Below are 57,000 nucleotides of genomic sequence, written 5' to 3'. Positions count from 1 at the left end.
TCCACTTCGAAGGCGGTCGCGTAGAGCTCTTTGAGCTCTTGCGGGATGCGCTCGATTTGCTGCACGGAACCGTCGTAGTACTTCAGATCGTTGATCATGACCGAATCCCACAGACCGCGAGCTTTCAGATCGCGAACCAGGTACGGGTTGATCACGGTGAATTCGCCCGACAGGTTCGATTTCACATAGAGGTTCTGGTAGGTCGGCTCGATCGACTGCGAAACGCCAGTGATGTTGGCGATGGTCGCGGTCGGTGCGATGGCCATGATGTTGGAGTTACGAATGCCTTTCTGTACACGGGCGCGCACAGGTGCCCAGTCCAGGGTTTCGTTCAGGTCAACGTCGATGTACTTCTGGCCACGTTGTTCGATCAGGATCTGTTGCGAATCCAGCGGCAGGATGCCCTTGGACCACAGAGAGCCCTGGAACGTCTCGTAGGCACCGCGCTCGTCAGCCAGGTCGCAGGAAGCCTGGATCGCGTAGTAGCTGACCGCTTCCATCGACTTGTCGGCGAACTCGACAGCCGCGTCGGAACCGTAAGGGATGTGTTGCAGGTACAGCGCGTCCTGGAAGCCCATGATGCCCAGGCCGACCGGACGGTGCTTGAAGTTGGAGTTCTTCGCTTGCGGCACCGAGTAGTAGTTGATGTCGATCACGTTATCGAGCATGCGCACGGCAGTGTTCACGGTGCGTTGCAGCTTGGTGGTGTCCAGCTTGCCGTTGACGATGTGGTTTGGCAGGTTGATCGAGCCCAGGTTGCAAACGGCGATTTCGTCCTTGTTGGTGTTCAAGGTGATCTCGGTGCACAGGTTCGAGCTGTGGACCACGCCGACGTGCTGCTGCGGGCTGCGCAGGTTGCACGGGTCTTTGAAGGTCAGCCATGGGTGGCCGGTTTCAAACAGCATGGACAGCATTTTGCGCCACAGGTCTTTGGCCTGGATGGTCTTGAACAGCTTGACCTTGCCTGGGTACTCGGTCAGGGCTTCGTAGTACTCGTAGCGCTCTTCGAAGGCCTTGCCAGTCAGGTCGTGCAGGTCTGGAACTTCGGACGGCGAGAACAGGGTCCACTTGCCATCATCGAAGACACGCTTCATGAACAGGTCAGGAATCCAGTTGGCGGTGTTCATGTCGTGGGTACGACGACGGTCATCACCGGTGTTCTTGCGCAGTTCGATGAACTCCTCGATGTCCATGTGCCAGGTTTCCAGGTAGGCACAGACAGCGCCCTTGCGCTTGCCACCCTGGTTAACGGCGACGGCAGTGTCGTTCACGACTTTCAGGAACGGTACAACGCCCTGGGATTTGCCGTTGGTGCCCTTGATGTACGAACCCAGTGCACGAACAGGCGTCCAGTCGTTGCCCAGGCCGCCGGCGAATTTCGACAGCATGGCGTTGTCGTGGATCGCGTGGTAGATGCCCGACAGGTCATCCGGCACGGTGGTCAGGTAGCAGCTCGACAGCTGCGGACGCAGGGTGCCGGCGTTGAACAGCGTCGGGGTCGAGGACATGTAGTCGAAGGACGACAACAGGTTGTAGAACTCGATCGCACGGTCTTCCTTTTGCTTCTCTTCGATCGCCAGGCCCATGGCCACGCGCATGAAGAAAATCTGCGGCAGCTCGAACCGCACGCCATCCTTGTGGATGAAGTAACGGTCGTACAGGGTTTGCAGGCCCAGGTAGGTGAACTGTTGGTCGCGCTCGTGGTTGATCGCCTTGCCCAGTTTTTCCAGGTCGAAGTCGGCCAGAACCGGGTTCAGCAATTCGAATTCGATACCCTTGGCGATGTAGGCAGGCAGGGCCTTGGCGTACAGGTCGACCATTTCGTGGTGGGTGGCGCTTTCGGCGACGCCGAGGAAGCCCAGGCCTTCGGCACGGAGGGTGTCCATCAGCAGGCGCGCGGTGACGAACGAGTAGTTTGGCTCACGCTCGACCAGCGTACGGGCAGTCATCACCAGAGCGGTGTTGACGTCGGTCAGGGCCACGCCGTCGTACAGGTTTTTCAGGGTTTCGCGCTGGATCAGGTCGCCGTCGACTTCTTCCAGGCCTTCGCAGGCTTCGGTGACGATGGTGTTCAGGCGGCCCATGTCCAGCGGCGCCAGGCTGCCGTCGGCACGGGTAATGCGGATCGAAGGATGAGCGTTGACCGCATCTTCGGCCGGGGCGCGTACGGCGCGTTCCTTGGAACGGGCATCACGATAGATCACGTAGTCGCGAGCAACTTTCTGCTCGCCGGCGCGCATCAGGGCCAGTTCGACCTGGTCCTGGATTTCTTCGATGTGGATGGTGCCGCCCGATGGCATGCGACGCTTGAAGGTCGCGGTGACCTGTTCGGTCAGGCGTGCAACGGTGTCGTGGATTCGCGACGAAGCGGCAGCGGTGCCGCCCTCAACTGCGAGAAACGCTTTGGTGATGGCGACGGTGATTTTGTCATCGGTGTAAGGAACGACAGTGCCGTTACGCTTGATCACGCGAAGCTGGCCCGGCGCGGTGGCGGACAGATCCGAATTCGAATCAGCGGCCTGAGGCAAGGTGCCCTGCGGGTTCTCGCGAGTTGTGTCGGTTTGCATGGGTGTCTCCACGTTCTCTATGTTTGTTTGGGCACCATCACGGTGCCCACCGTTCTGTCCTGAAGCACTACAACCGGCGAATGCCGGGCATAACAACTTCGGGACAGTAGGAAGGGGGCTATTTGGGCGCCGCTTCCATGCCGAAGTCTTTGGTCTCACGCCTTGGGCGGGAGGCCGGGGTCCTTTGAGGTGACAGTTGGGGACTGCAACACCCGTACCGTTTTCACCCTTATGGGCCGAAATACAGTAACCATCCGCACGCGCGGTTTTGGCTGTCGAAAATACGTTTGGTTCAACCGGAGGGTGGCAAGAAAAGCGCTTGAAATTGGTGTCCGGTTTGTGTTTGGTCTTTTGCGCAAAACCCTACATCTAGGGTTTTTTTGGCGCCGAGGTACAAGATAATGCGTTTTGGGGGGGGATTGCAACGTACTACCTGTGGATAAGCCTGTGCGTAAATTGTGAGTGAAAGAGCGAATCGGCGTGTAGGCCGCAATGCTGCTGGACCGGACCTTTTTTCATCAATTTTCAATGATCGAAAACGGCCGGGTGGATTTTTAAGGGCGCGAACCCTATCACAAAAAACCGTCATGTCCGAACGCATTTAGCGGCTTGTGTTCTGCGCGAGCGACGTTTATACAATCGGCCAGCATGCAGGCAATTTATCCTCCCCAATCGTTACAAAAAGACGGGCGGATCCTTCCTTATTAGAGTTACTGGCAAGAAGAGGTCACCCGTGGAGCAAGAAGCCTGGCAGGTATTGATTGTCGAGGACGACCAGCGTCTGGCCGAGCTGACCCGCGATTACCTGGAAGCCAACGGCCTGCGAGTGTCGATCGAAGGCAATGGTGCCCTCGCCGCTGCCCGCATCATCAAGGAAAAACCGGACCTGGTAATCCTCGACCTGATGCTGCCCGGCGAGGACGGCTTGAGCATTTGCCGCAAAGTCCGCGACCGCTATGACGGGCCGATCCTGATGCTCACCGCGCGGACCGACGATACCGACCAGATCCTCGGCCTCGACCTGGGCGCCGACGACTACGTATGCAAACCCGTGCGTCCGCGTTTGTTGCTGGCGCGCATCCAGGCGCTGTTGCGGCGCAGTGAAGCACCAGAAGCCGCGCCGGAGAAACAACGGCGGCTGCAGTTCGGTCCGTTGGTCGTGGACAACGCTTTGCGCGAAGCCTGGCTTAACGACAATGGCATCGAACTGACCAGCGCCGAATTCGATCTGCTCTGGCTGTTGGTAGCCAATGCCGGACGCATTCTGTCCCGGGAAGAAATCTTCACGGCGCTGCGTGGCATCGGCTATGACGGCCAGGATCGCTCCATTGACGTGCGCATTTCACGCATCCGTCCGAAAATCGGCGATGACCCGGATCACCCTCGTCTGATCAAGACCGTGCGCAGCAAAGGCTACCTGTTCGTTCCTGAGGCCTGCGTAGACTCGCCGCTGTGAACTCGATCTTCCTGCGTATCTACGGCGGCATGTGCGCCGCGCTGGTGCTGGTGGCGGTGCTCGGTGTGCTGGCGTTACACATGCTCAACCAGGTACGCAGCGAGCAGTACCGCGAGCGCCTGGCCCATGGCACGTTCTCGTTGATGGCCGACAACCTGCAACCGATGAACGAGACCGAGCGCCATCGTGCCTTGTTAGTGTGGGAACGCCTGCTGGGGATTCCGCTGGCGCTGAAAACCTTCAACCAGACGGACCTTGACCTGACCCAGCGCACCCGCGTGCTGCACGGGCAAGCGCTGGTGGAGCAGACCGGTCCGCATGCGGCGAAGGTTTACCGGCTGGTCAGCGAAAAGGAACAACTGGTACTCACGGGGGAAGTCCAGCAGATCAGTGAGCAACTGGCGCGGGCGACGATTTACCTGTTGACCGATGAACTGGTGCGCGTGCCGGTGGCTGAGCAACCCCAGCGCCTGGCACAACTGAAGCAGGACAAGGGTTTTGGCTTCGACTTGCGTCTGGTCACGGTCGATGAGGCGGACATGGACGAGGACCAGAGTCGTCGAGTGTCAGAAGGTGACACGGTGATGGCGCTGGGCAAGGAGGGCGATTCGATCCGCGTGTTCGCTGGCATGGTCGGGACGCCATGGGTCCTGGAAATCGGCCCTTTGTATCAGATGAATCCTTATCCGCCGGAATGGCTCGTGCTGATTGCCGCACTGGGCCTCACGCTGATCGGTTTGATCGTTTACTTGCTGGTTCGCCAACTGGAGCGCCGCTTGCGCGGTCTTGAGGCAGCGGCCACGCGCATCGCCAGGGGTAGCCTGGAAACCCGTGTGCCGGCGCGCGGTGCGGACTCGGTGGGGCGTCTGGCGTCGGCGTTCAACGGCATGGCCGAACACTTGCAACAATTGCTGGCGATCCAGCGCGAACTGGTGCGCGCCGTTTCCCACGAGCTGCGTACGCCGGTGGCGCGCCTGCGTTTCGGTCTGGAGATGATTGGCTCGGCCACCACGCCGCAAGCCCTGGAAAAGTACTGTGAAGGCATGGACCACGACATTGAGGATCTCGACCGACTGGTCGACGAAATGCTCACTTACGCAAGGCTCGAGCAGGGCTCGCCGGCGCTGAACTTCCAGCGCATCGACCTGGATGCGCTGGTCAATCAGGTGATCGAGGAGCTGGCGCCTTTGCGTGCCGACGTCACGGTGCAGCGCGGATTGTGCCTGTCGGCGGCCGATTGCGACGACGCCTGGGTCGAGGCTGAGCCGCGCTACCTGCATCGGGCGCTGCAGAACCTGGTGAGTAATGCCATGCGTCACGCGCAATCACGGGTGACCATCAGCTATCAGGTTGGGCAGCAACGCTGTCGGGTCGATGTCGAGGATGACGGGCCGGGCGTGCCGGAAATCGCCTGGGAGAGAATCTTTACTCCGTTCCTGCGCCTCGACGACAGTCGAACCCGTGCTTCGGGCGGGCATGGATTGGGGTTGTCCATCGTGCGACGCATCATTCATTGGCACGACGGGCGGGCGTTGATCGGCAAGAGCAAGAGCCTTGGGGGGGCCTGTTTCAGTTTGAGCTGGCCGCGCAACCAGGAGAAGCGCTGAGTGCTTGGTTGTCTGGGCAATCGCCTCTGCGAGCAGTCCCATACAGGCGCTGGAGTTTTCAGGCCTGGAGACTGACCAGGCTCAACAACTGCCCATCCTTGACCCCGAACTGCGCATCCAGCTCGGTGCCATTGCGCCACTCGGCGGACAGGTCTGTCAGTAATCGCAGCCGCACCTCTCCACTCTCAGTCCACTCCAGTACTTCGGCGTGTTCAAAATAGAAACGCTGCCGGACGATCGGATAGAGCGCCTTGAACAGGCTCTCTTTCACGGAAAATGTCAGGGTTACCCATAACGCCAGTTGATCGTTACGGCCGGCGGCCATGCGCTGTAGTTCCGGCGGGGTGAGGATCTCTGCGGCCAGGCGCTCGGCCCGTTCGGCGTTGAGCAGGTTTTCCAGGTCCATTCCCAGTCCGCGCCAATGGCTTTTTTTTGCGACGATAGCGGCGGCACGGCCCGTGCTGTGGGTGATCGAGCCGGTAATGTGTGCCGGCCAGACTGGGGCCCGGTCTTGGCCGATGGCCGGGCTGACGTTCAGACCTTCCAATTGTTGCAGCGCGGCACGGGCGCAGACACGGCCGGCGAGAAACTCTGCCTGACGCTTGGCGACCGAGCGCTGGATGGTCGCTGGCGCTTCAATGGCGCTGCGCTGGAAATCATCACTGACCAGTTGCGAGGTATTGAAATGCGTGCTCAACAGTACGGTATCGGGCAGCACATGGGGCAGCGGCCAATGGGCATCGAGTGGGGTGCAAAAAGCGGGCAGGGCGGGGAGTGGTTTCATGTCTGGCATTTTGCCGGGTTGGATTGGCGCTGGGTAGTAGTCGAGGGTTTTGTGGCGAGGGAGCAAGCTCCCTCGCCACAGGGATGCTCGGCTCCCGATGTTGGGCGTGTCAGCTGAAAATCTTTTTGAAAAACGCCTGCATGTCCGCCCACGACTTTTCATCCGCCGGCTTGTTGTAACCGATGTCCGGCCCGCCATGATCGCCGTGGCTCAAGCGATCGGCATCAGGGTTGCTGAAGCCGTGCTTGGCACCGTCGAGGCTGACGAATGTGTAGTCGGCGCCGGCCTTGTCCATTTCGGCTTTGAACGCAGCGACATTTTCGGGAGTGATCATGCTGTCACGGGCGCCGTGTTCGACGAGGATTTTCGCTTTCACGCTGCCTGGCGTAGCGGGGGTATTGGTTGCCAGTGCGCCGTGGAAACTGACGACACCCGCCAAGGGCACACCCTGACGCGCCGCATTGAGCACCACGCCGCCACCGAAGCAGTAGCCGATGGCGGCTATTTTATTGGGGTCGGTTTGCGGCTGTTTCTTCAGCAGATCGAGCCCGGCCTGGAACCGTGCGCTGGCCACCGCGCTGTCTTTCAAAACGGCTTGCATGAAAGCCATGGCGTCCTTCGGATGTTCGGTGTTCTTGCCGTCACCATACATATCGATGGCCAGTGCGCTGTAGCCCAGACCGGCCAGATCCCGGGCACGTCGTTTGGCGTAGTCGTTGAGCCCCCAGAACTCATGCACGACCACAACACCGGGTCGCGGTCCCTTGATCGCGTCGTCGTAGGCGTAATAGCCGATCATTTTCGTGCCGTCGGCAGTTTGGTAGGGGATTTCCTGGGTCTTTATGGCGGCCTGGCTGAGCCCGCTCAAGGCCAGCAAGAGGACAGCGAGGAACATGCGCATGGTCGAATCTCCTGTTGAAACTCTTGGAAACACTCGGGAAGAGTTGGTTCAGCTTAGGTTAAGGGCGCGTTCAGGGGGAGTTCAGGGCGACGTAAGTAGTCTTGCCCCGTAGCCAATAAACAAGCAACTCACTAGGAGTTTCACTATGACTGGATTCAAAAAACTGCTTCTGGCATTCACCGTTTTGGGCGCAAGCACGACAGCGTTCGCGTCCGACGACACTTTCGGTAGCCTGACTTTAGGGCAGACCAGCGACAAGATCAAAAAGTCCCACGCCCTGAACGACAACCTTAATCGTCCGAACGCTGACGGCGTGATTGGCAAGGACGCAACCTGGGGTGTGCGTCTGGGCCAGCAAAACAGCCAAGGGCGCTACTACGCCACTTACGACAACGTGTCGGGCTCGCACAATGGCATTAAACTGCGTCAGGAAAACCTCTTGGGCAGCTACGATCTGTTCTACCCGGTAGGCGGCACTACCAAACTCTTCGGCGGCGCCTCGGCGGGATTGTCCAAAATGACTCAGGAGTCGCCAGGTTTCAGTCGCGACAGCAATATCGGTTACACGTTGGGTGGTCAGGCGGGAGTTTTACAGCAGATTTCGCGAAATACGTCAGTTGAACTGGGGTACCGTTATCTTCGAAGCAATGCCAGCATCGAGATGAACGAGCGCGGTGGCAGCAAACAGGGGGCTCTGAGCCTGACCAGCAGCGCCCAGACTTACGTTTCCGCCAACTACGCTTTCTGAAAAAAAACGTTCGCGACGGGCCGGCACCGGATCAGCCATGAGGTTGAACCGGTGCCGGCCTGTACACTATCGAGGTGCGCTGTTCGTACCTCTGGAGACATTGATTTGCCTGGGAGCGTGTTATGAAACTGCTGGTCGTCGAAGATGAGGCGCTATTGCGCCATCACCTGCAAACCCGCCTGACGGATAGCGGACACGTAGTCGAGTCCGTGGCCAATGCCGAAGAGGCTTTGTACCAGACCGAACAGTTCAATCATGACCTGGCGGTGATCGATCTCGGTCTGCCGGGTATGGGCGGGCTCGACCTGATTCGCCAACTGCGCTCGCGGGGCAAGACCTTTCCGATCCTCATCCTCACGGCGCGTGGCAACTGGCAGGACAAGGTCGAAGGCCTCGCCGCCGGTGCTGACGACTATGTGGTCAAGCCGTTCCAGTTCGAAGAACTCGATGCCCGGCTCAATGCCTTGCTGCGTCGGTCCAGCGGTTTCACCCAGTCGACCATTGTCGCCGGGCCGTTGCTGCTTGATCTGAATCGCAAGCAGGCATCGCTCGACGAGCAGCCACTGGCGCTGACGGCATACGAGTACCGCATCCTTGAATACCTGATGCTCCATCACCAGCAAGTGGTGGCCAAGGATCGCCTGATGGAACAGTTGTACCCGGATGACGACGAGCGTGATCCGAACGTGATCGAAGTGCTTGTCGGCCGCCTGCGGCGCAAGCTGGAAGGGCCGGTCGGGTTCAAACCGATCGATACCGTAAGGGGCCTCGGCTACCTGTTCAATGAGCGCTGCAGTTGATTCGTTCTCTACGCGTTCGCTTGATGCTCGCCGCCACCCTTCTGGCGGTGTTGTTCATGCTCGCGTTGCTGCCGGCCATGCAGGGTGCGTTCAGCCTGGCTCTGCAGGACTCCATCGAACAGCGTCTGGCATCGGATGTGACGACGCTGATCTCCGCCGCCCGGGTGGAGAACAATCATCTGCAGATGCCGGCGCAATTGCCCGACGAGCGCTTCAACCTCACCGACAGCCGTTTGCTCGGTTATATCTATGACCGTGAAGGTCATCTGGTCTGGCGGTCGAAGGGCACTCAGGAGGAAAACATCAATTACAAGCCGCGCTACGATGGGCGCGGTAACGAGTTCGCAAGAATCAACGAAGCCAATGGCCAGGAGTTCTTCGTCTATGACGTCGAGGTCAAGCTGCTGGGTGGTAAAAGCGCGGCTTTCAGCATTGTCGCGCTGCAGCCGGTGCGCGAATACGAACACACCCTTGAAGGACTGCGGGAAAACCTCTACCTGGGCTTCGGTGCGGCATTGCTGGTATTGCTGGCCTTGCTGTGGATCGGTCTGACCTGGGGCTTGCAGGCGTTGCGCCGGCTCAGTCAGGAGCTGGATGAGATCGAAGGCGGTACCCGCGAAAGTCTCAGCGAGCAACATCCGCGCGAACTGCTGCGCTTGACTGGTTCCCTGAACCGCTTGTTACACAGCGAGCGTGAGCAGCGCAGCCGTTATCGCGACTCCCTTGACGACCTGGCGCACAGCCTTAAAACCCCTTTGACGGTGTTGCAAGGCGTCAGCGAAGACATGGCGCAACGCCCGGAAAATCGTGAGCAAGCCCGGGTCCTGCAAACCCAGATCGAGCGCATGAGTCAGCAGATCAGCTATCAATTGCAACGCGCCAGCCTGCGCAAAAGCGGTCTTGTGCGCCATCAGGTACAGCTGCAGCCCGTGTTGCAAAGTCTGTGTGACACTTTGGATAAGGTTTATCGCGACAAGCGCGTGCGAGTCGCCATGGACTTGCCGCCGCAGTGTTATGTGCCCATCGAGCAGGGCGCCTTGCTGGAGATGATGGGGAACCTGCTGGAAAACGCTTATCGCTTGTGCCTTGGTGAAGTGCGAATCAGTGTTCGCCAGACCTTGAGCGGCATCGAGTTGTGTGTCGAAGACGACGGCCCCGGAGTCCCCACCGACCAGCGCGCGCGAATCCTGCAGCGCGGTGAGCGTCTTGACCGCCAGCATCCGGGGCAGGGCATCGGCCTGGCAGTGGTCAAGGACATCATTGAAAGCTACAGCGCCAAACTGACCCTGGGCGACTCACCCTTGGGCGGAGCGGCGTTCCGGATTCATTTTCCGGCGGTTTGATCCTGGGTTCCTACAGGTTATTCCTTCAATTCTCCTGAGCGCGGTACGCCCCCGGCGTCAGCCCCGTCCACTTCTTGAACGCCCGATGAAACGCCGAGGGCTCGGAAAATCCCAGCTGCTCGGCAATCTGTTGCAACGACAGGTTGGCGCGGCTCAAATGATAAATCGCAATGTCACGACGCAACTGGTCCTTCAACTCCTGAAAACTGCTGCCTTCTTCGCGCAAATGGCGGCGCAAGGTTTGCGGGCTGATGTGCAGGTGCGCGGCCACGGCTTCCAGATCCGGCCAGCGCGAACTGTCGCGACTGAGCAGCCGCCGCAGCTGACTGCTCAAACTGTCGCCATCGTCAGGACGCGATAGCAGATCGGCAGGGGAGCGCTCAAGAAAAAGCTTGAGCGTCCGCTCGTCCTGCAACAGCGGCATGTTCAAGTAGCGGCTGTGAAACAGCAGGCTGCTGTGCGGGGTGGAAAACTCAAGCGGACAGGAAAAAAGCAAATCGTATTCGGCCCCATGCTCCGGTCGCGGGTAGCTGAACGTGGCTTGTTCCAATCGAATGCGCTGGCCGATCAGCCAGCTGCCGAAGCGGTGCCAGATCACCAGCAGGCTTTCGGTGAGGAAATGGTCCGGATCCCACAGATGCGCATCGTCCAGGCTCAGGCGGATCATTTCATCTTCACGCGTCAGGGTCAGGCGCGGGGCATCGGGGAATAGGCTATAAAACAATAAGCCACGGTTGAGTGCCTTATCCAGATTTCGGCAGTGGATCACGGCATGACACATCATTGCGAAGCTGCCCGGCTTGCTCTGGCCTTTTCCGAATCCCAGGTACTCGTCGTCCAGTGCCAGCCAAAGTGCTTGGATCAGTCGAGCGAACTGTTCCGGAGCTATACGCGCCCGCGGCTCGCTGAGCAATTCGGGGCTGATCCCCAATTGCTGCAACAGAGCCGAATAGGCATAACCACGCCGTTGCGCGCCACCGAGGGCGGCACGGGCGAAATGACTGGCGATGGTGCGTTCGCGCATGACAGGCAAATCCATCTATTGAGCGACGGATGGTAGCGGCGGCACTTGCCAATGAACAGGGCGGATATCCGCCAAATTGCAGGATAAGATCCGGTCGATGGGCGGAAATCCGCCACTGCAATCTATCCGCCGGATAAACAGAAAATGCTTGCAACCCTTGCTGTCAAAAGGCTTGCAGGGTTTTCGCGGAAGGTGGCATGGGCCTTGCGATACAACGAGCAGATGCCTGCCGTCGCGCGGCTCGAAAAAACAAATCCCTCCAGTGCAGGAGGGTTCGCAATTCAGGTGCCGTGGATAACAGATGGATGTTGTCACCGCGCACTCTTGAGGAACTTTGCAATGACGACTCGTCAGCCACTGTACAAATCCCTGTATTTCCAGGTGATCGTTGCAATTGTCATCGGTATTTTGCTCGGTCACTACTACCCACAGCTCGGTGTGGCCGTTAAGCCGCTGGGTGACGGGTTCATCAAACTGATCAAAATGATCATCGCTCCGATCATCTTCTGCACCGTCGTCAGCGGTATCGCCGGCATGCAGGACATGAAGTCGGTCGGCAAGACCGGTGGTTACGCACTGCTCTACTTCGAAATCGTTTCTACCATCGCCCTGCTGGTGGGTCTGGTTGTGGTCAACATCGTGCAGCCAGGCGCTGGCATGCACATCGATGTCAGCACGCTGGACGCCTCCAAAGTCGCCACCTATGTTGCGGCCGGTGCCGATCAAAGTGTCGTCGGCTTCCTGCTCAACGTGATCCCGACCACCATCGTCGGCGCGTTCGCCACGGGCGACATCCTGCAAGTGCTGATGTTCTCGGTGATCTTCGGTTTCGCCCTGCATCGCCTGGGTGCCTACGGCAAGCCGATCCTCGACTTCATCGATCGCTTCGCCCACGTGATGTTCAACATCATCAACATGATCATGAAGCTCGCGCCAATTGGTGCCTTTGGTGCCATGGCGTTCACCATCGGTGCCTACGGTGTCGGGTCGCTGGTGCAACTGGGTCAGTTGATGGCCTGCTTCTACATCACTTGCCTGCTGTTCATCCTGATCGTGCTGGGCGCTATCGCTCGCGCTCACGGTTTCAGCGTGCTGAAAGTGATCCGCTACATCCGTGAAGAACTGCTGATCGTGCTGGGCACTTCGTCCTCGGAATCGGTACTGCCTCGCATGCTGATCAAGATGGAGCGTCTGGGGGCGCAGAAATCCGTGGTGGGTCTGGTGATCCCGACCGGTTACTCGTTCAACCTCGACGGCACTGCGATTTACCTGACCATGGCGGCCGTGTTCATTGCCCAAGCCACCGATACTCACATGGATATCACGCACCAGATCACCTTGCTGGTGGTACTGCTGCTGTCCTCCAAGGGCGCTGCGGGCGTGACCGGCAGTGGTTTCATCGTACTGGCCGCCACCCTGTCCGCCGTGGGTCACCTGCCGGTTGCCGGTCTGGCGCTGATCCTCGGTATCGACCGCTTCATGTCCGAAGCCCGTGCGCTGACCAACCTGGTGGGCAACGCCGTTGCCACATTGGTGGTGGCCAAGTGGGTCAAGGAACTGGACACCGACGTGATGCACGCCGAGCTGGCCTCGGGCGGTCGCGGCATTGCCGATGAACCTAAGGACGATGTTCTGGGCCACGTCGAAGGGGCAACCCCGACTAACGCCAAGTAAACCTTGTCATGATGAAAAAACCCGCTTCGGCGGGTTTTTTTTGCCCGCGACCTGAGCACAAGGGTCACCGTCACTGGCACATTAGGTGATTGCCCCTGAGCGTCTGGCTGCCTAGTCTGGGGCATCGTCTAGGGAGAACATTCATGGTTGGTCCACTGGCATCACTCAAGGTTCTGGATTTTTCGACACTACTGCCCGGGCCGTTCGCCTCGCTGCTGCTGGCGGACATGGGCGCCGAGGTCCTGCGCATCGAGTCGCCGACTCGCATGGACCTGCTGCGCGTGCTGCCGCCCCATGACCGGGGCGTTTCCGCCAGTCATGCCTACCTCAATCGCAACAAGCGCAGCCTGGCGATGGACCTCAAGCAACCCGAGGCGCTGGACGTGATCAAACAGCTGCTGCAGGACTACGACATCGTCCTTGAGCAATTTCGCCCTGGCGTCATGGAACGATTGGGCCTGGGCTATGAAGCCTTGAAAGCGATCAATCCGAAGCTGATTTACGTGTCGATCACCGGTTACGGGCAGACCGGCCCCTACAAGGATCGCGCCGGGCATGACATTAACTACCTGGCCCTGGCTGGGCTATCAAGCTACACCGGCCGCGCTGACAGTGGGCCGCTGCCCTTGGGCGCCCAGGTGGCGGATGTCGCCGGAGGCTCGCTGCACGGGGTGATCGGCCTGCTGGCGGCGGTGATCGCTCGGCAGCAAACCGGTCTGGGGCAATACCTGGATGTGAGCATGACCGATTGTGCGTTCAGTCTGAACGCCATGGCCGGAGCCGGGTATCTGGCCTGTGGCGTTGAGCCGGGTCGGGAAGACCAGATGCTCAATGGCGGCAGTTTCTACGACTATTACCGCTCCCGGGACGGGCGCTGGTTGTCGGTGGGCAGCCTGGAACCGGACTTCATGAAACGGCTGTGCACGGCCTTGGGGCTGGAGGAACTGGCCAACCTCGGCTTATCGCCGCAACCGGCCCAGCAAAAGCGCCTCAAGGACGCGCTGAAGGTCGAGTTCGAGAAGCATGATTTTGCCGAGTTGTGTGCAATGTTTGCCGGTCTGGATGCCTGTGTCGAACCGGTGTTGAGCCTGAGCGAGGCGGTGCAGCATCCACAAATGCAGGCGCGGGAACTGGTGACCGAGGTGCCACGGGGGGATGGTACGAGCCAGCTGCAGATGGCGTGTCCATTGAAGTTTTCGCAAGGTTTGCCGCAGCCCGGACATATTGGCGCGACGCTGGGGCAGCATACGGATCAGGTGTTGGATGAGTTGGGGTATAGCGTTGAGCGGATTGCTGAATTGCGGCGTGCCAAAGTGGTTCTCTAGCGTCCACTACTCGACCCGCATTTCCCCGCTGAACACCAACGTGCTTCGACACCGCCGACACAAATACCGTCGGCCCTGTCGTACCAGGCTGTGGCGCTGCGCCGAAAACGGAAAGTCACTGTCTGCGCACGGGCATTTATAGATGTAACGGGTCACGCTGCGGCGTTTGACGTCATAGGTGTGGCAGCGGTTGGGCGGCAGTTCGTATACGCCACGCATGATCAATTGCCATTCTTCGCCATGGGGCTGGATGCGGTCGCCGAACAGTTGATGGGCAATCAGGTGCGCGACTTCGTGGGCTACCGTCTGCTTGAGGAAGTCTTCGGTGTTTTCCCGATACAGTTGCGGGTTGAAGCGCAGCAGGTTTTCGTGCAAATGCGCGACACCGGCTTTTTGCCCGCGCAGCTTGAGGCTGACCACGGGGCGTTTGAAAGTTCGTTTGAAAAAGGATTCGGCTTGTTGGAAACAGTCTTCGACGCGGATATTGAGTTGCTCGGGCATGCTTGATGGATCTCCAGAGGTGTCGAGTATGCCGCAACCCTCGAGCCTTGCGAATCGCCGAATCGCCGAAGCGCCGAATGGTTGTTGCCGTTGTCTGTACTGGAGGCATTAAAAGGCCGCCTTGCGGCGGCCGGTGTGTCGGCAGATCTAGTTTTTGGAGGGTGTGTTGCTAATTGGTATAGATCGGCCCCACGCCGAGTCCCCAGACGATCACGGTGAACGCCATGATGGCCACCAGCACCACCAGGCCTACGGCAAGTACTGAACTGGAAAACAGAAAGCCTTCGTCGGATGGAATGTTCATGAACGTCGGCAAGCCGACATACAACAGGTAAACGGTGTAGCAGATCGCCGCGGTGCCGACGATCATTCCCAGCCACATGTGCGGGTACAGTGCCGCAAGGCCGCCAATGAACAGCGGGGTTGCGGTGTAGGTGGCAAATGCTACGCAACGCGCCAGGCTTGGATTGGCATCATAGGTGCGGGCCATCCAGTGGATGAACGCGCCCATGACTGCCACGCCGCCCAGCATGGCCAGGTACGACATGATGGTCATCCATAGCGCGCTCTCTTGGGTCAGCATCACCGGCGCTCGATTGCCGATGACCCAGCCGACCTGTGTGGTGCCGATAAACGCCGACACCGCGGGAATCGCCGCCAGAATCAGTGTGTGGGTCAGGTACATGTGGCTGATGCTTTCCTCCTGGTCGCCACGGATTTCTTTCCATTCCTGATCAGGGTGGGTGAAAAGCCCCACTACGTGATGGATCATGCCAGTCACTCCTCTTGTTTTTACCGTCGCCCCCCAGTGGAGCGCTTACGGGCCAAATTGGCCAAGTAAGTTACAGGTCTGGATATGAATGCGACCTTATGTCGCAGTATAGGAAGGAGTTTCCCTTGAGGGAGTAGGGGTATTAGAGCAAATCGCGCTGTAAACGCGCGTCTTAATCGCCGTAGAGTCTGTGCAGGACCGAATTTACGGGGAGGGAGCTGGCTCGCTGGCCACATGGGCCCCGAGGGCCTTCGCCAGCGGAGTGTTTTTGCGTAAAATGCCGGCCTTTCGTCACACCTCACGGATTTCGCGTCATGGGCACTCTTACGGTCAACCAGAACAAACTGCAAAAGCGCCTTCGCCGTCAGGCCGGTGAGGCAGTTGCCGACTTCAACATGATTGAAGACGGTGACAAAGTCATGGTCTGCCTGTCCGGTGGCAAGGACAGCTACACCATGCTCGATGTGCTGATGCACTTGCAGAAGGTGGCGCCGATCAAGTTCGAGATCGTGGCGGTGAACATGGATCAGAAGCAACCGGGCTTCCCTGAGCACGTGCTGCCGGCCTACCTCAAAGAGCTGGGCATCGAGTACCACATTGTCGAGAAAGACACTTACTCGGTGGTCAAGGAGCTGATTCCGGAGGGCAAGACCACCTGCTCGCTGTGCTCGCGCCTGCGTCGCGGCACGCTCTATACCTTCGCCGACGAAATCGGCGCGACCAAAATGGCGCTCGGCCACCATCGTGACGACATTGTCGAGACGTTTTTCCTGAACATGTTCTTCAACGGGTCGCTCAAGGCCATGCCGCCAAAACTGCGCGCCGACGATGGCCGCAACGTGGTGATCCGCCCTCTGGCCTACTGCAACGAAAAAGACATCCAGGCCTATTCGGACCTCAAGCAATTTCCGATCATCCCGTGCAACCTCTGCGGCTCCCAGGAAAACCTGCAGCGTCAGGTGGTCAAGGAAATGCTGCAGGACTGGGAGCGCAAGACCCCGGGTCGTACCGAGAGCATTTTCCGCAGTCTGCAGAACGTGATCCCGTCGCAATTGGCGGACCGCAACCTGTTCGACTTCACCAACCTCAAGATCGACGAAACGGCGGCTTCGCGCTTCGTCAATGTGGTCAATCTCTAACCACAATCAATACAGGAGCGAGCAAGCTCGCTCCTGTATTTGGCTTTCGTTTCAATCCTCAGGAGAGGGCATGCGCGACTACAAGTGGCTGAATGAATACTGCTTGAACCGTTTCGGTTCGGCGGCTGAACTGGAAGCCCATCTGCCCGTTCCCAAGACCCCGGCGCAATTGCGCAAAATCAGCGACGATCGCTACCTCTCGACCATGGCATTGCGTGTATTCCGTGCCGGGCTCAAGCACAGTCTGGTCGACGCCAAGTGGCCGGCCTTTGAAGAGGTGTTCTTCAAGTTCGATCCGGAAAAAGTCGTGCTGATGAGCGCTGAACATCTGGAGCGCCTGATGCAGGACGCGCGGATCATCCGCCACTTGGGCAAACTCAAGAGCGTGCCGCGCAATGCGCAGTTCGTGCTGGATGTGGCCCATGAAAAGGGCAGCTTCGGTGCGATGATCGCCGATTGGCCGGTGACCGATATCGTCGGGCTCTGGACCTTCCTGAAAAAGCGTGGCCATCAGTTGGGCGGTCTGTCGGCACCGCGTTTTCTTCGCATGGTTGGCAAAGACACTTTTGTGCCGAGCTATGACGTGGTGGCGGCATTGAATGCACAGAACATCATTGACAAGGTGCCCAGCAGCCAGCGCGATCTGGCGTTGGTGCAGGGTGTGTTCAACCAGTGGCATGAGGAAAGTGGCGGACGGCCGATGAGCCAGATTTCGATGATGCTGGCTTACACCGTGAATCATTGAGGCCGAGTCGACCTATCGCGGGCGAGCCCGCGATGGCTTCAGATCAGGCGGCAGAGATTTCGCCTTCGCCCGCCCGCTTGCGGTTCAACTGATACCGCCAGCGCACATACAACAGTGCCGAGCAGAACACGGCCAGGCTCGCGCCCATCTCCAGCAAGCCGAAAATCTGCCGGTTCGGGTCATAGGCAGCCAACGCGCCCTTGATGAAATACAGGTTCACCACAAAGCACATCCATGAATGTCCACGGGCGCTGCCGACGATCATTCCCGGCGCCAGCAACAGCAGCGGCACCAGTTCGATCAGCAGGATCACCCAAGGCCGCGCACCGTGCAGATCGGCGACTGCCAGGTAGTAGACGCAAAGCAGCCCCACCAGCCCGAAAAAGCACAGCAGGCTGATGACGCGCATGGCCCGGACCCGGGGGGTGAGCCACTCGATGGAAGGCAGGATCTTCGGCTTCTTGGCCACTTCAGCGCTCCAGTTTCTGGGCAGTCTTGGCCAGGCGTGAGCCCAGCGCGCGGCACAGCGCCACTTCATGGGCATCCAGAGCGCTTTTGCCGTCGGCACCCGCATGGTGGCTGGCGCCATACGGCGTGCCGCCACCCTGGGTTTCCAGCAGCGCCGATTCGCTATACGGCAGGCCGGTAATCAGCATGCCGTGGTGCAGCAACGGCAACATCATCGACAGCAGCGTGGTTTCCTGGCCGCCATGCAGGCTTGCCGTGGACGTGAAGACCCCGGCCGGTTTGCCGACGAGGGCGCCGGTCAGCCACAGGTTGCTGGTGCCGTCGAGAAAATACTTGAGCGGCGCCGCCATGTTGCCGAAGCGGGTGGGGCTGCCCATTGCCAGGCCGGCGCAGTTCTTCAGGTCGTCGAGGGTGGCGTAGAGCGCGCCTTCGTCCGGAATCTCTGGCGATACGGCTTCGCATTCGGTGGAGATCGCCGGCACCGTGCGCAACCGCGCCTCAAGGCCGGCCTGTTCGACGCCCCGGGCAATCTGCCGGGCCATTTCGTTGGTCGAGCCACTGCGGCTGTAGTACAGCACCAGAATGTAGGGCGCAGTCACGGCAGCAGCTCCAGAATCTGCTCCGGCGGACGGCCGATGACGGCTTTGTCGCCGACTTCGAGAATCGGACGCTCCATCAGTTTAGGGTGAGCGGCGATGGCGGCGATCAATTGCGCCTCGGTCAGGCTGCTGTCGGCCAGGTTGAGGCTCTTGTACTCGTCCTCGCCAGTGCGCAGCAGTTGTCGGGCGCTGATCCCGAGTTTGCCCAGCAGGCTCTGGATTTGTGCAGCGTCCAGTGGCGTTTCGAGGTAGCGCACCACCGACGGCGTCAGGCCACGGGATTCAAGCAGTTCGAGCGCACCGCGGGATTTCGAGCAGCGCGGGTTGTGATAAAGCGTCAGATCGGTCATGAGCGGGTCGCATCTTGCGTAAGGTGGCGGCTATTCTAACTGTGCAGCGCGCATTCCTGTACCGCGAGAGGCGATGGGTCGCAGGCGCATTCAATTTTTGACAAGGAACACGACATGACAAGGCGACTGGCAGCGGCATTGACGATCATCGGGGCGTTGATGCTGGGGGGTTGCGGTAATGACTACGGCATTGACCAGAACGGACAGAAAGTCGCCGCCGATCGTCTGGACGGTAAGTGGCTGGTACTCAACTATTGGGCGGAATGGTGCGGCCCGTGCCGCACCGAGATTCCGGAATTGAACCACTTGGCCGACCAACTCAAGGACAAGAAGATCGGTGTGTTCGGGGTCAATTTCGACAATGTACAGGGCGAAGATCTGAAAGGTGCCAGCGAGAAACTCGGGATCAAGTTCACCGTGTTGGCGCAGGATCCAGCCGATTTGTTCGAACTTCCACGCAGCGAGGCGTTGCCGGTGACGTACATCATCGATAACAAGGGCAAGGTGCGCGAACAATTGATGGGCGAGCAAACGGCGGCGGGGGTGATGGCGAAGCTGGAGGCGTTGCAGGCTAAAAACTGACTTTAACGATGTGAACGCTTGTGGCGAGGGGCTGTCGGATCGCCGCACCCTCGCCACAGTCATTCACATGAGCGTGACAGGGTGCTGATCAACCTTCTTCAAGCCACCAGCGCAGCGGCTTGCCTTCAGCCGGCCAGAAGCGCATCTGGTCAATCGGCGAAACGTCCCAACGCTGTACATTCTCCAGCGCCTGGAGGAAACGTTTTTCTTGCTCCATCAGCGCCGGCGCGCAGAGTTTGCGGGTGCTGCCGACTTTGCCAAAACTGAGCTTGTCGCCTTCCAGCGTGTACGGCGCGAACCAGTGGTTGCAGCCGCCGCTACCGTAGGCCCGACCGTCGTCAGCGAGGGTGATGGTCAGGTGGCTGTAATCCATCAGGGGACGTTCACCGATCCACTCCAGGATGTAGCTACGATTTTGTTGCAATTGCACCGGCTCGGCGGCGCAGCCAAACAGGCTGGCACCGACCATCGCGGTCAGAGCGAGGCGTTTCATCACGCGGGCTCCTGGCATTTCGGGCACAGGTGTTTCTCGCCAACGGACTTCCAGCCCAGCTCGGCAATCCGTGCGGTGGCTGCAGGTTTTTCCGCTTTAGTGCCCAGTTTGGCGTCGACCGCGAACTCGAAACTCAATTCTTTGGCGCAGCTGTCACAGTTCACTTGCCAAGTGTGGATCGCCAATTCGCCGAACACCGGACCACTGGCCACCGCGACCCATTGGCCGGGCGGGTTGATCAGGTGGCGAACCGTTTCGACGGTCAGGCGCATGGACAAGTCCTTGGCGCCTTTGAGGGTCACGATCAGCACGTCGTTGTTACGAATCGAGCCGCCGTTGCCGGTGACTTGATAACGCCCCGGCACCAGGGCGCGGCATTCGGTGAGGGTGTGTTGCGGGTTCATCAGGTTGTAGCGGAAATCGTGTTCGACCATGGGTCCTCCAAATATGCGCGATATGCTAGCACGGGCATACGCGCAGCATGGCGCGGGCATATGACCTTCGATCAGGTTCAGTCGCCCTCGACCCGATTTTCGGGGTTGCCTGCCATCCATGCCGCGATGTTCTGCAGGGTGGTCGCGGCAATCGCTCCCAGGGCTTCGCGGGTCAGGAACGCCTGGTGCGCGGTCACGATCACGTTGGGGAACGTCAGCAGTCGCGCCAGCACATCGTCCTGCAATGGCAAATCGGAACGGTCTTCGAAGAACAGCTGCGCTTCCTCCTCATAGACATCCAGCCCCAGATAACCCAATTGACCATCCTTCAAGGCATCGATCAACGCAGGTGTATCCACCAGGCCACCGCGTCCGGTGTTGATCAGCATCGCGCCCGGCTGCATGTGCGCCAATGATTCGCGGTTGATCAAATGTTTGCTCTCTTTGTTGAGCGGGCAATGCAAGCTGATGATCTGCGACTCGGCCAGCAGTTGCGGCAAGCTCAGATAACGAGCGCCCAGTGCTTCGACTTCGGGGTTGGGAAAAGGGTCGTAGGCCAACAGCTTGCAACCGAAGCCGTTCATGATTCTGGCGAAGGTCGCGCCGATTTGCCCGGTGCCGACCACGCCGACAGTCTTGCCCACGAGGTCGAAGCCGGTCAGCCCGTGCAGGCTGAAATCGCCTTCGCGGGTGCGGTTGTAGGCGCGGTGCAAGCGGCGGTTGAGCGCCAATATCAGTGCCACCGCATGTTCGGCTACCGCGTGCGGTGAATAGGCCGGGACGCGCACAATCGCCAGTCCCAGGCGTTTCGCCGCCGCCAGGTCGACATGGTTGTAACCGGCCGAGCGCAGGGCGATCAGCCGGGTGCCGCCCGCAGCAAGGCGTTCGAGCACCGGGGCGCCGAGGTCATCATTGATGAAGGCGCAGACCACCTCGTGCTGCTCGGCCAATGCCACCGTATCGAGGCTCAGGCGTGCCGATTGAAAGTGCAGCTCGATATCGGCGGGCAGGTCTGCGGCGAGAAAACTGTCGCGGTCGTAGGTCTGGCTGCTGAAAAGAATCGTGCGCATGTTGTCCTCCTGGAAAGTGCATCAGGCGTTGATACGCGCCTGGACGGCCAGGCGATTGATCGCCCGGTCGAGTTCTTCGAGAGCGCCAAAGGCCCTCGGGTCCTGTTGCTTGAGCAGGGTTTCGCTGCGCTGGCAGGCGGCGCGCAGTTGTGGAACGCCGCAATAGCGGGTGGCGCCATGCAGACGATGGACCCGTTCGATCAGGGCATTGTGGTCGTGGCTTTCCTGAGCCTGACGGATCGCTTCACGGTCGGCTTCCAGCGAGGCCAACAGCATCGCCAGCATGTCCGCCGCCAGGTCGGCCTTGCCCGCCGCTAGGCGTAAACCCTCATCGTGATCGAGCACCTGCAACTCAAAGGCACTGCCGTGGCTGTCGCCCAAGCGCTCCGGATGCTGGTTGCGCAGCGCCAGGCCACTCCATTTCAGCACCACTTGCGCCAGTTGCCGCTCGCTGATCGGTTTGGTCAGGTAGTCGTCCATGCCGCTTTGCAGCAACGCCCGTTTTTCGTTGGCCATGGCATGGGCGGTGAGGGCGATGATGGGCAGTGGCGTGCAATGACGATCGCTCTCCCACTGACGGATCGCTTCGGTGCTCTGGCGCCCATCCATGCCGGGCATCTGCACGTCCATCAGCACCAGATCAAACGTCTCGCTCTGCACCGCCTTGATCGCGGCATAACCACTTTCCACCGCGAGCACCTTGGCGCCCATGTCTTCGAGCAGGGTTTGCACCAGCAGCAGATTGGCCGGGTTGTCGTCGACGCACAGCACCTTTGGCGCGCGGCTGGAAACCGGTTCTTCGGGTTCGCTGCGCAGTTGGCGCGGGTTGACCAGATCGGATAGCGCACGACGCAGTTTACGGGTGCAGGCCGGTTTGGCCTGCAGTTGACTGTGAGGGTTGGGTACCGAGAGATGGAACAGCGTCTGCTCAGTGGTCGGGCACAGCACCAGCACTTTGCAGCCCAGGTGCTCGAGGTCCCAGATGTATTGGTTCAGGCGTTCCGGCGGCATGTCATTGCTGGTGACACCCAATACCGCCAGATCGATCGCCTGTTCGGTCTGGTGAGCGCCGGTCACGCCGTTGGTCAGGCTTTCCAGGGTGTTGAACGGTGTGACGTCGAGTCCACAGTCTTCCAATTGGTGCTGCAACGCCTGGCGGGCCAGTTCGTGGTTTTCCAGTACCGCCACGCGTCGTCCCATCAGTGGTGGGCCGGGCAGGTCTTCGGCATCGTCGCGGGTCTTGGGCAAGCTGAGGCTGATCCAGAATTCCGACCCCTCTCCCGGCGTGCTGTCGACGCCGATTTCTCCGCCCATCTGTTCGATCAGGCGCTTGGAAATCACCAGCCCCAGACCGGTGCCACCCGGTTGCCGCGCCAGCGAATTGTCGGCCTGACTGAAGGCCTGGAACAACGCGCGTACGTCCTGGTTAGACAGACCGATGCCGGTGTCCTGAATACTGATGCGCAGTTGCACACTGTCTTCGTGTTCGTCTTCGAGCATGGCCCGGGCGACGATGGTGCCTTCGCGGGTGAACTTAATCGCGTTGCTCACGAGGTTGGTGAGGATCTGTTTGAGCCGCAGCGGATCGCCCACCAGCGACAGCGGTGTGTCGCGGTAGACCAGGCTCACCAGTTCCAGCTGCTTGGCGTGGGCGGCGGGGGCGAGGATGGTCAGGGTGTCCTGCAGCAGGTCGCGCAGGTTGAACGGAATATGGTCGAGCACCAGTTTGCCGGCCTCGATTTTCGAGAAGTCGAGAATCTCGTTGATGATCCCCAGCAGGTTGTCGGCTGATTTTTCGATGGTACCCAGGTAGTCGAGCTGGCGCGGGGTCAGTTCGCTTTTTTGCAGCAGATGAGTGAAACCGAGAATGCCGTTGAGCGGCGTACGAATTTCATGGCTCATGTTGGCCAGGAACTCGGATTTGATCCGGCTCGCCTCCAGCGCTTCCTTGCGCGCCAGATCGAGTTCGATGTTCTGGATTTCGATGGTTTCGAGGTTCTGACGCACGTCTTCAGTGGCCTGATCGATGCTGTGCTGCAATTCTTCCTGGGCATTTTGCAGGGTGCCAGCCATGCGGTTGATCCCTGACGCCAGCTCGTCCAGCTCCTGGCTGCCGAGGGGGGGCAGACGGGTTTCCAGATGCCCATCCTTGAGCTGAGCCACGGCTTGCTTGATCTGAGTCAGCGGTCGATTGATGGTGCGGCCCATGCGCAATGCCAGCAGCGCCGCGCCACTCAGGCCGGCCGCAATCATCAACAGGCTGGCAAACAAGCTGCGATAACCGCGCAGCAACATACCGTTGTGGGACAGTTCGAGCTCGACCCAGCCCAGCAGGCGGTCGGCTTCATCGGGAATCAGGTCGCCGGCCAGGTTGCGGTGCTTGCCGAATACCGGAAGCAGATAACGCGTTGCGTCGCTGCCACTGCGGCGCAGCATTTGCGAGCCATCACCCAGCGGTGCCGGGTTGAGCATGGTCGGGCCCGCGTGGGCCAATGGCGTGCGGTCCGGCGCGAGGAAGGTCACCGCACGCACGTCCGGTTGTTCCAGGGACTGCGTGGCGATGCGCTCAAGCAACTCACTGTTCTTGTGCCCCATGGCCGGAGCCACCAGCGGTGCCAGTTGCTCGGCGATCATTTCGCCGCGCTGCATGAGTTGGGTTTGCAGGTCGGATTGCTGCATCCAAGTAAAATAACCGCCCAGAACCAAGGCCATCAGGCTGGTCGGCAACAGGGTCAGCAACAGCACGCGGCCTTTAATTCCCAGTTTCTTGAGCACGCATCTCTCCTGCATCCCGCTATTTATAGAGCTGCACGTGCTTCCGGCACGTACCACTTGCGCAGTGTAGCGATTTGCAGGCGGGCAATCTTTGTAAAATTGATGTCGTCATTCGTCGGTCAGCCCGACACTTTTGCGTTGAGGACATGGCCTTGGGTTGCCGTCGTCGGCGCAATCTTGAATAATTATCAACTGAGAATTATTTGCAGATACTCATGACGCCCATTGCAGCTGGCTCCCCCCGCATCCTTTCCATTGAAGACGACCTCGTCCTTGGTGCTTATGTTCATGAGCATCTGGGCCGTAGCGGCTTTCAGGTGACTTGGTGCCAGAACGGCCAGGAAGGCCTGAACGCGGCCCGCGAGCAAGCGTTCGATGTGGTGCTGATGGATATTTTGCTGCCGGGGCTGGATGGATTGTCGGTGCTGACGCAACTGCGCCGGAGCCATTCCACTCCAGTGTTGTTGATGTCCGCGCTCGGCGCCGAGGCGGATCGGATCAGCGGCTTTCGTTTGGGTGCCGATGATTACTTGCCCAAACCCTTCAGCATGGTCGAGTTGCGGGTGCGAATCGAGGCGATCCTGCGCCGGGTCGCACTCGACCGTCGACCGATGCCGGAAGCGATTGCTTCTGCGGTGGACAGTCTGCGTTTCGATGATGAGCGCTTCGACGTTATTTATGGCGGGCAGGCTGCCGGCCTGACCCGTAGCGAATATCGGCTGCTGGAAACCCTGAATCGCAACGGCGACGAAGTGTTGAGCAAGGCTTTCCTTTATCAGCATGTGCTGCAACGCGGCTACGCAGCCCATGACCGTAGCCTGGACATGCACATCAGCCAGATTCGCCGCAAGCTCAAGGCCATCGATTACACCGAGCGGGAAGTGCGCACGGTCTGGGGCAAGGGTTACACCTTGAGTGTCAGCGATGACCTATAACTTGCCGGGCCGGCATTCGCTGTTCTGGAAACTGGCTTGCCTGTTAGTGGCGTTCTGTTTGCTGATGATCTGGTTGAGTTGGTCCTGGGGGCGCTATATGGAAGAGCAAAACCAGTATCTGTCAGATGAGGCTCGCAGCACCTTGAACCGCTATGCCTCCGAAGCCGAGCAGGCGTGGCAGCAGGGGCGGCAGGCGGGCGTCGATCGCTGGTTGAAAAGTATGCAACTGCAGGAGTCGGGCTGGGTTGGCGTCATCGATGGAGATTTGCAGTCGCTGAGCAGCCAGCCTCTGACCGACGAGGAAATCCAGCACCTGACCTTTCTGCGTCGTGTCGATTGGCCCATTCACCGCAAGGGCCTGCCGTGGCTGCGTCTGCCGTTTCCCGGCGATCCGTACGCCGGCAGCCTGGTCATCGAGTTGCCCCAGCGGTTCATGCCGGGGCGCTACAAAGTCTTCTGGCGTGTGATCACCAATGGGGTGATTCCGGGGCTGTTCACATTACTGCTGTGTGTCGGCCTTTACCGTCTGCTGGTGGTGCCGCTCAATCACCTGCGTGAGCAGGCCAATGCCTGGCGTGCGGACCAATTAAATGTGCGACTGTCGAGCAGCACCACCAATCGTGCGGATGAATTGGGCGAGCTGGGCAGGGCGTTCGATCACATGTCCGAGCGCCTGCAAAGCACGGTGGCTTTGCAACAGCAATTGCTGCGCGATCTGTCCCATGAATTGCGCACGCCATTGAGCCGCCTGCGCGTGGCCAGTGAAAGCGAACAAAGTCTGACGCAACTGCGCGAACGCATAGGACGCGAAGTCGACGGTATGCAACGCCTGGTCGAAGACACATTGCAATTGGCCTGGCTTGACACCGAGCGCACCCGACTGCCCGATGAAGCGATCCAGATTCAGGCGCTGTGGGAAATGCTCGCGGAAAACGCCTGCTATGAAAGTGGCTGGCCGGAAGCGCAGTTGCAATGTTCAGTGGATGAGTCCTGCTGGGTACGCGGCCATCTCAACACCTTGGCCCAGGCCCTGGAAAACATGCTGCGTAATGCGATTCGCCATTCACCTTCCAGTGGCATTGTCCGGCTTGCCGGGCAGCGTGAGGGTGACTATTGGCATCTGTGGCTGGAGGATCAGGGTAGCGGCGTGGCGGAAGCCGATCTGGAGCGGATCTTCCTGCCATTTACCCGCCTCGACGGCTCGCGGCCAGGGGATGGAGGTTTTGGGTTGGGATTGAGTATTGCGAGGAATGCGGTGCAACGTCAGGGAGGGAATCTTTGGGCGCAGAACACCAAGCATGGGTTGCGGATTAATATGCGGTTATTGGCTGATAAAACGCCAGTTTAATATGGCAAAAGCCGGATTGGGGCTGTGCTCATACAACTGACTCGGAAATATCCTACATTGCGAGAAGTGCTTGGTGTATGAGAGTTCTGAAATGAGAGAAGCGACCTCAAGGCTTTAATGTGACGGGCGATACCTACCTTGCAGATCAATATGAAGGAGGACCGCTAATGGATGTCATAATAAGAACACCCGCCCTATCAATGCAGGCTGATGCCTATGTCATCAAGAATCCTTACGAAACAAAAAATTCTCATACAATAACTAAAGCCTCTGATGCTGCTGATGTATTGAATTTGACAAGCGAGTCTGAAATAGAGGCGTTGAAAGAATTGATAAAGGGATGCGATTTTACGTCGATAAGTACCAACCAGCTCGCAAGGATTGGATCAAGGCTCAGTGAGCTTGATTTGATAGATGAACACGTGGCTTGCGCTTTTATATCGGGGAATATGGCGACTGATAAAAATGGTCATCAAACTGAGAAGGACGCCAAGTATAATGCTATTGCCATGTTTAACCAGATGCTGGGTGATAACAAGGCATACGCCCGCGAATGGCCTATGTATGCTCATCAGGAGTCATTCAAGATCGTGACGAGAATGCTGCTGGGCGCCAATCAGGCGATAAACGCACTCTCCTATTTTGCGAACTCATCCGGAAATGATCTGTTCATCAGCATTCAGGCTTGAGTAAGTCGGTACCCGGCAGTATTGATGGGTACCGACAAGCTATTGCTCATCGAGCATAGCGTGTGGTCCCGGAGTATTGTCTTTGTGTATTAAGCGTATTCTCGTGGCGTACCCTGTAAGTCCCCAGCGGGCCAAGTACTGAAGCAGTATTGCCACGGCCGCCGGCGACTTGAGTCCAGGTTGAACCAGTTTGTCTATCAATGTATAGCTTTGGGGCAGAGCCAGCGCCTGAGGCGGTAATAGTGGCGGAAATGTTGGCCTGCCGACATCCGTTTGCACTGGTAATCGTAAAAGGGCCTTGTGCTATAACGAACGAGTTGGCGGGTACAGACCCGTTGTAGGTATTAAGAATGCTAATACATACTGCTGAAGCTTGAGTGCTCGCCAACATCAGGCTGGCGAGGGAAAGCGAAAAAAGTGTTTTCATCTAAGTGCTCATTTGAAGTAGTTGCCAATGTGATGGGTGTCGCGAAACCGTATGAAGTGCATATTTCGCGTTACAAAAGACTATCCATGAAAAGCATTGCCAACTAGTTCATGCATGTCGTCATGAGTTGCAGGAAATTTCTGATGGAGTGAGTTTTTCGGTGATAGGGGTCGAGGGCGGATGATGGCTATTTAATGACATCCACCCTGTGCCTGTTCCCGTCAAAACGCGGGAGTCAAAATCATCCTTATACCCATAAGCCATAAGCACCACACTTTGCGTGATATGGCCTGACCCGGTTTGCCGGTATGATAGGCGCCCCCGCAGTCTGGATTGCGAATACGCCATGACCTTGCAGTACCCAACCATCGCCGATTGCGTCGGCAACACTCCGCTGGTCCGTTTGCAGCGCTTGCCCGGCACTACCAGCAACACCCTTTTGCTCAAGCTCGAAGGGAACAACCCGGCGGGTTCGGTCAAGGACCGTCCGGCGCTGTCGATGATCACTCGCGCCGAGCTGCGCGGGCAGATCCACGCCGGCGATACGCTGATCGAGGCGACCTCGGGTAATACCGGAATCGCGCTGGCCATGGCCGCCGCGATCAAGGGTTACAAGATGATCCTGATCATGCCGGACAACTCCAGCGCCGAACGCAAGGCGGCCATGACCGCCTACGGTGCCGAACTGATTCTGGTCAGTCAGGAAGAAGGCATGGAAGGCGCCCGCGACCTTGCCCAGCGCATGGAAGCCGAAGGCCGTGGCAAGGTGCTGGATCAGTTCGCCAACGGGGATAACCCTGAAGCGCACTACACCACCACCGGCCCGGAAATCTGGCGTCAGACCCAGGGCACCATCACCCATTTCGTCAGCTCCATGGGCACCACTGGCACGATCATGGGCGTCTCGCGCTATTTGAAAGAGCAGAGCGAGAGCGTGCAGATCATCGGCTTGCAGCCAATGGAAGGCTCGGCGATCCCGGGCATCCGTCGCTGGCCCCAGGAGTATCTGCCGAAGATCTACCAGGCCGATCGTGTGGACCGTATCGTCGACATGGCCCAAAGCGAAGCCGAAGACGTGACCCGTCGCCTGGCCCGCGAAGAAGGCATTTTCTGCGGCGTATCCTCGGGCGGTGCCGTGGCGGCAATGCTGCGTCTGTCCAAAGAAGTTGAAAACGCGGTGATCGTCGCGATCATCTGCGACCGTGGCGACCGTTACCTGTCGACCGGCATATTCGACGCGCCCAACTGATGGCCAAGCATGAGAGAGGCCTGCGCTTCCAGCCCACCGGCGGCAGCAAGGCCCCGCAAGTCCCGACCGGCAAAAAGCAGCGCCTGACCATCGAGCGCTTGGCCAATGACGGTCGCGGTATCGCGTTTTTCGAAGGCCGCACCTGGTTCGTCATCGGCGCGTTGGCCGGTGAAGAAATCGAGGCGCGCGTGCTCGGTGCCCACGGCAAAGTGGTCGAGGCACGCACCGAACGGGTGTTCAAGGCCAGCGAGCTGCGCCGCCCGATGCCGTGCGCCCATGCAGGGCGTTGCGGTGGCTGCAGCGTGCAGCATTTGCCACACAACGAACAACTTGCCCTGAAACAGCGCATGCTCGCCGAGCAATTGTCTAAGGTCGCTGGCGTCGAACCCGAAGAATGGGCGCCTCCTTTGAGCGGTCCGGAATTCGCTTATCGTCGCCGTGCCCGAGTGGCTGTGCGCTGGGACATGAAGGCGAAAAAACTCGAAGTGGGTTTCCGCGCCGCCGGCAGCCAGGACATCGTCGCCATCGATCAATGCCCGGTGCTGGTACAACCCTTGCAGCCCATCATGACCGGCTTGCCGGAAATGCTGCGGCGTTTGAGCAAACCCCAGGCGCTTGGCCATGTGGAGTTGTTCAGCGGTTCATCGCTGGCCGTGTTGCTGCGGCACATGGCGCCGTTGTCCGAAAGTGACATGACCATCCTCAAGGATTTCTGCGCGCTGCATGAAGCCCAGTTGTGGCTGCACGGTGACGGCGAGCCGCAACCGGTCGAGGCCGGCCAGTCGTTGGGCTATCGCCTGGAATCGTGGAATCTGGAGCTGGCCTATAGGCCCGGGGATTTCATTCAGGTCAACGCCGGAGTCAACGAAGCGATGGTTGCCCAGGCGCTGGAATGGTTGAAGCCGACAGCGGATGAACGGGTTCTCGACCTGTTCTGTGGCCTGGGCAACTTTGCCTTGCCGCTGGCGCAGTCCGTACGTGAAGTGGTGGCAGTGGAAGGTGTGCAGGTGATGGTCGAGCGGGCAGCCGCGAACGCCGTTAGCAATAATCTGCATAACGCGAAGTTTTTTCAGGCCGATTTATCCCAGCCTTTGACCGACGCCGAATGGGCCGCCGAAGGCTTTTGTGCGGTACTCTTGGACCCACCGCGTGACGGTGCTTTCGAGGTTGTGCGCAAGCTCAAATCTCTGGGCGCCGAACGGTTGGTGTATGTGTCTTGCAACCCGGCAACTCTGGCGCGCGACACGGTCGAATTGATCAAGCAGGGCTACCGGTTAAAACGTGCCGGGATTCTCGATATGTTTCCTCAGACGGCGCATGTCGAGGCCATGGCGTTATTTGAAGCGAGCTAGGATGCTCGTCTGGTCCGACTGGCCCGCCTGTGCAGCCGCGCACCAGCCCCGCGTGGGCTCACGGGCAACGAAGGTCAGCGATTTTGACGCATTGAATCTGCGTCGTAGGGAAGGTAAGCAAGATGGTACAGGTGAGAGCACACCAGCCGATCAACACCGACGGCAGTATCAATCTCGAGGCTTGGCTCGATCATGCGGTCAGTGTCGATCTGGCACTGGATCGCGAAGCCTTGAAAGAAGCCTGCGAGTACGCTCGCGAGGCCGAACAACAAGCCAATGCGGCGAAGAACCTGTGGTCGGAAGGAAACTCGAGTTTCCGCACCGGCCTTGAGATCGCCGAGATTCTCGCCGACCTCAAACTCGATCAGGATTCGCTGGTCGCCGCGGTCTTGTACCGTGGCGTACGCGAAGGCCAGATCCAATTGCCAGCGGTCAGCCAGCGCTTCGGTCCGGTGGTGGCCAAACTTATTGACGGCGTGCAACGCATGGCGGCGATCAGCGACAGCCTGAGCCCACGTAAATCCATGGTGATGGGCGCACAGGGCCAGGTGGAAAACCTGCGCAAAATGCTCGTGGCCATGGTCGATGACGTTCGCGTCGCGCTGATCAAACTGGCGGAACGTACCTGTGCGATTCGTGCGGTAAAAACCGCCGATGACGAGAAGCGCAACCGCGTGGCACGTGAAGTCTTCGACATCTACGCGCCGCTCGCCCACCGCCTGGGTATCGGTCATATCAAATGGGAACTGGAGGACTTGTCCTTCCGTTACCTCGAGCCCGATCAGTACAAGCAGATCGCCAAGCTGCTCCATGAGCGGCGCCTGGATCGCGAGCGCTTCATCAGCGATGTGATGAGCCAGTTGAAAAACGAATTGCAGGCCACCGGTGTCGAGGCCGACATCAGCGGTCGGGCCAAACACATCTATTCGATCTGGCGCAAAATGCAGCGCAAGGGTCTGGAATTCAGCCAGATCTACGATGTGCGCGCCGTTCGCGTGTTGGTCCCGGAAATGCGCGACTGCTACACCGCGCTGGGTATCGTCCACACCCTGTGGCGGCACATTCCGAAAGAGTTCGACGACTACATCGCCAACCCCAAGGAGAACGGGTACCGCTCGCTGCACACGGCGGTGATCGGCCCGGAAGGCAAGGTACTGGAAGTACAGATCCGCACCCACGCCATGCACGAAGAAGCCGAACTGGGTGTTTGCGCGCACTGGCGTTACAAAGGCACCGACGTCAAATCCGGCTCCAACCACTACGAAGAGAAGATTTCCTGGTTGCGTCAGGTGCTCGAGTGGCATGAAGAACTGGGCGACATCGGCGGCCTGGCGGAGCAGTTGCGGGTCGATATCGAACCCGATCGGGTCTACATCTTCACCCCTGACGGTCACGCCATCGACTTGCCGAAGGGCGCGACGCCGCTGGACTTCGCCTACCGCGTGCACACCGAGATCGGTCACAACTGCCGTGGCGCCAAGATCAACGGGCGCATCGTGCCGCTCAACTACAGCCTGCAAACCGGTGAGCAGGTCGAGATCATCACCAGCAAGCACGGAACTCCGAGCCGGGACTGGCTGAACCCGAACCTGGGTTACGTCACCACGTCACGGGCGCGGGCGAAGATCGTTCACTGGTTCAAATTGCAGGCGCGCGACCAGAACGTCGCCGCCGGCAAGACCCTGCTGGAGCGTGAACTCAATCGCCTCGGCCTGCCGCAGGTGGACTTCGACAAGCTGGCCGACAAGGCCAACATGAAGACTGCCGACGACATGTTCGCCGCTCTCGGCGCTGGCGATCTGCGCCTGGCGCAACTGGTCAACCTGGCGCAGCAACTGGTCGAGCCGGAGCGGGGCAACGAGCAGCTGGAACTGATTCCGCGCAAGGCCACCGGTTACAAGCCGGGCAAGCGCGGCGATATCCAGATCCAGGGCGTCGGCAACCTGATGACCCAGATGGCGGGTTGCTGCCAGCCGTTGCCGGGCGATGCGATCGTCGGTTACATCACCCAGGGCCGTGGCGTGAGCATTCACCGCCAGGACTGCGCCTCGGTGCTGCAACTGGCCGGGCGCGAGCCAGAGAGAATCATCCAGGTCAGCTGGGGGCCGGTGCCGGTGCTCACTTACCCGGTGGACATCGTCATTCGCGCTTACGACCGCTCCGGTCTGCTGCGTGACGTTTCGCAGGTGCTGCTCAACGAGCGCATCAACGTGCTGGCGGTCAACACACGCTCGAACAAAGAGGACAACACCGCACTGATGTCCCTGACCATCGAGATTCCGGGCCTGGATGCGCTGGGGCGGTTGCTGGGGCGGATTTCCCAGTTGCCGAACATTATTGAGACCCGGCGTAACCGTACGCCATAAAACGGGAGCGCTTCACTGTAGGAGCGAGCCTGCTCGCGATGGACGTTAACGATGACGCGTGCTGTCTGGATGAACGCACCGTCCTCTGATCCATCGCGAGCGGGCTCGCTCCAACAGGGAGCGGACAGAGATTGAACGATGTATTCACTCGAAGACCTGCTGCACCTCATGAACCGCCTGCGCGACCCGCAGTACGGTTGCCCGTGGGACATCAAGCAAACCTACGCCACCATCGTTCCACATACCCTTGAGGAAGCCTACGAGGTCGCCGACGCCATCGAGCGTGGTGATTTCGATCACCTGCAGGGAGAGTTGGGCGATCTGCTGTTCCAGGTGGTTTATTACAGCCAACTGGCCCGGGAAGAAGGGCGCTTCGAATTCGCCGGTGTGGTCGACAGCATTACCCGCAAGCTGATTCGCCGGCATCCACACGTGTTCCCCACCGGTGATCTGTATGCGCCGCTGGATGTCCCGCGCCTGAATGAAGAGCAGGTCAAACAGCGCTGGGAGGCCATCAAGGCTGAAGAGCGTGCGGAGAAATCTTTGGCGCCCGAACAGCTGTCCTTGCTCGACGATGTCCCGGCTGCACTGCCGGCATTGTCCCGTTCCGCCAAATTGCAGAAGCGAGCAGGGCAGGTCGGTTTCGACTGGCCGGATGCCTTGCCGGTGCTGGACAAAGTCCGTGAAGAGCTCGATGAAATCCTGGAGGCGATGGCTGACAATGACCCGGCAGCGATTGCCGATGAAGTCGGCGATCTGTTGTTTTCAGTGGTGAATCTGGCGCGCCATCTCAAGGTCGATCCGGAAACCGCACTGCGGAGCGCCAACGGCAAGTTCGAAAGACGTTTCCGTTTTATCGAACAGGCATTGCGCGACACCCATCGTCCCATGGAAGATTGCACCCTCGAAGAGTTGGACGCCCTGTGGGGTGAAGCCAAACGCCAGGAAAAGAATTTGCCCAACTGCGGTTGAGCAGTTGCCTAAGTGAGTAATAAGCACCATGAGCATTTCCCTTCGCGACCAGTTGCTCAAAGCAGGGCTGGTCAACCAGAAGCAAGCCAAGCAGGTCAGCAAGGACAAACAGAAGCAGCAGCGTCTTGCCCACAAGGGCCAGATTGAGCTCGACGATTCCCAGCAGCGCGCGGCACAGGAAGCCATGGCCGAGAAAGTCAAGCGCGACCAGGAGCTCAACCGTCAGCAGCAGGAAAAGGCCGAGGCCAAGGCCCGTGCCGCACAAGTCAAGCAATTGATCGAAGTCTCGCGCCTGCCGAAACTGACGACCGAGGATTACTACAACTTCGTCGACGACAAAAAGGTTAAGCGCATCTCCGTCAACACCCTGATGCGTAACAAACTCAGCAGCGGTTCGTTGGCCATCGTTCATCATGCCGGTGGTTATGAAGTGATTCCGCGCGAAGCGGCGCTGAAGATCCAGGAGCGCGACCCACAGCGCATCGTGCAGTTGAACGTGCAAACCGAAGAAGTCAGCGTTGAAGATGATCCGTACGCAGCGTACAAGATTCCTGATGATTTGATGTGGTAATCGATTCGTAGTTCTATTGGCTTTAAATGTTTGCTGGTAATTTGCGTCATTAATACATTGAGCCCGAAAGATTGTATCGATACGATCTTTCGGGTTTTCTTTTGCCCAAAAATAACCTTCGCTAAATGTCGTTCGTCGACGGCTCTCGGTTTGAGAACGCGACGGCAGTTATAGGTGTGGGCGTGCTGTGTGGAAGGGAACAAATGGAATGAACTAAAATAAACAAGGATTGATCAATGCAAGTCAGTATTGCTTCATTACGCCAGCCAACTTTTAAGTCGCAGTTCTCCAAGGCGCGAAAGCCTGGGCAGGTCATAGACGATTATCTGACCAGTGAACTAGACGCCCGGATTGAATATCTGCGACGCAAGATACGGATCGCCGCCAAGGCAGCCCGTGCAGATCATGCCGGCGCCGACTGGCTTTTCTTTACGTTACCGGAGTTTTTCTGGAACGTGCCATGGCACGAGGTTCGCAGCGAAGCAGAACTTCATCAGTTGAACTCGGCCTATCTGGACAAGATCCCTGAGTATGTCGTGTCATTAATGAAAGATCTGCCGGCTGAGCAATACGGCAAGATGGTTTTTCTGGGGGGGAGTTGTGCGACCCTCATCAAGGTCGGTGAGGGGGAGTCTGGTTACTACGAGGTCATTAATTATTTACTGGCGATGAGTAACAAAGAATATGAAGTTGACGTTCCTTTAATCTCGATGTGGCCAAAGCGTTATGTGTCAGGTATCGATTTCGGCAAAAATGTCGGGTCCAGGGACGGTTATTGGTTCTTTAAACTCTTCGATGAAGTCGTCGTCAGGGTAAAAGATGTCAGTAGCGTGCGAGCCGAGCATAGTTATTTTGGCGGGTATGAAGGCAAGTTCATTAATAGTCTGGTTCCAGGGTGCCCGTTCGGTATTAACCTGTGCCTGGATTACGCCGCGCTGAAAGGCGGGGAGCGCGAGAAAGAGATTGAACTGACAGGGGTGAAAATCGACTTTTTGATTGCCTGTGGCATGGATTTCGACTTCAACAAGCGTCACCCGTCCTCGGTCCAGTACTCGATCCGCAATGACGGCATGGGGGACGGAGAGTGCGAAGTGGTGAAGCTTGAGGGTGGTCGGATCGTCAGTATTGTCCCTTCGGTAGTCATTGACGACTCCCTTCATCTGTCGGTGCTTCACATTGAATGAGTCGTGTCAGCTGGTTGCAGCCTGCCCGGAAAGGGCAGGCTGCACGACGTTGGCGTCTGACTTCAACCGATTGCGAGCTCGCGTTTGCGCTCCAGCGATTCCAGTTCGGCTCTGTAGTTTTGTGCGTCGGTCTCGGAGTGGAACATCCCGACCAGCATGTCTTGTTGGTGTACATCCCACATCCGGATTCCGGCGGCTACGCCTTCGTGGGATTTATGTGAATCGTCGCGTTCAGTTACTTTGACAGTCATCTGCTAGCTCCAATCTCGGTTATCTGCAGCAAGGCGTGTGCAGGACTTTGTTATATATTTTGTTAGCTTGCTAAGTAAATGACAAAATTTGGTAACAGTCTTTTGCAAAATCAGACAAAGTCTCGCAGGCCTTGCAGTCTGCGACATTCAGCCGCAGCCCCTTGAGTTTCATGACAAAAGCTTCATGTTTGCCTTGAAGAAAAGCGCTGTTTAACGCTGGCCAAGATCCCCTGGGGGACCGAGCTCGCGGGTGTTGAGGGCGTGTCAGTCGACATCATTGTTGCGTGGCTAAACCGCATCGCCAGCAAGCTCGCTCCTGCAGGTGTTTACGTTTTCCAGGCAAAAAAAACGCCCCGAACCAGTCGGGGCGTTTTCGTATGCGTCGAAGCGACGGGGTATTACTTACCCTGCCAGCGCTTCAGTACCAGCGTGGCGTTGGTGCCACCGAAACCGAAGCTGTTGCTCATTACGGTGTTGACCGCGACATCTTCACGAGTTTTGGTCAGGACTGGCAGGTCAGCCACTTCCGGGTCCAGCTCGTCGATGTTGGCGGAACCCGCCATGAAGTTGCCTTCCATCATCAGCATGCAGTAGATCGCTTCGTGAACGCCGGCGGCGCCCAGGGAGTGACCTGACAGGCTCTTGGTAGAGCTGATGGCCGGCGCCTTGTCACCAAAGACTGCGCGCACACCTTTCATTTCCGCGACGTCGCCGACCGGAGTCGAGGTGCCGTGGGTGTTCAGGTAGTCGATCGGAGCATCAACGGTGGACATGGCCATCTGCATGCAGCGGATGGCGCCTTCGCCGCTTGGGGCGACCATGTCGTAGCCGTCGGAGGTCGCGCCGTAGCCAACGATTTCCGCGTAGATCTTCGCGCCACGGGCCAGAGCGTGTTCCAATTCCTCAACCACGACCATGCCGCCACCACCGGCGATCACGAAACCGTCACGGTCGGCGTCGTAGGCACGGGAGGCTTTTTCCGGGGTGTCGTTGCGCTTGCTGGACAGTGCGCCCATGGCGTCGAACAGGAACGACTGGCTCCAGTGTTCTTCTTCACCGCCGCCGGCGAATACGATGTCCTGCTTGCCCATCTGGATCTGTTCCATGGCGGTACCGATGCAGTGAGCACTAGTGGCGCAGGCGGAAGCGATGGAGTAGTTCAGGCCCTTGATCTTGAATGGCGTGGCCAGGCAAGCGGAAACGGTGCTGCTCATGGTCCGCGTTACGCGGTACGGGCCGACGCGCTTGACGCCTTTCTCGCGCAAAATGTCCAGCGCTTCCATCTGGTTCAGCGTGGAGGCGCCACCGGAACCGGCGATCAGCCCGGTACGCGGATTGGACACTTGCTCTTCGGTCAGGCCGGAGTCAGCGATGGCATCTTTCATGGCCAGGTAGGCGTAAGCCGCCGCGTGGCCGACGAAGCGATAGATCTTGCGATCGATCAGCTCTTCGAGGGGGAGGTCGATGGAGCCGGAAACCTGGCTACGCAGACCCATTTCAGCATATTCCGGGTTGAACCGGATGCCAGGGCGGCTTGCACGCAGGTTAGCGGAGACGGTCTCTTTGTCATTGCCCAGGCACGAAACAATGCCCAGACCAGTGATAACGACGCGGCGCATGCGGATAACCCTTAGAAGTTGTCAGTGGAGGTGAAAACGCCGACCCGGAGGCCTTCGGCGGTGTAGATCTCGCGACCGTCGACAGTGACCGAACCATCAGCGATGGCCAGGTTCAGCTTGCCCTTGAGCACGCGTTTGATATGGATGTTGTAGGTCACTTTCTTGGCGGTCGGCAGGACCTGGCCGAAGAATTTCACTTCGCCCGAACCCAGGGCGCGACCGCGGCCCGGCAGGCCTTGCCAGCCGAGGAAAAAGCCGACCAGTTGCCACATGGCGTCAAGGCCCAGGCAGCCTGGCATCACCGGATCACCTTCGAAGTGGCAGGCGAAAAACCACAGGTCCGGAGTGATATCCAGCTCGGCGACCAATTCACCTTTGCCGTACTTGCCACCCTCTTCGCTGATCAGGGTGATGCGATCAACCATCAGCATGTTGGGGGCGGGCAGTTGCGCGTTACCTGGGCCGAACAGCTCACCGCGACTGCAGCGCAGCAGGTCTTCCCGGGTAAAGGCTTTTTGTTTGGTCATGCGAGCTCCTCAATAGTCCCATGCGGCAGGTGGGGCAAATCTTCCCGGCCGATCGAAGCGTTCATGCCTCGAGCCGGCAGCCTACTCATAGACTATTGCGTTGTGGTGAAAGTCACAGCACCAAGGACATGAATGTACACTTGTGCACTGAAATTTTTATTCAAGCCCCTTTTCGGGCCTGTTCGGGTGCCTAAGACTGCCGCACTTTCGCGTTTCACGCCAGTCGCAGATGCTTCAAAGGCCTGTACTACTGCACCCAGCGCTGCAGAATTTGCTGAAGATCAACACGTTTGAAGGGCTTGGCCAGGTAATCGTTCATCCCTGCCGATAAACAGGCTTCCCGGTCGCCCTGCAGGGCATTGGCGGTCAGGGCGATGATCGGCAGGTCGGTACAGCCGGGCAGTTGGCGGATCTGTCGGGTGGCTTCGTAGCCGTCGATGATCGGCAGTCGGCAGTCCATCAGGATCGCTTCGAAGATCAGGCTCTCGGCACTGCGAACAGCCTGCGCGCCATCGACGGCGACGCTGACGGTAAAGCCCAGGCTGCGCAACATGGCTTCGATGACGGTCTGATTGACCCGGTTGTCCTCGACCAGCAACACATTGCGTCCTTCACCATCGCCATTGCCACTCGGCGCGCGCGAAGACAGCACGGGCAGCGGCTGTTGATAGAGCGCCAGCGGGATTTCCAGGGTGAACACCGAGCCTCGACCTTCTTCGCTCTGGGCACGCAAGGTGCCGCCCATGCGTTCGGCGAGGGTGCGGGCTATCGGCAAGCCCAGGCCGGTGCCGCCGTAACGCCTTGAAATAGAACTGTCGGCCTGCTGGAACGCATTGAACATCAATTCCAGGCTTTCGGGCGAAATGCCGATCCCGCTATCGCGAACGGTGCAGGTGAACCACAACAATTGGTGATCCAGTGATTGCCACTGGGATTCGATGGTCACCCGGCCCTGCTCGGTGAACTTCAACGCGTTGCCGACCAGGTTGACCAGAATCTGCCGGATGCGCGTCGGGTCGCCCTGAACCTGCAACCCCCGCATGTCTTCGGGGATCTGCAGCTGCAGATCGAGCCCGCGCTGCGCGGCGCTGTGCTGGAACGACTGGGCGCACGCAGCGATCAGGTCCGCGAGGTTGAACGGAATATGTTCCAGCTCCAGTTCCGAGCGTTCTATACGCGAGAAATCCAGAATATCGTTGATGACTTTCAACAGGTGTTCGGTGGATTCCGAGGCCAGTGCCGCGTATTCGACCTGCTCTTCAGTCATGTCAGTGGTTTCCAGCAACTGCAGCATGCCCAGCACGCCATTCATGGGCGTGCGCAGTTCGTGGCTCATCATCGCGAGGAAATCCGACTTGGCATTGTTGGCCTTTTCCGCTTCCTCGCGGGTCTTGATCAGTTGCGCCATTGCCTGTTGCTGTTTGCGGCTGGCCTGTTCGAGGCCGCTGGCGAGGTTGTTGATGTGTTGTGACAGGGCGCCCAGCTCGGTGTCATCGACGATGGGCAGGGGTGTTTTGAAGTCGCCGTTCTGAATCGCCTTGACCGCATCGCCGATGTCGCGGATCGGTTGCGACAGGCTCCCTGCCAGACGCCGGGCGATCAGGAAGGTAAACAACAGTGCGAACAGCGCCAGGATGCCGGCCTTGAGCAGGATTTCCTGCTGGCGCTGACTGAATGCATCACTGGACAGACCGACGATGACCCGGCCCAGATAGTCTTCGGCGGGAGCCGTAGCCGTGCTCTTGCCACTCTGGAAAAAATCATTGTGCAGCGGCACCCGTTGCAGCCGCACCGGTGCCTGGAACACTTCGACCTGATGCGGGCGATTGTGGTTTTCCGACGGTTGTTCGACGTACGCCAGAATCCGGTTGGCGCTGTCCTGGATTTCCAGGAAGCGCACATGGGGCGTGGCCAGCGAGGCCTTGAGCAGGCTTTCGAGCACCTCGTTGTTGCCGGAAATCACTCCGTATTCGGTCGCCGGGGCCAGTTGGTTGGCGATCAACTGGCCGGTGTGGTTGAGCTCCTGGCGCAGGTCCTGGATCCGCACGAACGTGAAGAAGGTGATTAACAGCAGTGTCAGCAGCAGGGCAGGGCCGAGACTGATGAGCTGGGTCCGGGTATTGATGTCCCAGCGACGACGGAAGCTCATGGGTGACGTTCTCCTTCAGCCAACAGTGCTGCGACAGACGCTTCATTGATCTGTTCAATACCTAGCGAGCGAGCCACCTGTGCGTTGCTTGAAACTTTGAAACGCGACGGGTAGTGCGAGCGTGGCCAACTGGCGGGTGGCTGGTCGAGCAGGTTGTCGAGGGTCGCCAGCCAATCGCTCTGATCACTGTAGGTGCTGGCCAGGCTCCCGGCCTTTACGAACCCGGCATTGGGGCCGATCAGCGCCAGTTGCCGGGCATAGCTGCTGAGTAACAGGTTTTTCGCGGTTTTCGGGTTGTACAGGTCTGGATCGTCGAGGCCCAGCAACACATCGCTGTTTTTCAGCAACGCTTGCAGCGGACGGCTGTCGTGGGTGTTGTCCCAGCGCTCGGTGACCACCTCAAGGCCCAGTGGCAGAGCCGCCTGGCGCAATTCTTTAAGCAGGAATTCACTGTGGTTGTCGTACAGCACGCCAACCCGTTTGACCTGAGGCAGGAGGATTCGGGCCAGGCGCAATTGGCGACCCGGCGGGGGATCGCTCCAGAGCAGGCTGAGGCGAGGCGCCAGGGTGTCACCCAGACGTTGCTGTGCTTGCAGTCGGCTGATGCGCAGCACCAGCGTCGGTGGGCCTTGGGTATCTTGCAGGCGCCAGTCGAGGCTCGGCAGGTCGAGCAGAATCAAGCGGAGATCGCCGTGAAGCTCGCCCGGTGGCGGAAGCTCGGCCACTGGTTGAAAGCGTACGTTGTCGCCCGGTCGCAGTTCGCGCAGGGCCTGGGTGAAGGATTGCACGCCGGGGCTGCCTTCAATACCGGTCAGCAGAATGTCTGCGGCCTGGACCATCGGGCTGTTCAGCCAGCCGCTGACCACCAGGCACAACAGGGCCAGCAGGTGGCCGAAGGTGGGCGGCTTGCGGGTCCGGGCAGGCAGCATTTAAAACGCCAGCTCCGCACTGAAGTCCATCGCTCGACGCTCGTCGTCGTAGAACAGCTTCATATCCATGGCCAGGCTCCATTCGGCGAAAAAACCGTTATAGCCCAGTTCGCGGGAGCGCATGTGTTCTTGATCGAGGTTGCCGGCGCCGCGCGTCTGGACGAAATAGCGGGCGCTGGACCGACCATGGGCTGCAGGGGGGGCAGGCGGGTGACCCGGTAGCGCCAGTTGACGTGGTTTTTGAACAGGTCCGGCGAGCTGAAGGCCAGCGCCAATACCCGCGGCGAGCGAGGTGAAGGGGAACCCAGGGGCACAACACTTCCTTGTTAGCGAGTGAAGGCGCGCATGTTAACCGAGCCGTACGACGTTTCTACTTCCGATGTCAGCGTTTTCCACGGCTTTATCGGACTTTTTTGTGCGTGCGCCGCTAATTGACGCGGGGGCTGGCCGCCACTGGGCCGCTCCGTATAATGCCGACATCGCCACTGGTATGGATTAACGGATTGCATATGACTGAACAGCGCCCGATTGCGGTCCTGGGAGGCGGAAGTTTTGGTACCGCCGTGGCTAATCTGCTGGCCGAAAATGGTCATCAGGTCTTGCAGTGGATGCGTGACCCCGAGCAGGCCGAGGCCATCCGGGTCAATCGTGAGAACCCGCGTTACCTCAAAGGCATCAAGATTCTGCCCGGTGTGACACCGGTCACCGATCTGCAAGCCACCCTGGACGCCTGCGACCTGTGTTTCGTCGCGCTGCCGTCCAGCGCGTTGCGCTCGGTGCTGGCCCCGCATGCCGAGCGTTTGCGCGGCAAGTTTCTGGTCAGCCTGACCAAAGGCATCGAAGCCCACACCTTCAAACTGATGAGTGAGATCCTCGAGGAAATCGCTCCGCAAGCACGCATCGGCGTGTTGTCCGGGCCGAACCTGGCCCGCGAAGTCGCCGAGCACGCACTGACCGCCACCGTGGTCGCCAGTGAAGACGAAGAACTCTGTCAGCGGGTTCAGGCGGCGTTGCACGGGCGCACCTTTCGCGTGTATGCCAGCGCCGATCGTTTCGGTGTGGAGCTGGGCGGGGCGTTGAAAAACGTCTACGCGATCATCGCCGGCATGGCGGTGGCGCTGGGCATGGGGGAAAACACCAAGAGCATGCTGATCACCCGGGCCTTGGCGGAAATGACCCGCTTCGCGGTGAATCAGGGTGCCAACCCAATGACGTTCCTGGGCCTGGCGGGCGTCGGCGATTTGATCGTCACCTGTTCATCGCCGAAAAGCCGCAACTATCAGGTCGGTTTCGCCCTCGGCCAGGGTTTGAGCCTGGACGAGGCGGTCAATCGCCTGGGCGAGGTCGCTGAAGGCGTCAACACCCTGAAAGTGCTCAAGGCCAAGGCTCAGGAGGTCGGCGTGTATATGCCGCTGGTCGCCGGGCTGCATGCGATCCTGTTCGAAGGGCGCACGCTGGAGCAGGTGATTGAGCTGCTGATGCGCGCCGAGCCGAAGACGGACGTCGATTTCATTTCCACCAGTGGCTTCAACTAAGCCCTCTATGAAACAGGAACGGAGCGAGACATGAGCGATCAAAAAGTACAAGCCAAATACGAGTCCATCCTGTTGCGGGTGCTGTGGATGGTCGTCTTCGTACTGGTCTGGCAAGTGGCGCAGTTCATCCTTGGCGCGGTGGTGCTGGTGCAGTTGATCTATCGTTTGATTTACGGCGCCCCGAACGCAACCTTGATGAATTTCGGCGACAGTCTGAGCCAGTTTCTGGCGCAGATCGGTCGTTTCGGCAGTTTTCACAGCGATCAGAAACCCTGGCCGTTCGCCGACTGGCCAACACCGCGTACGCCGGAAGGTGAAGCGCCGCACGCCGTGCCGCCAGCCCCGCATCCGGCTCGAGATGAGGAACCCAAGCTATGAAACTCTGGGTATTGCGTCATGGTGAGGCTGAACCTCACGGTTCCAAATCCCATGATTCGGAGCGGGCACTGACCGCTCACGGCCGTGAAGAAGTCCTGCGCAGCGCTGCGTTGTTGATCGGCCAGCCGCTCACCGCTATCTATGCCAGCCCTTATCTGCGAGCGCAGGAAACCGCGCAGCTTGTACGCGACGCACTGGGTTTCGAGCCGGAGATCCGTACCGTCGAGTGGCTGACGCCGGAAACCGATCCGGACAAGGTCGCCGAACAACTGGTGTCGGTCAGCAATGTCCTGCTGGTCAGCCACAACCCGCTGGTGGGTCACTTGCTGAGCTACCTGCAACATGGCGCCGGGTATCCGCCGGAGAAGGTCGGCACTGCCGGACTGGCTGAAATCAGCGGCGATGAGCTGCTGATCGGGTCGATGAAGCTCGCGGGCATCAAGCATCCGTAATGGCGTTGCTTTGCTTTATAGGCGCAGGGCTTCGAAGCAGCATGAAAAATTTTGTATGAAATAGCTAACCAAGCACTTGCTTGGTTAGCTACGCTTGCTCCAGAACAAAAATAAGGAGCGAGTCTCATGTCTGCTGCTTTTCGTTTGCCGCTGGATGTCTTCTACGAACGTGAGGCCCGTCATCCCCGACAGCGCTTTTTGGTTCAACCCATCGGCGGCGGACAGGTCGAGACACTGACATGGGCCGACGTCGGCCATCAAGCCCGCTGCGCCGCCCATTGGTTGCGTGCGCGGGAATTGCCCCAGGGCAGTCACATCGCGCTTATTTCGAAAAACTGCGCCCACTGGATCATTGCCGACCTGGCCATCTGGATGGCCGGCCATGTTTCCGTGCCGCTGTACCCCAACCTCACCGCCGAGTCCGTGGCCCAGGTGCTCAATCATTCGGAAGCGGCACTGGCCTTTATCGGCAAACTTGACGACTGGCCGGGCATGTCCCGTGGGGTCCACGAAGATTTGCCGACGATCAGTCTGCCGTTGCATCCACCGGGCACCTTCGATTTCAGCTGGGCCGATCTGCAGCGCAGTTCGCCGATCCAGGACGACCCCAAACCCGCCGCCGATCAACTTGCGACCATCATTTACACCTCCGGCACCACCGGCATGCCCAAAGGCGTGATGCACAGCTTCGCCAACCTGGGATTTGCCACCACCCGAGGCACCCAATTATTCGGCCTCAATGAGTCGGACCGCTTGTTGTCCTACCTGCCGTTGTGCCATGTCGCTGAACGGATGTTCGTCGAACTGGCATCGATTTACACCGGCCAGACAGTGTTCTTTGCTGAAAGCCTCGACACCTTTCTCGACGACCTGCGTCGCGCACGGCCGACCGCGTTGTTCGGCGTGCCGCGAATCTGGACCAAATTCCAGATGGGCGTCTACAGCAAGATTCCGGCAAAACGCCTGGATTTTCTGCTCGGCCTGCCGATCGTCGGCAAACGAGTCGGGCACAAAGTCCTCGCCGGCCTGGGGCTGGATGCCTTGCGCGTGGCCCTCTCCGGCGCGGCGCCAGTGCCGCAGGCCTTGCTGTCGTGGTACCGCAAGCTCGGGCTGGATGTGCTCGAGGTCTATGGCATGACCGAGAGCTGCGGTTACTCGCACATTGGCCTGCCGGGTCAGAACAAACCGGGCTGGATCGGCAAGCCCTGTCCGGAGGTCGAGGTGCGCATCGACGATTCGGGCGAGGTCCTGGTCCGCAGCGGCGCGACCATGCTCGGCTATTTCAAGGAGCCGCAGAAAACCGCCGACACCATCACCGAGGATGGCTTCCTGCGTACCGGCGACAAGGGCGAGCAAGACGCCGAAGGCAACCTGCGCCTGACCGGGCGCCTGAAGGAAATCTTCAAGACCAGCAAAGGCAAATACGTGGCCCCGGCCCCCATCGAAAATCGTCTGGCGGTGCATTCGCGCATTGAGCAGGTGTGTGTAGTCGGTGATGGCCTGATTGCGCCACTGGGGTTGTGCGTACTGTCGGCGGTCGGGCAGCAGGATGCGGGCGGCGCGGCGCGCGCCGGCCTGCACTCAAGCCTGGAAAAGCTTTTGGATGAGGTCAATGGCGCCCTCGACAAGCACGAACGCTTGCGGCGTCTGGTGGTGGTCAAGGATAGCTGGGCGGTAGAAAACGGCTTCCTCACGCCAACCTTGAAAATCAAGCGCAACGTGATCGAAGCAGCTTATGGCGCCCGTTTCGAGGAATGGAGCGAGCGTAGCGAGACAGTGCTGTGGCAGGATTGAGTCACGAACAAAACCAACAAAGGAAGTCAGCGATGAGTTTGTGGCGCACCACTCCCAACATCGAGCAATTGAATGCCATCCAGAAAAACACCATTGGCGAAGTGCTGGATATCCGCTTCGAAGCCTTTGATGACGAGTCCCTGACGGCGAGCATGGTCATCGATCATCGCACCCATCAGCCTTACGGTCTTTTGCACGGCGGCGCTTCTGTGGTGCTGGCCGAGACGGTCGGCTCCATGGCCAGTTACCTGTGTATCGATGCCAGCAAGTTTTACTGCGTGGGCCTGGAAATCAATGCCAACCATCTGCGTGGCCTGCGCAGCGGGCGGGTGACAGCGGTGGCCAAGGCGATTCACATCGGTCGCACGACCCATGTCTGGGACATTCGGCTGACCAGCGATGAGGGCAAGGCCAGTTGTGTGTCGCGGTTGACCATGGCAGTGGTGCCGCTGGGGCAAAATCCGCCGGCGCGTTGATCCAAGTATTGTGGCGAGGGTGCTTGCTCCCGTTGGGTCGCGAAGCGGCCCCAGTCACCTTGACCCGGGACATCTGCTCATGACGGCTGCTATGCATCCGTACGCGAGCAAGCCACAGGTTCATGGGTTTGACCGGACTGTCATCATTCCTGTCAGTTACGGTCATTGCTGCATGGCGCGGACTTACGGACAATCGAGCTCTGTTTTCGTTGATGGATCGTCGGTATGTCGCAGCAGATATTTTTCGCCCACGCCAACGGGTTTCCCTCGGGAACTTATGGCAAGTTGTTCGCGGCGCTGGCGCCCGAGTATCAGGTGACGCATCTGGAGCAGCACGCCCATGACCCGCGGTTCCCGGCGGATGACAATTGGTACAACCTGGTGGACGAATTGATCCATCATCTGGAGCAGCAGCCCGAACCGGTCTGGGGCGTCGGTCACTCCTTTGGCGGCGTACTGCATCAGCACGCGGCGTTGCGCTGCCCTCATCTCTATCGTGGCGTGGTGATGCTCGACTCGCCGGTGCTGACCCGTACCGATCAATGGGTTATCCGGGCCGCCAAGCGCTTCGGTTTCATCGATCGCCTGACCCCGGCCGGTCGCACCCTGGGACGGCGTGAAGAGTTCGCCGACCTGGAAAGCGCCCGGCGCTATTTCGCCGGCAAGACCCTTTTTCGCGGCTTCGATCCGGACTGCTTCGACGCCTATCTGCAACATGGTTTGCACAAGGTGGGCGACAAGCTGCGCCTGCGCTTCGACCCGGCCACGGAAATCAGTATCTACCGTGGCGTTCCCCACACCAGCCCTGGCCGAACGCGGCAATTGAAAGTGCCGCTGGCGGTGGTTCGCGGGCGCAGCAGTCGGGTTGTGATGCGTCATCACGCCAGCTCGGTCGGGCGCATGCCATTGGGCGAATCCTTGACCGTGCCCGGTGGCCACATGTTTCCGCTGGAACGTCCGCAAGACACCGCGATGCTGCTGAAAAACCTGTTCAGCCGCTGGGACCGGCGCCGCCAACAGGATTGCGCATGAACCATGTCGTCGAAGAAGTACGCCTGACCCTGCCGCACATCGAACTGGCGGCGCACCTGTTCGGCCCCGAGGACGGCTTGCCGGTCATCGCCCTGCACGGTTGGCTGGACAACGCCAACAGCTTCGCGCGCCTGGCGCCCAAGCTCAAAGGTTTGCGCATCATCGCGCTGGACATGGCCGGGCACGGTCATTCCGGGCATCGACCGGCGGGGGCCGGTTATGCAATGTGGGACTACGCCCACGATGTGCTGCAAGTCGCCGAACAGCTTGGACTTAACCGGTTTGCGCTGTTGGGGCATTCCATGGGCGCGATCGCTTCCTTGATCATCGCCGGAGCGCTGCCGGAGCGCGTGACTCATCTGGCGTTGATCGACGGTGTCATTCCCCCTACAGACAAAGGCGAAAATGCCGCCGAGCGCATGGGCATGGCCCTGCAAGCGCAACTGGATCTGCGAGACAAACGCAAACCGGTTTACGCCACCCTCGATCGGGCCATCGAGGCGCGAATGAAGGGATTGGTAGCGGTCAGTCGCGAAGCCGCCGAACTGCTGGCGCAACGAGGGCTCATGCCCGTGCCGGGCGGTTACACCTGGCGCACGGACAACCGCCTCACGCTGCCATCGCCGCTTCGTCTCACTACCGAGCAGGCCATGGCCTTCGTTCAGCGGGTCAGTTGTCCCGCCAAGCTGGTGGTTGCCGCCGATGGCATGCTCGCCAAACATCCTGAGCTGCTGGAACGTCTACCCTTTAGCCGTGAACAGCTGCCAGGCGGCCACCATTTGCACCTGAATGACGCGTCCGGTGCCGATCTTGTCGCAGACTGTTTCAATCGGTTCTTCGCCGTTCCTTGACTTGCACCGGGCAACTGTCGAGGCTGGGCGGGTTGAAATGGGAGACAACCATGATAGATCTCTACACCGCTGCGACCCCGAATGGCCACAAGGTCTCTATCGTGCTCGAGAAACCCGACCTGCCCCGCACAGTGCAAGCGTCGAGTTTCAGCAAGGACAAGAAGGAACATAAGTCTGCACACTTTCTCAAGATCAACCCCGATGACGCCAGTGTCGTCAAGGGCGCCCAGGCCATGCTGATCCGATGAGCCTATCGATGCGTTCCCTCAACCTGCTGGCGCTTTGCTGTTTCAGTCCCCTGTTGTTTGCCGCCGATGTTCCAGGCAGTCAGGACCTGCCGATTCTGCCGCGCATGACCGATGCGCAGATCGTCGACTATCGCCCCGCAGCCGAACTCGAGCGGGTCTATCCGCTGGGTTCGATACGCAAGATCAGCGGTCAGTTGCGTTTTGACGGTCAGGTCAGCGCCCGTGGTAACGCCACGTCGGTGACCTACGAGTTGCCACCGGAACACTCGGCGACACAAGCCTTTACCGACGCCCGCGAAGCCTTGCAGAAGCAGGGCGCCCAGTTGCTGTTCTGGTGCCAGGCCCGTGATTGCGGCGAGAGCAGCCTGTGGGCCAACGAAGTGTTCGGCAACGCCAAACTCTATGGCTCCGATAACGAACAGGCGTATTTGCTGCTGCGACTGGCGGCTCCGAAGGACAATACCCTGGTGGCGCTTTACAGCATCACGCGGGGCAATCGCAAAGCCTATCTGCATGTCGAGCAGTTTGACGCCGCGGGTCCGCTGGGCGATTTGCTGCCGACATCCGCAACCTTGCTGCGCGAACTCAAAAGCACCGGCGAACTTGATTTCCCCAAACTGACAGACGTGCCTGACGAGGCCTGGCTGCGCTTGATCTCTCGTGGCCTGAATCTGGACACGACCCAGCGGATCAGTCTTTCCGGGCCGAAAGCCGAAGCCTGGCGTCAGGCATTGATCGAGCAGGGTGTACGGGCGGCGCGGATGGAAACCGGCAGCGTCGAAGGCTCTGGCCTGCATATTGAGCTGTTGCGTTAAGCTTGATCGGGTGAACGCGTTCTGCGCGTTCGCCTACTCTTTTGCGAACTGACTTTTCTTGAGATTTCGATGATCAATAACGACCGGCTGTTGGTGCAGATCCTGCTCCTGGTGCTGTTTGGCGCAAGTTTCTGGGTAATGGCGCCGTTTTGGTCGGCGTTGTTCTGGGGCGCGGTGCTGGCATTTGCCAGTTGGCCACTGATGCGTTTGCTGACGCGCTGGCTTAACGGTCGCGAGTCCCTGGCGGCAGCCATATTGACCGTTGGCTGGATGTTGCTGGTGGCGGTGCCATTGGTGTGGCTGGGGTTCAATCTGGCGGACCACGTGCGTGATGCCGTGTCATTCTTCAAGGACGTCCAGGTCGATGGCTTGCCTGAAGCCCCCGCCTGGCTCGGCAGTGTGCCCTTGGTGGGCACGCGACTGGTCGGAATCTGGAACAGTATCGATCAACAGGGCGCGGCGATGATGGTGTCGCTCAAACCTTATTTCGGGCAGGTCGGAAACTGGCTGTTGGCGCGTAGCGCGCAGATCGGCAGCGGCATCCTCGAGCTGACCTTGAGCATTGTCTTCGTGTTCTTTTTCTATCGGGACGGGCCACGATTGGCGGCGTTTGTTCATGGCTTGCTGGAGCGGCTGATCGGCAAGCGGGCGGGGTATTACATCGAACTGGTGGCGGGCACGGTGCAACGGGTGGTGAACGGGGTGATCGGGACGGCGGCGGCCCAGGCGGTTCTGGCGCTGATCGGGTTCCTGATTGCCGGCGTACCCGGGGCTCTGGTACTCGGTATCGTGACTTTCCTGCTCAGCCTGATTCCCATGGGCCCGCCGCTGGTGTGGATTCCGGCCACGGCCTGGCTGGCCTGGAAAGGCGAGTACGGGATGGCGGTGTTCCTGGGCATCTGGGGCACATTCATCATCAGCGGCGTGGACAACGTGCTCAAGCCGTACCTGATCAGCCGAGGCGGCAATCTGCCGTTGGTGATTGTATTGCTGGGGGTGTTTGGCGGGTTGATTGCCTTCGGCTTCATCGGCCTGTTCATTGGCCCTACGCTGCTCGCGGTGGCGTACAGCTTGCTGACCGACTGGAGCAAAAGCCACTCGCGGGTCGAGGATCGTCGCTGATTCGAAAGGGATGGCGGGGGAGGAGAACACAGACTCGCGTTGGTCCATCGCACGGATGATGGGGGACAGACAAACCAACGCCAGGCTGTAAAGGCGGCTCGGGCTTCCTTGCCCGAGTCGTATGGCGGGGAATCAGAACTTGGCTTCGGCATCCAGTTGCAGAGTGTTGATGTCCGAATCTTTCTTGTTGATGCTGGCGTTGGTGTAGTCGGAGTTCGCCATGTAGTAAGTAGCGCCGACGTTGAAGTTCTTGTCCAACTCGTAGCTCACTTTCAACTTGCTGCCACGCGAACCGGTGAAACCGTTGGCGAAGTCGGAGTCGGTGAAGGCACCGACCACGGAGTTTTGCTGTACATCGCGGTAGTTGTAGTCGATAGCGAAGCCGTAGACCTTGGTCTTGACGCCGGCCAACCAGCCAGTGTCCTGGCTGTTGCTGGCTTCGGTGTTGTTCACGTATTGACCGTAAATCGACAGCGGCACTGGCAGACCGCTGACATCCAACTGACCAAAGCCTTCGTACAGTTTGAATTCTTCACGCGGGCTGTTGCCGTTGACGGCCAACGCGCACGGCGCAGTGACGGTGCCAGTGCCAGGGCAGGCGCTGCTGTCAGCGTTGTCATAGGCGTAGATACTGCCGCCCAAGGTCATTTTCAGGTTATCGGTCAAAGCGAAGCGACCGCCCAACTGACCGGCGTACAGACGCAGGTCGTGTTTGAACTGCACGCCCTCGCCGTCGACGTTGTCCTTGAGGGTGTAGTGACCGGCGCTACCGAACAACTCGGTGCTGCCGCTCAGCGGGTATTTGTAAGACACCGACAGACCTTCCGGATTGATATCGCTATCCCAGATGATGTCGCCCATGCTTACCCATTGCTGTGGCATCTTGCCGCCCACCAGGTGCAGGTTCTTGATCGCATCCGGGTGGTAGTCGACGTAGCCCTGATCCAGCCAGATCTGCTTCTTGTCGAAGTAGTTGTTCAGGTCCTGGTTGGTGGAACGCGCGTCATCGTTGCTGCCGGTGGCAACGCGAATACCGGTGTCAACTTGCGGGTTGATTTCGCTGTAGGCACCCAGGCGGGCACGAATGCGCTGACGGTTCTGGTCCTTGTTGTTCGATACGCCGTCGTTTTGAACGGTTTCCTGACGGAAGCGCACGTCACCCTTGAACTGGGTCTTGGCAGCCCAGGCCAGTTTCTGATCGAAAGTGCTCAGTTCGTTGGTTTTCTTGGCGGTCACCGCGATTTGTTCGTTGGTTTCCTGTTGAGCCTGGCGGGCGATTTGTTGTTCCTTCTGATCCCTGGCCAGCTCTGCTTGCAGTTCGCTGTACTGCGTGTTGGTAATCGAACCGTTAGCCTTGAGCATGTCGAGCAGTTTGGCGTCGACTGCGGCACTGGCCGGAACACTCATGGCCAGCAGCAAACCACCACACAGGGCCGCCGCAGTTTTCGTGGAAGCAACACGCATATCAATCTCCGAAGATGAGAGTGGATGGCTGAGCCATCCAGGGCACAACCGACCATTGATGGACGGAAAACAGGGCCGGGCTATTCCCCGGCGTTCTAAAAACAGGCGCCAGTATCGCGATGGTTTATGACAGTGAGGTGGCAATGCGGTGGCAAGTCGATGACGATACAAAATCGTCCTGAACTATTGAGATAGAGCGCTGTCGGCGATTTGATCGTGTGCAAAGGATGGCGATCGGCGATACTCGACAGGCTTTTTAAGCCATGAACGAGTGAGGATGGTGATGCCGTTGCAACGCTTACAAAGTCTGTCCGAAATCGCCGCGCAAACGTGGGACGCTCTGGTGCCCGAGACGCAGCCGTTTTTGCGCCATGCATTTTTGAGCGCACTGGAAGACAGTGGCAGCGTTGGCCCTCATTCCGGCTGGCAACCCGAACATTTGCTGCACGTCGAAGGTGATCGATTGATCGCCGCCTTGCCGAGCTACCGTAAATGGCATTCCTATGGTGAGTATGTGTTCGATCACGCCTGGGCCGATGCCTGTGAACGCGCCGGTATCGATTACTACCCCAAGCTGTTGACCGCTGTGCCGTTTAGTCCAGTCAGTGGTCCGCGCTTGCTGGCGGCCAGGGTGGAGGACGGCTTCGAATTGCTCAAAAGCCTGCCGGGTTATCTGGAGATCGAACAGCTTTCCAGCGCTCATATCAATTTCACCGATCCGTTCACCGACGCGGCACTGGCCGAACAGCCAGGCTGGTTGCAACGCATCGGCTGTCAGTACCACTGGCAGAACCGCGGTTATCGGGATTTCCAAGACTTCCTCGAAGCCCTCAGCTCACGTAAACGCAAACAGATGCGCAAGGAGCGCGAGCAAGTGGCGGGGCAGGGCTTTGATTTCGAATGGCTGGAAGGTTCGCAACTGACAGAAGCACAGTGGGATTTTGTCTACGCGTGCTACGCCAATACTTACGCGGTGCGTAGGCAAAGGCCTTATCTGACGCGGGAGTTTTTCAGTCTGCTGGCCGAGCGCATGCCGCAATCAATTCGCGTGGTGTTTGCCAGGCAAGGCTCCCGGCCGGTCGCCATGGCGTTCAGCCTGGTGGGGGGCGACAGTTTCTATGGTCGTTACTGGGGGTGCCTGGCCGAATTCGATCGACTGCATTTCGAGACCTGTTTTTATCAGGGTATGGATTATGCGATTGCCAACGGTTTTCAACGCTTCGACGCGGGTGCCCAGGGCGAGCACAAGTTGATTCGTGGGTTCGAACCGGTGATCACCCACTCCTGGCATTATCTGCGCCATCCGGGGTTGAAAGCAGCAGTCAAAGACTTCCTGCAGCAGGAGAGGCAGGGTGTGCTGGCGTATGCCGAGGAGGCGCGGACGGCTTTGCCTTATCGGCAGGCCTGAAGTAAACGGCAAAACGGTGAAAATAAGCTCCCACCGTTTTCTAGTGCCGCCAAGAGTCAATCGATTCCGACGAACCCACCGGTCTGATGCTGCCACAGCCGCGCATACAAACCGCCCTGGGCCAGCAGTTCAGCATGGCTGCCGGTTTCGGCAATCTTGCCATTCTCCAGTACTACCAACCGGTCCATGCGGGCGATGGTCGAGAGCCGGTGGGCGATGGCGATCACGGTTTTGCCCTGCATCAGGGTTTCCAGGCTTTCCTGGATTGCGGCCTCGACCTCCGAATCCAGGGCTGAAGTGGCCTCGTCCATGATCAGGATCGGCGCGTCCTTGAGCAGCACGCGGGCGATGGCGATACGCTGGCGCTGACCGCCCGAGAGTTTGACCCCGCGTTCACCGACATGGGCATCGAAACCGGTGCGGCCTTCGGCGTCCGAGAGCATGGGAATGAAACCGTCGGCGCGCGCCTTGCGCACCGCCTCCCAGAGCTCGGCGTCGGTCGCGTCGGGTTTGCCGTAAAGCAGATTGTCGCGGATCGAGCGATGCAGCAAGGACGTGTCCTGGGTGATCATGCCGATGCGCTCGCGCAGGCTTTCCTGGCTGACCTCGGCGATGTTCTGCCCATCGATCAGAATCCTTCCGCCTTCCACGTCGTAGAGGCGCAGCAGCAAGTTGACCAAGGTCGACTTTCCCGCACCGGATGGCCCGATCAGGCCGATCTTTTCGCCGGGCTTGATGTTCAGGTTGAGACCGCCAATGATCCCGCTCCGTTTGCCGTAGTGAAAGTCCACGTTCTCGAAACGCACTTCGCCACGGGCCACGGTCAAGGGTTTGGCCTGGTCGCGGTCGGTCACCGAGACGGGTTGCGAAATACTCTGCAAACCGTCCTGAACCATGCCGATGTTTTCGAAGATCCCGGTGACCACCCACATGATCCAGCCGGACATGTTGACGATGCGGATCACCAGGCCGGTGGCTAGGGCAATGGCGCCCACAGAGATCAGCGATTGCGTCCACAGCCACAGCGCCAGGCCGGTGGTGCTGACGATCAGCAAGCCGTTCATGCTGGTGATGACCACGTCCATGCTGGTCACCACGCGGCCGGCCAGTTGGGCTTTTTCAGTCTGTTCCTTGATTGCCTCGCGGGCGTATTGCTGCTCGAAGTTGGTGTGGGCGAACAGCTTCAGGGTGGTGATGTTGGTGTAGCCGTCGACGATGCGCCCCATGAGTTTGGAGCGCGCATCGGAGGACACGACCGAACGTTCCTTGACCCGTGGCACGAAGTAGTAGAGCGCGCTGATGAAGGCGACGATCCAGGTCAGCAGCGGGATCATCAGGCGCCAGTCGGCCTCGGCGAACAGCACCAGGGAACTGATGGCGTAGATCAGCACGTGCCACAACGCATCCACCGCCTGCACGGCTGAATCGCGCAGGGAGTTGCCGGTCTGCATGATCCGTTGGGCGATGCGCCCGGCGAAGTCGTTCTGGAAGAAATTAAGGCTCTGTTTGAGCACATAACTGTGGTTTTGCCAGCGGATCAGGCTGGTCATGCTGGGGCTCAGGGTCTGGTGCACCAGCAAGTCATGCAGGCCGACGAACACGGGGCGCAGGACCAGCGCCACCACGACCATCCAGGTCAGCTCAAGGCTGTGTTCCTTGAAGAAATTGACGTTCGGCGTGCCTTGGGCCAGGTCGATGATGCGGCTCAGGTAGCTGAACAGCGCGACTTCGATCAGCGCGCCAACCAGGCCGACAAACAACAGGGCCGCGAAGCTCGGCCAGACCTGCTTGAGGTAATAGGTATAAAACGGCAGTACCCGATCCGGCGGAGCGGGCGTCGGGGCGTCGCGGAAGACGTCGATCAGTTTTTCAAAACGGCGATAAAGCATGGGGTTTTCACCCGCGAACGGGCTCTCCTTTAAACGGTTTGAGTGTTGCCGGCATGACCGGCAACGGCTCGGACATCCTTGTCCAGCTTAGTCTCAGTCGATGCGCTTGGCCGACTTGATGAACACCGGATCGGCCGGCACGTCTTTCATGCCGCTTTTGGTTGTTGTTTGCGAGTTGACGATGATGTCGACCACGTCCATGCCTTTGACCACTTTGCCGAACACGGCGTAGCCGTCACCGCTGTCGAGGAAATCGTTGTCCTTGACGTTGATGAAAAACTGGCTGGTGGCCGAATCCGGCACCGAGGTGCGGGCCATGGACACGGTGCCACGAACATTATGCAGGCCGTTCTTCGACTCGTTCTTGATCGGCGCCTTGGTTTCTTTCTGCTGCATTTGCGAAGTGAAACCGCCGCCCTGGACCATGAAGCCCGGAATCACGCGGTGGAAAATCGTGTTGTTGTAGAAGCCGCTGTCCACGTAATCAAGGAAGTTCTTGGTACTGATCGGGGCTTTGACCGGGTCCAGTTCGATCTCGATCTGGCCGTTGGTGGTTTCCAGCAGCACATGTGGCGCCTTGGTTGGCGTTGCCGCCATCAGGTTGGCGGCAAACAGAACGGAGCCAGCGACAAGGGCGATTTTTTTCAGCATGGGTCAGTGATCCTGAGGGTGGTGGTATCGACGGCGGCAAGAAACTCGAGCAGCGTCTGGTTGAAGTGTTCGGGCTGGTCCAGCGGGGTGGCGTGACGCGAATCGGCAATCACCACCAGCCGCGCATCGGGCAGCAGTTTTACGTAGTTTTCCTTCAGCGAGACCGGCGTGTAGTCATGGTCGGCGCTGACGATGAGGGTTGGACAGGATACCTTCGACAGTCGTTCCTGAACGCCCCATCCCACAATGGCATCGAAGCTGGCGAGATAAGCATGTTTGTCGTTTTTTGCCCAGCGTTCGGCCATTTTTTGTCGCAGATCCGCCTGCTCGGCCTTGGGGAACAATTTTCCGCCCAAGGCTTTGCCGATGGTGCCAAGACTGAGGACGCGCATCAGGCTCCAGCGCTTGAACCATTGCCAGTAATCGTCGCGGCTGCGCAGTTTGACCTCGGGCGCGCTGTTGACGATGCACAGGCTTTTGAGCAGTTGCGGCTGATCCACGCCCAGTTGAAAGCCGATCATGCCACCCATTGAAAGCCCCACATAGTGAGTCGGGCCTAGATTCAGATGCTCGATCAACGCGATCAGGTCGGCGCTGAACCCGGCGATGCTGTAGCGCTCGCGGGGTTTGTCCGAGCGACCATGGCCGCGCACATCCGGGACGATCACCCGGTAACGGGCAGCCAGCGCGGGGATCTGTTTTTCCCAGTCCAGGGTGCTCGAGCCCAGGCCGTGGACCAGCAGCAATGGCGTACCGTGGCCATATTCCTCATAGTGCAGGTTGCAACCATCGTGTTCGAAATAGGCCATGCGTGCACTCCGTGTCAGGCTTGTTCAGGGGCGGCGAACGGTGCGTCCAGTGGTGCGGTATCGAAGGTGCGCAGCAGTTCGATGAGAATCTGCGTGGCGGGGCCGAGCGGTTTGTCCTTGTTCGAATACAGGTAAAAATTCGGATTACGGCTGCCACCCTGATCCAAAGGTAGCAGCTTGAGCGTGCCTTCCTTGAGTTCCCGTTCGATCGTGTGCCTTGGCAACCAGGCGAAACCCAGGCCACTGCTGACAAACGTAGCGGCGGTGGCCAGGCTACCGACAGTCCAGCGCTGTTCGGCGCCGAGCCAGCCGACGTCCCGGGGCTGTTGCCGGCCGGAGTCGCGAATCACCACTTGCATCTGGCTTTCCAGATCCTGGAAATTCAGTTCGCGATTCAGACGATGCAGCGAGTGTTCGGGGTGAGCGACCGCGACGAATTCGACGTCGCTCAATTCCGCGCCCAGGTAACCGGGAATGCTGAAACCGGTAATGGCCAGGTCGGCCACGCCTTCGAGCAACACCTCTTCCACCCCCGACAACACTTCCTCGCGCAAGCGCACCCGGCAGCCACGGCTTTGCGGCATGAACGCGGTCAAGGCGCGGACCAGCCGGGCGCTCGGATACGCCGCATCGACCACCAGCCGCACCTCGGCTTCCCAGCCTTGCTCCATGTGGTGGGCCAGGTCTTCCAGCTGGCTGGCTTGTTTCACCAGTTGCCGGGAGCGGCGCAGCAGCACGCCACCGGCCTCGGTCAACACCGCTTTGCGGCCATCGATACGCAGCAGTGGCACGCCGAGCTGGTCCTGCATGCGCGCCACGGTATAGCTGACCGACGACTGCGAGCGGTGCAGCGCCTCGGCGGCCTGGGCGAAACCACCGTGATCGACCACGGCCTGCAGCGTTCGCCATTGATCAAGGGTCACGCGGGGCGCTTTCATGATGAGCTCCTCTTGTCCTAAGCTGGCAGCCCTTATTGGAGACTGCTGAATGAAAAAATTCTGTTGTGTGGTGCTGGCGATGCTGCCGCTGACCGCGTTTGCTTATCAGATTGATGTCGAAAAGCAGCTGAACGGCTTGAGCATTGACTACAACGCGTATGACACCGATAGCGATATCGCCACCCTTCAGGTGAACAATTACGGCAGCACCGATGCGATCTGTAAGGTGGTGTTCAACAACGGCCCGGAAGCGCCGCGCACTCGCAATATCGAAGTGGCTGCTGGCAAACACAAAAATGCGACGGCCAAATTCAACCGTTCCATCATCAAAATGCGTATCCAGCTCACCTGCACCCCGAAATGACTTTAGGAGCCAGCTTGCTCGCGACAGTGTCGGGGCAGTCGACAGCCTT

52 protein-coding genes and 3 pseudogenes (1 of these 55 only partly in view) are annotated in these 57,000 nt (G+C 59.2%); 31 read left to right on the top strand and 24 right to left on the bottom strand.

Going from position 1 to position 57,000, the window contains the following annotated elements:
* Positions 1–2,567: the 5' portion of a ribonucleoside-diphosphate reductase subunit alpha gene (locus GQ39_RS18085; protein WP_047532283.1), read on the bottom strand. 328 nt of this gene lie to the left of the window's left edge; the window shows 2,567 of its 2,895 coding nt (coding positions 1–2,567); it begins with the start codon at positions 2,565–2,567; its stop codon lies beyond the left edge, outside the window.
* A 733-nt stretch (positions 2,568–3,300) separates the two neighbouring features.
* Here GQ39_RS18085 and GQ39_RS18080 point away from each other — a divergent pair.
* Positions 3,301–4,023 (top strand): response regulator, encoded by a 723-nt coding sequence (locus GQ39_RS18080; RefSeq protein WP_047532281.1) that lies wholly within the window; start codon positions 3,301–3,303, stop codon positions 4,021–4,023.
* Positions 4,020–5,630, top strand: coding sequence for an ATP-binding protein (locus GQ39_RS18075; protein ID WP_047532280.1), 1,611 nt, complete (start codon positions 4,020–4,022; stop codon positions 5,628–5,630). The genes GQ39_RS18080 and GQ39_RS18075 overlap by 4 nt, the downstream gene beginning before the upstream one ends.
* A 58-nt stretch (positions 5,631–5,688) precedes the next feature.
* Here the strand turns inward: GQ39_RS18075 and GQ39_RS18070 are convergent, their stop codons facing one another.
* Positions 5,689–6,414 (bottom strand): 4'-phosphopantetheinyl transferase family protein, encoded by a 726-nt coding sequence (locus GQ39_RS18070; protein ID WP_201774174.1) that lies wholly within the window; start codon positions 6,412–6,414, stop codon positions 5,689–5,691.
* Positions 6,415–6,523: 109 nt separating this feature from the next.
* Positions 6,524–7,315, bottom strand: coding sequence for a dienelactone hydrolase family protein (locus GQ39_RS18065; protein ID WP_047532279.1), 792 nt, complete (start codon positions 7,313–7,315; stop codon positions 6,524–6,526).
* Positions 7,316–7,460: 145 nt separating this feature from the next.
* Between GQ39_RS18065 and GQ39_RS18060 the strand changes: the two genes are divergently transcribed.
* The 3 genes from GQ39_RS18060 to GQ39_RS18050 all read left to right on the top strand — a co-directional run bounded on the left by GQ39_RS18060 (position 7,461) and on the right by GQ39_RS18050 (position 10,206).
* The gene (locus GQ39_RS18060) at positions 7,461–8,063 is read left to right on the top strand and encodes a membrane protein (protein ID WP_047532277.1); all 603 of its coding nucleotides are present in this window, start codon (positions 7,461–7,463) and stop codon (positions 8,061–8,063) included.
* A gap of 122 nt (positions 8,064–8,185) precedes the next feature.
* Entirely contained in the window at positions 8,186–8,863 is a 678-nt protein-coding gene (locus GQ39_RS18055) for a response regulator (RefSeq protein WP_047532275.1), read from the top strand.
* Positions 8,860–10,206 carry an ATP-binding protein gene (locus tag GQ39_RS18050; RefSeq protein ID WP_047532273.1) on the top strand — a complete coding sequence of 449 codons (1,347 nt, stop codon included), beginning with the start codon at positions 8,860–8,862 and terminating at the stop codon, positions 10,204–10,206. Before GQ39_RS18055 ends, GQ39_RS18050 begins: the two co-directional genes overlap by 4 nt.
* 25 nt (positions 10,207–10,231) lie before the next feature.
* Here the strand turns inward: GQ39_RS18050 and GQ39_RS18045 are convergent, their stop codons facing one another.
* Entirely contained in the window at positions 10,232–11,230 is a 999-nt protein-coding gene (locus GQ39_RS18045; RefSeq protein WP_047532271.1) for an AraC family transcriptional regulator, read from the bottom strand.
* Between the two features lie 339 nt (positions 11,231–11,569).
* Between GQ39_RS18045 and GQ39_RS18040 the strand changes: the two genes are divergently transcribed.
* Complete coding sequence (locus GQ39_RS18040; protein ID WP_047532270.1) at positions 11,570–12,904, top strand: dicarboxylate/amino acid:cation symporter; 1,335 nt, start codon at positions 11,570–11,572, stop codon at positions 12,902–12,904.
* A 143-nt stretch (positions 12,905–13,047) separates the two neighbouring features.
* Positions 13,048–14,229 (top strand): CaiB/BaiF CoA transferase family protein, encoded by a 1,182-nt coding sequence (locus GQ39_RS18035; protein ID WP_047532268.1) that lies wholly within the window; start codon positions 13,048–13,050, stop codon positions 14,227–14,229.
* A 6-nt stretch (positions 14,230–14,235) separates the two neighbouring features.
* Here the strand turns inward: GQ39_RS18035 and GQ39_RS18030 are convergent, their stop codons facing one another.
* On the bottom strand, positions 14,236–14,730 hold the full coding sequence (locus GQ39_RS18030; RefSeq protein WP_047532266.1) for a SprT family zinc-dependent metalloprotease: 495 nt from the start codon (positions 14,728–14,730) through the stop codon (positions 14,236–14,238).
* A 169-nt stretch (positions 14,731–14,899) separates the two neighbouring features.
* Positions 14,900–15,502, bottom strand: a complete 603-nt coding sequence (locus tag GQ39_RS18025; RefSeq protein ID WP_047532264.1) for a Yip1 family protein — start codon at positions 15,500–15,502, stop codon at positions 14,900–14,902.
* Positions 15,503–15,816: 314 nt separating this feature from the next.
* Here GQ39_RS18025 and ttcA point away from each other — a divergent pair, with 314 nt between their 5' ends.
* Complete coding sequence (gene ttcA / locus GQ39_RS18020) at positions 15,817–16,641, top strand: tRNA 2-thiocytidine(32) synthetase TtcA (protein ID WP_047532261.1); 825 nt, start codon at positions 15,817–15,819, stop codon at positions 16,639–16,641.
* A gap of 70 nt (positions 16,642–16,711) precedes the next feature.
* Positions 16,712–17,386: a DNA-3-methyladenine glycosylase I gene (locus GQ39_RS18015; protein WP_047532259.1), complete on the top strand. Its 675-nt coding sequence runs from the start codon at positions 16,712–16,714 to the stop codon at positions 17,384–17,386.
* A gap of 43 nt (positions 17,387–17,429) precedes the next feature.
* Here the strand turns inward: GQ39_RS18015 and GQ39_RS18010 are convergent, their stop codons facing one another.
* The 3 genes from GQ39_RS18010 to arsC are packed head-to-tail and all read right to left on the bottom strand — an operon-like array spanning position 17,430 to position 18,803.
* Positions 17,430–17,855 carry a DUF2069 domain-containing protein gene (locus tag GQ39_RS18010; protein ID WP_047532257.1) on the bottom strand — a complete coding sequence of 142 codons (426 nt, stop codon included), beginning with the start codon at positions 17,853–17,855 and terminating at the stop codon, positions 17,430–17,432.
* A gap of 1 nt (position 17,856) precedes the next feature.
* Positions 17,857–18,453, bottom strand: a complete 597-nt coding sequence (gene wrbA / locus GQ39_RS18005; protein ID WP_047532255.1) for an NAD(P)H:quinone oxidoreductase — start codon at positions 18,451–18,453, stop codon at positions 17,857–17,859.
* Positions 18,450–18,803: an arsenate reductase (glutaredoxin) gene (arsC, locus tag GQ39_RS18000; protein ID WP_047532253.1), complete on the bottom strand. Its 354-nt coding sequence runs from the start codon at positions 18,801–18,803 to the stop codon at positions 18,450–18,452. Before arsC ends, wrbA begins: the two co-directional genes overlap by 4 nt.
* 114 nt (positions 18,804–18,917) lie before the next feature.
* Here arsC and GQ39_RS17995 point away from each other — a divergent pair, with 114 nt between their 5' ends.
* Positions 18,918–19,385, top strand: coding sequence for a TlpA disulfide reductase family protein (locus tag GQ39_RS17995; RefSeq protein ID WP_047532251.1), 468 nt, complete (start codon positions 18,918–18,920; stop codon positions 19,383–19,385).
* Positions 19,386–19,473: 88 nt separating this feature from the next.
* On the opposite strand, the gene GQ39_RS17990 is transcribed toward GQ39_RS17995, so the two are convergent.
* From GQ39_RS17990 to GQ39_RS17975, 4 genes are all read right to left on the bottom strand, one after another.
* Positions 19,474–19,878 (bottom strand): META domain-containing protein, encoded by a 405-nt coding sequence (locus GQ39_RS17990; protein WP_047532250.1) that lies wholly within the window; start codon positions 19,876–19,878, stop codon positions 19,474–19,476.
* Complete coding sequence (locus GQ39_RS17985) at positions 19,878–20,312, bottom strand: hypothetical protein (protein ID WP_047532249.1); 435 nt, start codon at positions 20,310–20,312, stop codon at positions 19,878–19,880. Before GQ39_RS17985 ends, GQ39_RS17990 begins: the two co-directional genes overlap by 1 nt.
* A gap of 77 nt (positions 20,313–20,389) precedes the next feature.
* Positions 20,390–21,382 carry a 2-hydroxyacid dehydrogenase gene (locus GQ39_RS17980; protein ID WP_047532247.1) on the bottom strand — a complete coding sequence of 331 codons (993 nt, stop codon included), beginning with the start codon at positions 21,380–21,382 and terminating at the stop codon, positions 20,390–20,392.
* A gap of 21 nt (positions 21,383–21,403) precedes the next feature.
* A complete protein-coding gene (locus GQ39_RS17975) occupies positions 21,404–24,157 on the bottom strand; it encodes a response regulator (RefSeq protein ID WP_047532245.1) in 2,754 nt (917 codons plus the stop codon).
* 215 nt (positions 24,158–24,372) lie between these two features.
* Here GQ39_RS17975 and GQ39_RS17970 point away from each other — a divergent pair, with 215 nt between their 5' ends.
* From GQ39_RS17970 to GQ39_RS17930, 9 genes are all read left to right on the top strand, one after another.
* Positions 24,373–25,092, top strand: a complete 720-nt coding sequence (locus GQ39_RS17970) for a response regulator transcription factor (protein ID WP_047532243.1) — start codon at positions 24,373–24,375, stop codon at positions 25,090–25,092.
* Positions 25,082–26,440, top strand: a complete 1,359-nt coding sequence (locus GQ39_RS17965) for a sensor histidine kinase (RefSeq protein ID WP_047532242.1) — start codon at positions 25,082–25,084, stop codon at positions 26,438–26,440. The genes GQ39_RS17970 and GQ39_RS17965 overlap by 11 nt, the downstream gene beginning before the upstream one ends.
* Before the next feature lie 167 nt (positions 26,441–26,607).
* Entirely contained in the window at positions 26,608–27,129 is a 522-nt protein-coding gene (locus GQ39_RS17960) for a hypothetical protein (RefSeq protein WP_047532240.1), read from the top strand.
* 773 nt (positions 27,130–27,902) lie between these two features.
* Positions 27,903–28,805, top strand: a complete 903-nt coding sequence (cysM, locus tag GQ39_RS17955) for a cysteine synthase CysM (RefSeq protein WP_047532238.1) — start codon at positions 27,903–27,905, stop codon at positions 28,803–28,805.
* Entirely contained in the window at positions 28,805–30,157 is a 1,353-nt protein-coding gene (gene rlmD, locus GQ39_RS17950; protein ID WP_047532236.1) for a 23S rRNA (uracil(1939)-C(5))-methyltransferase RlmD, read from the top strand. The genes cysM and rlmD overlap by 1 nt, the downstream gene beginning before the upstream one ends.
* A gap of 122 nt (positions 30,158–30,279) precedes the next feature.
* Positions 30,280–32,523 (top strand): GTP diphosphokinase, encoded by a 2,244-nt coding sequence (relA, locus tag GQ39_RS17945; protein ID WP_047532234.1) that lies wholly within the window; start codon positions 30,280–30,282, stop codon positions 32,521–32,523.
* Between the two features lie 138 nt (positions 32,524–32,661).
* Positions 32,662–33,495: a nucleoside triphosphate pyrophosphohydrolase gene (gene mazG / locus GQ39_RS17940; protein WP_047532232.1), complete on the top strand. Its 834-nt coding sequence runs from the start codon at positions 32,662–32,664 to the stop codon at positions 33,493–33,495.
* A 28-nt stretch (positions 33,496–33,523) separates the two neighbouring features.
* A complete protein-coding gene (locus GQ39_RS17935; RefSeq protein WP_007988773.1) occupies positions 33,524–34,066 on the top strand; it encodes a DUF2058 domain-containing protein in 543 nt (180 codons plus the stop codon).
* Positions 34,067–34,302: 236 nt separating this feature from the next.
* Positions 34,303–35,250 (top strand): hypothetical protein, encoded by a 948-nt coding sequence (locus GQ39_RS17930; protein ID WP_047532227.1) that lies wholly within the window; start codon positions 34,303–34,305, stop codon positions 35,248–35,250.
* Between the two features lie 62 nt (positions 35,251–35,312).
* Here GQ39_RS17930 and GQ39_RS17925 read toward each other — a convergent pair whose 3' ends face one another.
* The 6 genes and pseudogenes from GQ39_RS17925 to GQ39_RS31620 all read right to left on the bottom strand — a co-directional run.
* Entirely contained in the window at positions 35,313–35,501 is a 189-nt protein-coding gene (locus tag GQ39_RS17925; RefSeq protein WP_047532226.1) for a hypothetical protein, read from the bottom strand.
* A gap of 398 nt (positions 35,502–35,899) precedes the next feature.
* Complete coding sequence (gene fabB, locus GQ39_RS17920; protein WP_047532224.1) at positions 35,900–37,120, bottom strand: beta-ketoacyl-ACP synthase I; 1,221 nt, start codon at positions 37,118–37,120, stop codon at positions 35,900–35,902.
* An 11-nt stretch (positions 37,121–37,131) separates the two neighbouring features.
* Entirely contained in the window at positions 37,132–37,647 is a 516-nt protein-coding gene (gene fabA / locus GQ39_RS17915) for a 3-hydroxyacyl-[acyl-carrier-protein] dehydratase FabA (protein WP_047532222.1), read from the bottom strand.
* Positions 37,648–37,894: 247 nt separating this feature from the next.
* On the bottom strand, positions 37,895–39,796 hold the full coding sequence (locus tag GQ39_RS17910; RefSeq protein ID WP_047532219.1) for an ATP-binding protein: 1,902 nt from the start codon (positions 39,794–39,796) through the stop codon (positions 37,895–37,897).
* On the bottom strand, positions 39,793–40,725 hold the full coding sequence (locus GQ39_RS17905; RefSeq protein ID WP_047532216.1) for an ABC transporter substrate-binding protein: 933 nt from the start codon (positions 40,723–40,725) through the stop codon (positions 39,793–39,795). Before GQ39_RS17905 ends, GQ39_RS17910 begins: the two co-directional genes overlap by 4 nt.
* A 42-nt stretch (positions 40,726–40,767) precedes the next feature.
* A pseudogene (locus GQ39_RS31620) lies at positions 40,768–40,991 on the bottom strand (TonB-dependent receptor); the annotation flags it as partial.
* 243 nt (positions 40,992–41,234) lie between these two features.
* Between GQ39_RS31620 and GQ39_RS17900 the strand changes: the two are divergent.
* The 10 genes and pseudogenes from GQ39_RS17900 to GQ39_RS17855 all read left to right on the top strand — a co-directional run bounded on the left by GQ39_RS17900 (position 41,235) and on the right by GQ39_RS17855 (position 49,428).
* Positions 41,235–42,260, top strand: coding sequence for an NAD(P)H-dependent glycerol-3-phosphate dehydrogenase (locus tag GQ39_RS17900; RefSeq protein ID WP_047532214.1), 1,026 nt, complete (start codon positions 41,235–41,237; stop codon positions 42,258–42,260).
* 30 nt (positions 42,261–42,290) lie between these two features.
* Positions 42,291–42,638, top strand: coding sequence for a DUF4389 domain-containing protein (locus tag GQ39_RS17895; RefSeq protein ID WP_047532212.1), 348 nt, complete (start codon positions 42,291–42,293; stop codon positions 42,636–42,638).
* Entirely contained in the window at positions 42,635–43,090 is a 456-nt protein-coding gene (gene sixA / locus GQ39_RS17890) for a phosphohistidine phosphatase SixA (RefSeq protein ID WP_047532211.1), read from the top strand. The genes GQ39_RS17895 and sixA overlap by 4 nt, the downstream gene beginning before the upstream one ends.
* A 126-nt stretch (positions 43,091–43,216) precedes the next feature.
* Positions 43,217–44,884, top strand: coding sequence for an AMP-binding protein (locus tag GQ39_RS17885; protein ID WP_047532209.1), 1,668 nt, complete (start codon positions 43,217–43,219; stop codon positions 44,882–44,884).
* A 32-nt stretch (positions 44,885–44,916) separates the two neighbouring features.
* A complete protein-coding gene (locus GQ39_RS17880; RefSeq protein ID WP_047532207.1) occupies positions 44,917–45,360 on the top strand; it encodes a hotdog fold thioesterase in 444 nt (147 codons plus the stop codon).
* A gap of 225 nt (positions 45,361–45,585) precedes the next feature.
* Positions 45,586–46,392, top strand: coding sequence for an alpha/beta fold hydrolase (locus GQ39_RS17875; RefSeq protein WP_047532205.1), 807 nt, complete (start codon positions 45,586–45,588; stop codon positions 46,390–46,392).
* Entirely contained in the window at positions 46,389–47,243 is an 855-nt protein-coding gene (locus GQ39_RS17870) for an alpha/beta hydrolase (protein ID WP_047532202.1), read from the top strand. Before GQ39_RS17875 ends, GQ39_RS17870 begins: the two co-directional genes overlap by 4 nt.
* 50 nt (positions 47,244–47,293) lie before the next feature.
* A pseudogene (locus tag GQ39_RS17865) lies at positions 47,294–47,446 on the top strand (glutathione S-transferase); the annotation flags it as partial.
* A gap of 53 nt (positions 47,447–47,499) precedes the next feature.
* Positions 47,500–48,306 carry a DUF4892 domain-containing protein gene (locus GQ39_RS17860; RefSeq protein ID WP_047532199.1) on the top strand — a complete coding sequence of 269 codons (807 nt, stop codon included), beginning with the start codon at positions 47,500–47,502 and terminating at the stop codon, positions 48,304–48,306.
* Between the two features lie 69 nt (positions 48,307–48,375).
* On the top strand, positions 48,376–49,428 hold the full coding sequence (locus GQ39_RS17855) for an AI-2E family transporter (RefSeq protein WP_047532198.1): 1,053 nt from the start codon (positions 48,376–48,378) through the stop codon (positions 49,426–49,428).
* A 132-nt stretch (positions 49,429–49,560) separates the two neighbouring features.
* Here the strand turns inward: GQ39_RS17855 and GQ39_RS17850 are convergent, their stop codons facing one another.
* The gene (locus GQ39_RS17850) at positions 49,561–50,892 is read right to left on the bottom strand and encodes a putative porin (protein WP_047532196.1); all 1,332 of its coding nucleotides are present in this window, start codon (positions 50,890–50,892) and stop codon (positions 49,561–49,563) included.
* 283 nt (positions 50,893–51,175) lie between these two features.
* Between GQ39_RS17850 and GQ39_RS17845 the strand changes: the two genes are divergently transcribed.
* Entirely contained in the window at positions 51,176–52,300 is a 1,125-nt protein-coding gene (locus GQ39_RS17845) for a GNAT family N-acetyltransferase (protein WP_047538998.1), read from the top strand.
* Positions 52,301–52,356: 56 nt separating this feature from the next.
* On the opposite strand, the gene GQ39_RS17840 is transcribed toward GQ39_RS17845, so the two are convergent.
* The 4 genes and pseudogenes from GQ39_RS17840 to GQ39_RS17825 form a co-directional block, all read right to left on the bottom strand.
* Complete coding sequence (locus tag GQ39_RS17840) at positions 52,357–54,189, bottom strand: ABC transporter ATP-binding protein (RefSeq protein ID WP_047532195.1); 1,833 nt, start codon at positions 54,187–54,189, stop codon at positions 52,357–52,359.
* A gap of 93 nt (positions 54,190–54,282) precedes the next feature.
* Positions 54,283–54,840, bottom strand: a complete 558-nt coding sequence (locus GQ39_RS17835) for a peptidylprolyl isomerase (RefSeq protein ID WP_047532193.1) — start codon at positions 54,838–54,840, stop codon at positions 54,283–54,285.
* Between the two features lie 3 nt (positions 54,841–54,843).
* A pseudogene (locus tag GQ39_RS17830) lies at positions 54,844–55,649 on the bottom strand (alpha/beta fold hydrolase).
* 14 nt (positions 55,650–55,663) lie between these two features.
* The gene (locus GQ39_RS17825; protein WP_047532189.1) at positions 55,664–56,587 is read right to left on the bottom strand and encodes a LysR family transcriptional regulator; all 924 of its coding nucleotides are present in this window, start codon (positions 56,585–56,587) and stop codon (positions 55,664–55,666) included.
* Positions 56,588–56,636: 49 nt separating this feature from the next.
* Here GQ39_RS17825 and GQ39_RS17820 point away from each other — a divergent pair, with 49 nt between their 5' ends.
* On the top strand, positions 56,637–56,951 hold the full coding sequence (locus GQ39_RS17820) for a hypothetical protein (RefSeq protein ID WP_047532185.1): 315 nt from the start codon (positions 56,637–56,639) through the stop codon (positions 56,949–56,951).
* Positions 56,952–57,000: the final 49 nt, after the last annotated feature.

Origin of the sequence: Pseudomonas sp. 11/12A (assembly GCF_000800055.1) — a bacterium.
GTDB classification, from domain to species: domain Bacteria; phylum Pseudomonadota; class Gammaproteobacteria; order Pseudomonadales; family Pseudomonadaceae; genus Aquipseudomonas; species Aquipseudomonas mohnii.
This window is presented reverse-complemented; position numbering and strand designations above follow the sequence as displayed.

Bases quoted from the DNA above. Each gene is read 5' to 3' on its own strand.
- GQ39_RS18070 (WP_201774174.1), bottom strand. From the start codon at position 6,414: ATGAAACCACTCCCCGCCCTGCCCGCTTTTTGCACCCCACTCGATGCC.
- GQ39_RS18065 (WP_047532279.1), bottom strand. From the start codon at position 7,315: ATGCGCATGTTCCTCGCTGTCCTCTTGCTGGCCTTGAGCGGGCTCAGC.
- GQ39_RS18060 (WP_047532277.1), top strand. From the start codon at position 7,461: ATGACTGGATTCAAAAAACTGCTTCTGGCATTCACCGTTTTGGGCGCA.
- GQ39_RS18055 (WP_047532275.1), top strand. From the start codon at position 8,186: ATGAAACTGCTGGTCGTCGAAGATGAGGCGCTATTGCGCCATCACCTG.
- GQ39_RS18045 (WP_047532271.1), bottom strand. From the start codon at position 11,230: ATGCGCGAACGCACCATCGCCAGTCATTTCGCCCGTGCCGCCCTCGGT.
- GQ39_RS18040 (WP_047532270.1), top strand. From the start codon at position 11,570: ATGACGACTCGTCAGCCACTGTACAAATCCCTGTATTTCCAGGTGATC.
- GQ39_RS18035 (WP_047532268.1), top strand. From the start codon at position 13,048: ATGGTTGGTCCACTGGCATCACTCAAGGTTCTGGATTTTTCGACACTA.
- GQ39_RS18030 (WP_047532266.1), bottom strand. From the start codon at position 14,730: ATGCCCGAGCAACTCAATATCCGCGTCGAAGACTGTTTCCAACAAGCC.
- GQ39_RS18025 (WP_047532264.1), bottom strand. From the start codon at position 15,502: ATGATCCATCACGTAGTGGGGCTTTTCACCCACCCTGATCAGGAATGG.
- ttcA (WP_047532261.1), top strand. From the start codon at position 15,817: ATGGGCACTCTTACGGTCAACCAGAACAAACTGCAAAAGCGCCTTCGC.
- GQ39_RS18015 (WP_047532259.1), top strand. From the start codon at position 16,712: ATGCGCGACTACAAGTGGCTGAATGAATACTGCTTGAACCGTTTCGGT.
- arsC (WP_047532253.1), bottom strand. From the start codon at position 18,803: ATGACCGATCTGACGCTTTATCACAACCCGCGCTGCTCGAAATCCCGC.
- GQ39_RS17995 (WP_047532251.1), top strand. From the start codon at position 18,918: ATGACAAGGCGACTGGCAGCGGCATTGACGATCATCGGGGCGTTGATG.
- GQ39_RS17990 (WP_047532250.1), bottom strand. From the start codon at position 19,878: ATGAAACGCCTCGCTCTGACCGCGATGGTCGGTGCCAGCCTGTTTGGC.
- GQ39_RS17985 (WP_047532249.1), bottom strand. From the start codon at position 20,312: ATGGTCGAACACGATTTCCGCTACAACCTGATGAACCCGCAACACACC.
- GQ39_RS17980 (WP_047532247.1), bottom strand. From the start codon at position 21,382: ATGCGCACGATTCTTTTCAGCAGCCAGACCTACGACCGCGACAGTTTT.
- GQ39_RS17970 (WP_047532243.1), top strand. From the start codon at position 24,373: ATGACGCCCATTGCAGCTGGCTCCCCCCGCATCCTTTCCATTGAAGAC.
- GQ39_RS17965 (WP_047532242.1), top strand. From the start codon at position 25,082: ATGACCTATAACTTGCCGGGCCGGCATTCGCTGTTCTGGAAACTGGCT.
- GQ39_RS17960 (WP_047532240.1), top strand. From the start codon at position 26,608: ATGGATGTCATAATAAGAACACCCGCCCTATCAATGCAGGCTGATGCC.
- cysM (WP_047532238.1), top strand. From the start codon at position 27,903: ATGACCTTGCAGTACCCAACCATCGCCGATTGCGTCGGCAACACTCCG.
- rlmD (WP_047532236.1), top strand. From the start codon at position 28,805: ATGGCCAAGCATGAGAGAGGCCTGCGCTTCCAGCCCACCGGCGGCAGC.
- relA (WP_047532234.1), top strand. From the start codon at position 30,280: ATGGTACAGGTGAGAGCACACCAGCCGATCAACACCGACGGCAGTATC.
- mazG (WP_047532232.1), top strand. From the start codon at position 32,662: ATGTATTCACTCGAAGACCTGCTGCACCTCATGAACCGCCTGCGCGAC.
- GQ39_RS17935 (WP_007988773.1), top strand. From the start codon at position 33,524: ATGAGCATTTCCCTTCGCGACCAGTTGCTCAAAGCAGGGCTGGTCAAC.
- GQ39_RS17930 (WP_047532227.1), top strand. From the start codon at position 34,303: ATGCAAGTCAGTATTGCTTCATTACGCCAGCCAACTTTTAAGTCGCAG.
- GQ39_RS17925 (WP_047532226.1), bottom strand. From the start codon at position 35,501: ATGACTGTCAAAGTAACTGAACGCGACGATTCACATAAATCCCACGAA.
- fabB (WP_047532224.1), bottom strand. From the start codon at position 37,120: ATGCGCCGCGTCGTTATCACTGGTCTGGGCATTGTTTCGTGCCTGGGC.
- fabA (WP_047532222.1), bottom strand. From the start codon at position 37,647: ATGACCAAACAAAAAGCCTTTACCCGGGAAGACCTGCTGCGCTGCAGT.
- GQ39_RS17910 (WP_047532219.1), bottom strand. From the start codon at position 39,796: ATGAGCTTCCGTCGTCGCTGGGACATCAATACCCGGACCCAGCTCATC.
- GQ39_RS17905 (WP_047532216.1), bottom strand. From the start codon at position 40,725: ATGCTGCCTGCCCGGACCCGCAAGCCGCCCACCTTCGGCCACCTGCTG.
- GQ39_RS17900 (WP_047532214.1), top strand. From the start codon at position 41,235: ATGACTGAACAGCGCCCGATTGCGGTCCTGGGAGGCGGAAGTTTTGGT.
- GQ39_RS17895 (WP_047532212.1), top strand. From the start codon at position 42,291: ATGAGCGATCAAAAAGTACAAGCCAAATACGAGTCCATCCTGTTGCGG.
- sixA (WP_047532211.1), top strand. From the start codon at position 42,635: ATGAAACTCTGGGTATTGCGTCATGGTGAGGCTGAACCTCACGGTTCC.
- GQ39_RS17885 (WP_047532209.1), top strand. From the start codon at position 43,217: ATGTCTGCTGCTTTTCGTTTGCCGCTGGATGTCTTCTACGAACGTGAG.
- GQ39_RS17880 (WP_047532207.1), top strand. From the start codon at position 44,917: ATGAGTTTGTGGCGCACCACTCCCAACATCGAGCAATTGAATGCCATC.
- GQ39_RS17875 (WP_047532205.1), top strand. From the start codon at position 45,586: ATGTCGCAGCAGATATTTTTCGCCCACGCCAACGGGTTTCCCTCGGGA.
- GQ39_RS17870 (WP_047532202.1), top strand. From the start codon at position 46,389: ATGAACCATGTCGTCGAAGAAGTACGCCTGACCCTGCCGCACATCGAA.
- GQ39_RS17860 (WP_047532199.1), top strand. From the start codon at position 47,500: ATGCGTTCCCTCAACCTGCTGGCGCTTTGCTGTTTCAGTCCCCTGTTG.
- GQ39_RS17855 (WP_047532198.1), top strand. From the start codon at position 48,376: ATGATCAATAACGACCGGCTGTTGGTGCAGATCCTGCTCCTGGTGCTG.
- GQ39_RS17850 (WP_047532196.1), bottom strand. From the start codon at position 50,892: ATGCGTGTTGCTTCCACGAAAACTGCGGCGGCCCTGTGTGGTGGTTTG.
- GQ39_RS17845 (WP_047538998.1), top strand. From the start codon at position 51,176: ATGCCGTTGCAACGCTTACAAAGTCTGTCCGAAATCGCCGCGCAAACG.
- GQ39_RS17840 (WP_047532195.1), bottom strand. From the start codon at position 54,189: ATGCTTTATCGCCGTTTTGAAAAACTGATCGACGTCTTCCGCGACGCC.
- GQ39_RS17835 (WP_047532193.1), bottom strand. From the start codon at position 54,840: ATGCTGAAAAAAATCGCCCTTGTCGCTGGCTCCGTTCTGTTTGCCGCC.
- GQ39_RS17825 (WP_047532189.1), bottom strand. From the start codon at position 56,587: ATGAAAGCGCCCCGCGTGACCCTTGATCAATGGCGAACGCTGCAGGCC.
- GQ39_RS17820 (WP_047532185.1), top strand. From the start codon at position 56,637: ATGAAAAAATTCTGTTGTGTGGTGCTGGCGATGCTGCCGCTGACCGCG.